Annotated in this window: 55 protein-coding genes and 1 riboswitch (1 of these 56 running past the window's edge); of the genes, 39 read left to right on the forward strand and 16 right to left on the reverse strand. The window is 35.6% G+C overall.

The genetic code is table 11. From position 1 onward, the window contains the following. Window positions 1–403: amino acid permease (locus BAQ44_RS17520; RefSeq protein WP_116758379.1), on the reverse strand; the 403-nt coding region annotated here is incomplete at its 3' end. 117 nt (window positions 404–520) lie between these two features. Here BAQ44_RS17520 and BAQ44_RS17525 point away from each other — a divergent pair. The 9 genes from BAQ44_RS17525 to BAQ44_RS17565 all read left to right on the forward strand — a co-directional run bounded on the left by BAQ44_RS17525 (window position 521) and on the right by BAQ44_RS17565 (window position 8,299). Beyond that, on the forward strand, window positions 521–1,732 hold the full coding sequence (locus BAQ44_RS17525) for a cation:proton antiporter (protein WP_071722616.1): 1,212 nt from the start codon (window positions 521–523) through the stop codon (window positions 1,730–1,732). Between the two features lie 126 nt (window positions 1,733–1,858). Next, window positions 1,859–2,188 carry a hypothetical protein gene (locus BAQ44_RS17530; RefSeq protein ID WP_061677852.1) on the forward strand — a complete coding sequence of 110 codons (330 nt, stop codon included), beginning with the start codon at window positions 1,859–1,861 and terminating at the stop codon, window positions 2,186–2,188. Window positions 2,189–2,205: 17 nt separating this feature from the next. Next, window positions 2,206–3,069, forward strand: coding sequence for a MurR/RpiR family transcriptional regulator (locus BAQ44_RS17535; RefSeq protein ID WP_061677853.1), 864 nt, complete (start codon window positions 2,206–2,208; stop codon window positions 3,067–3,069). Window positions 3,070–3,219: 150 nt separating this feature from the next. Next, a complete protein-coding gene (gene murQ, locus BAQ44_RS17540) occupies window positions 3,220–4,104 on the forward strand; it encodes an N-acetylmuramic acid 6-phosphate etherase (protein ID WP_071722619.1) in 885 nt (294 codons plus the stop codon). 24 nt (window positions 4,105–4,128) lie between these two features. Beyond that, window positions 4,129–5,493: a PTS transporter subunit EIIC gene (locus BAQ44_RS17545; protein ID WP_071722621.1), complete on the forward strand. Its 1,365-nt coding sequence runs from the start codon at window positions 4,129–4,131 to the stop codon at window positions 5,491–5,493. A gap of 48 nt (window positions 5,494–5,541) precedes the next feature. Further along, on the forward strand, window positions 5,542–6,615 hold the full coding sequence (locus BAQ44_RS17550; RefSeq protein WP_071722624.1) for a DUF871 domain-containing protein: 1,074 nt from the start codon (window positions 5,542–5,544) through the stop codon (window positions 6,613–6,615). A gap of 152 nt (window positions 6,616–6,767) precedes the next feature. Then, entirely contained in the window at window positions 6,768–7,172 is a 405-nt protein-coding gene (locus tag BAQ44_RS17555; protein WP_071722626.1) for a DoxX family protein, read from the forward strand. A 155-nt stretch (window positions 7,173–7,327) separates the two neighbouring features. After that, window positions 7,328–7,729 (forward strand): nuclear transport factor 2 family protein, encoded by a 402-nt coding sequence (locus BAQ44_RS17560; protein ID WP_071722628.1) that lies wholly within the window; start codon window positions 7,328–7,330, stop codon window positions 7,727–7,729. Window positions 7,730–7,816: 87 nt separating this feature from the next. Further along, entirely contained in the window at window positions 7,817–8,299 is a 483-nt protein-coding gene (locus BAQ44_RS17565) for a PRK06770 family protein (protein WP_063263502.1), read from the forward strand. Between the two features lie 33 nt (window positions 8,300–8,332). Here the strand turns inward: BAQ44_RS17565 and BAQ44_RS17570 are convergent, their stop codons facing one another. Further along, entirely contained in the window at window positions 8,333–9,244 is a 912-nt protein-coding gene (locus BAQ44_RS17570; RefSeq protein WP_071722630.1) for a DMT family transporter, read from the reverse strand. Window positions 9,245–9,448: 204 nt separating this feature from the next. On the opposite strand from BAQ44_RS17570, the gene BAQ44_RS17575 reads away from it, so the two are divergent. The 6 genes from BAQ44_RS17575 (at window position 9,449) to BAQ44_RS17600 (ending at window position 13,669) form a co-directional block, all read left to right on the forward strand. Beyond that, the gene (locus tag BAQ44_RS17575; RefSeq protein WP_061677859.1) at window positions 9,449–9,943 is read left to right on the forward strand and encodes an Lrp/AsnC family transcriptional regulator; all 495 of its coding nucleotides are present in this window, start codon (window positions 9,449–9,451) and stop codon (window positions 9,941–9,943) included. Window positions 9,944–10,071: 128 nt separating this feature from the next. Continuing rightward, on the forward strand, window positions 10,072–10,527 hold the full coding sequence (locus tag BAQ44_RS17580; RefSeq protein WP_063263505.1) for an N-acetyltransferase: 456 nt from the start codon (window positions 10,072–10,074) through the stop codon (window positions 10,525–10,527). A gap of 358 nt (window positions 10,528–10,885) precedes the next feature. After that, window positions 10,886–11,230: a DMT family transporter gene (locus BAQ44_RS17585; protein ID WP_071722632.1), complete on the forward strand. Its 345-nt coding sequence runs from the start codon at window positions 10,886–10,888 to the stop codon at window positions 11,228–11,230. 2 nt (window positions 11,231–11,232) lie between these two features. Beyond that, window positions 11,233–11,547 carry a DMT family transporter gene (locus BAQ44_RS17590; RefSeq protein ID WP_000539674.1) on the forward strand — a complete coding sequence of 105 codons (315 nt, stop codon included), beginning with the start codon at window positions 11,233–11,235 and terminating at the stop codon, window positions 11,545–11,547. Between the two features lie 129 nt (window positions 11,548–11,676). Beyond that, entirely contained in the window at window positions 11,677–12,255 is a 579-nt protein-coding gene (locus BAQ44_RS17595) for a TetR/AcrR family transcriptional regulator (RefSeq protein WP_063263507.1), read from the forward strand. Window positions 12,256–12,466: 211 nt separating this feature from the next. Then, a complete protein-coding gene (locus tag BAQ44_RS17600) occupies window positions 12,467–13,669 on the forward strand; it encodes an MFS transporter (RefSeq protein WP_061677864.1) in 1,203 nt (400 codons plus the stop codon). A 153-nt stretch (window positions 13,670–13,822) separates the two neighbouring features. Here the strand turns inward: BAQ44_RS17600 and BAQ44_RS17605 are convergent, their stop codons facing one another. Beyond that, window positions 13,823–14,161 carry a winged helix-turn-helix transcriptional regulator gene (locus BAQ44_RS17605; RefSeq protein ID WP_001059468.1) on the reverse strand — a complete coding sequence of 113 codons (339 nt, stop codon included), beginning with the start codon at window positions 14,159–14,161 and terminating at the stop codon, window positions 13,823–13,825. Between the two features lie 168 nt (window positions 14,162–14,329). On the opposite strand from BAQ44_RS17605, the gene BAQ44_RS17610 reads away from it, so the two are divergent. Both BAQ44_RS17610 and BAQ44_RS17615 read left to right on the forward strand, forming a co-directional pair. Next, entirely contained in the window at window positions 14,330–14,869 is a 540-nt protein-coding gene (locus BAQ44_RS17610) for an ester cyclase (RefSeq protein WP_071722634.1), read from the forward strand. 23 nt (window positions 14,870–14,892) lie between these two features. Further along, window positions 14,893–15,441, forward strand: coding sequence for an NAD(P)H-dependent oxidoreductase (locus tag BAQ44_RS17615; RefSeq protein ID WP_071722637.1), 549 nt, complete (start codon window positions 14,893–14,895; stop codon window positions 15,439–15,441). An 18-nt stretch (window positions 15,442–15,459) separates the two neighbouring features. On the opposite strand, the gene BAQ44_RS17620 is transcribed toward BAQ44_RS17615, so the two are convergent. Beyond that, window positions 15,460–17,199 carry an SgrR family transcriptional regulator gene (locus tag BAQ44_RS17620; RefSeq protein WP_071722640.1) on the reverse strand — a complete coding sequence of 580 codons (1,740 nt, stop codon included), beginning with the start codon at window positions 17,197–17,199 and terminating at the stop codon, window positions 15,460–15,462. 105 nt (window positions 17,200–17,304) lie between these two features. On the opposite strand from BAQ44_RS17620, the gene BAQ44_RS17625 reads away from it, so the two are divergent. Continuing rightward, the gene (locus tag BAQ44_RS17625; protein ID WP_071722642.1) at window positions 17,305–18,567 is read left to right on the forward strand and encodes an MDR family MFS transporter; all 1,263 of its coding nucleotides are present in this window, start codon (window positions 17,305–17,307) and stop codon (window positions 18,565–18,567) included. A gap of 52 nt (window positions 18,568–18,619) precedes the next feature. On the opposite strand, the gene BAQ44_RS17630 is transcribed toward BAQ44_RS17625, so the two are convergent. From BAQ44_RS17630 to BAQ44_RS17645, 4 genes are all read right to left on the reverse strand, one after another. Continuing rightward, a complete protein-coding gene (locus tag BAQ44_RS17630) occupies window positions 18,620–18,823 on the reverse strand; it encodes a hypothetical protein (protein WP_071722644.1) in 204 nt (67 codons plus the stop codon). A 240-nt stretch (window positions 18,824–19,063) separates the two neighbouring features. Continuing rightward, the gene (locus tag BAQ44_RS17635; RefSeq protein ID WP_071722646.1) at window positions 19,064–19,579 is read right to left on the reverse strand and encodes a type 1 glutamine amidotransferase domain-containing protein; all 516 of its coding nucleotides are present in this window, start codon (window positions 19,577–19,579) and stop codon (window positions 19,064–19,066) included. A 281-nt stretch (window positions 19,580–19,860) separates the two neighbouring features. Beyond that, the gene (locus BAQ44_RS17640; protein ID WP_071722648.1) at window positions 19,861–21,060 is read right to left on the reverse strand and encodes an ABC transporter permease; all 1,200 of its coding nucleotides are present in this window, start codon (window positions 21,058–21,060) and stop codon (window positions 19,861–19,863) included. Window positions 21,061–21,120: 60 nt separating this feature from the next. After that, window positions 21,121–22,545, reverse strand: coding sequence for an amino acid permease (locus tag BAQ44_RS17645; RefSeq protein WP_016089172.1), 1,425 nt, complete (start codon window positions 22,543–22,545; stop codon window positions 21,121–21,123). 146 nt (window positions 22,546–22,691) lie between these two features. Further along, window positions 22,692–22,878, reverse strand: a riboswitch (Lysine riboswitch). A gap of 201 nt (window positions 22,879–23,079) precedes the next feature. Here BAQ44_RS17645 and racE point away from each other — a divergent pair. Then, window positions 23,080–23,907, forward strand: a complete 828-nt coding sequence (gene racE, locus BAQ44_RS17650; RefSeq protein ID WP_071722650.1) for a glutamate racemase — start codon at window positions 23,080–23,082, stop codon at window positions 23,905–23,907. 51 nt (window positions 23,908–23,958) lie between these two features. Here racE and gapN read toward each other — a convergent pair whose 3' ends face one another. Further along, entirely contained in the window at window positions 23,959–25,398 is a 1,440-nt protein-coding gene (gene gapN / locus BAQ44_RS17655) for an NADP-dependent glyceraldehyde-3-phosphate dehydrogenase (RefSeq protein WP_071722652.1), read from the reverse strand. Between the two features lie 586 nt (window positions 25,399–25,984). Here gapN and BAQ44_RS17665 point away from each other — a divergent pair. The 5 genes from BAQ44_RS17665 to BAQ44_RS17690 all read left to right on the forward strand — a co-directional run bounded on the left by BAQ44_RS17665 (window position 25,985) and on the right by BAQ44_RS17690 (window position 32,260). Beyond that, window positions 25,985–27,745 carry an ABC transporter ATP-binding protein gene (locus BAQ44_RS17665; RefSeq protein WP_071722654.1) on the forward strand — a complete coding sequence of 587 codons (1,761 nt, stop codon included), beginning with the start codon at window positions 25,985–25,987 and terminating at the stop codon, window positions 27,743–27,745. Then, window positions 27,742–29,742, forward strand: a complete 2,001-nt coding sequence (locus BAQ44_RS17670) for an ABC transporter ATP-binding protein (RefSeq protein WP_071722659.1) — start codon at window positions 27,742–27,744, stop codon at window positions 29,740–29,742. Before BAQ44_RS17665 ends, BAQ44_RS17670 begins: the two co-directional genes overlap by 4 nt. 272 nt (window positions 29,743–30,014) lie before the next feature. Continuing rightward, window positions 30,015–30,812: an amino acid ABC transporter substrate-binding protein gene (locus tag BAQ44_RS17680; RefSeq protein ID WP_071722661.1), complete on the forward strand. Its 798-nt coding sequence runs from the start codon at window positions 30,015–30,017 to the stop codon at window positions 30,810–30,812. Beyond that, window positions 30,799–31,497, forward strand: coding sequence for an amino acid ABC transporter permease (locus BAQ44_RS17685; RefSeq protein ID WP_033655982.1), 699 nt, complete (start codon window positions 30,799–30,801; stop codon window positions 31,495–31,497). Before BAQ44_RS17680 ends, BAQ44_RS17685 begins: the two co-directional genes overlap by 14 nt. A gap of 28 nt (window positions 31,498–31,525) precedes the next feature. Next, window positions 31,526–32,260, forward strand: coding sequence for an amino acid ABC transporter ATP-binding protein (locus tag BAQ44_RS17690; protein WP_061677875.1), 735 nt, complete (start codon window positions 31,526–31,528; stop codon window positions 32,258–32,260). Between the two features lie 51 nt (window positions 32,261–32,311). On the opposite strand, the gene sasP is transcribed toward BAQ44_RS17690, so the two are convergent. Beyond that, the gene (gene sasP, locus BAQ44_RS17695) at window positions 32,312–32,515 is read right to left on the reverse strand and encodes a small acid-soluble spore protein, SasP family (RefSeq protein WP_000013339.1); all 204 of its coding nucleotides are present in this window, start codon (window positions 32,513–32,515) and stop codon (window positions 32,312–32,314) included. A 401-nt stretch (window positions 32,516–32,916) separates the two neighbouring features. Between sasP and BAQ44_RS17700 the strand changes: the two genes are divergently transcribed. Beyond that, window positions 32,917–33,162 carry a hypothetical protein gene (locus BAQ44_RS17700; protein WP_061677876.1) on the forward strand — a complete coding sequence of 82 codons (246 nt, stop codon included), beginning with the start codon at window positions 32,917–32,919 and terminating at the stop codon, window positions 33,160–33,162. A 16-nt stretch (window positions 33,163–33,178) separates the two neighbouring features. Here the strand turns inward: BAQ44_RS17700 and BAQ44_RS17705 are convergent, their stop codons facing one another. Together BAQ44_RS17705 and BAQ44_RS17710 are read right to left on the reverse strand one after the other, a co-directional pair. Next, the gene (locus tag BAQ44_RS17705; RefSeq protein WP_071722663.1) at window positions 33,179–34,639 is read right to left on the reverse strand and encodes a YheC/YheD family endospore coat-associated protein; all 1,461 of its coding nucleotides are present in this window, start codon (window positions 34,637–34,639) and stop codon (window positions 33,179–33,181) included. A gap of 20 nt (window positions 34,640–34,659) precedes the next feature. Next, complete coding sequence (locus tag BAQ44_RS17710) at window positions 34,660–35,712, reverse strand: YheC/YheD family protein (RefSeq protein WP_071722665.1); 1,053 nt, start codon at window positions 35,710–35,712, stop codon at window positions 34,660–34,662. 134 nt (window positions 35,713–35,846) lie between these two features. Between BAQ44_RS17710 and BAQ44_RS17715 the strand changes: the two genes are divergently transcribed. The 10 genes from BAQ44_RS17715 (at window position 35,847) to BAQ44_RS17760 (ending at window position 47,484) form a co-directional block, all read left to right on the forward strand. Further along, the gene (locus BAQ44_RS17715; protein ID WP_063263542.1) at window positions 35,847–36,983 is read left to right on the forward strand and encodes a DUF445 domain-containing protein; all 1,137 of its coding nucleotides are present in this window, start codon (window positions 35,847–35,849) and stop codon (window positions 36,981–36,983) included. A 142-nt stretch (window positions 36,984–37,125) separates the two neighbouring features. Further along, complete coding sequence (locus BAQ44_RS17720; RefSeq protein ID WP_048525099.1) at window positions 37,126–37,482, forward strand: YlbF/YmcA family competence regulator; 357 nt, start codon at window positions 37,126–37,128, stop codon at window positions 37,480–37,482. A 384-nt stretch (window positions 37,483–37,866) separates the two neighbouring features. Further along, window positions 37,867–38,112, forward strand: a complete 246-nt coding sequence (locus BAQ44_RS17725) for a hypothetical protein (protein WP_071722667.1) — start codon at window positions 37,867–37,869, stop codon at window positions 38,110–38,112. A gap of 229 nt (window positions 38,113–38,341) precedes the next feature. Continuing rightward, window positions 38,342–40,633: a sensor histidine kinase gene (locus BAQ44_RS17730; RefSeq protein WP_071722669.1), complete on the forward strand. Its 2,292-nt coding sequence runs from the start codon at window positions 38,342–38,344 to the stop codon at window positions 40,631–40,633. A 69-nt stretch (window positions 40,634–40,702) separates the two neighbouring features. Continuing rightward, on the forward strand, window positions 40,703–41,362 hold the full coding sequence (locus BAQ44_RS17735) for a response regulator transcription factor (protein WP_071722671.1): 660 nt from the start codon (window positions 40,703–40,705) through the stop codon (window positions 41,360–41,362). Window positions 41,363–41,721: 359 nt separating this feature from the next. Beyond that, window positions 41,722–44,358, forward strand: coding sequence for an adhesive domain-containing protein (locus BAQ44_RS17740; protein WP_071722673.1), 2,637 nt, complete (start codon window positions 41,722–41,724; stop codon window positions 44,356–44,358). 53 nt (window positions 44,359–44,411) lie between these two features. Then, on the forward strand, window positions 44,412–44,798 hold the full coding sequence (locus BAQ44_RS17745) for a cell wall anchor protein (RefSeq protein ID WP_071722675.1): 387 nt from the start codon (window positions 44,412–44,414) through the stop codon (window positions 44,796–44,798). Continuing rightward, entirely contained in the window at window positions 44,795–45,577 is a 783-nt protein-coding gene (locus tag BAQ44_RS17750; protein ID WP_071722677.1) for a WxL domain-containing protein, read from the forward strand. The genes BAQ44_RS17745 and BAQ44_RS17750 overlap by 4 nt, the downstream gene beginning before the upstream one ends. 52 nt (window positions 45,578–45,629) lie before the next feature. Beyond that, window positions 45,630–46,367 (forward strand): WxL domain-containing protein, encoded by a 738-nt coding sequence (locus tag BAQ44_RS17755; protein ID WP_071722679.1) that lies wholly within the window; start codon window positions 45,630–45,632, stop codon window positions 46,365–46,367. 103 nt (window positions 46,368–46,470) lie between these two features. After that, a complete protein-coding gene (locus BAQ44_RS17760) occupies window positions 46,471–47,484 on the forward strand; it encodes a WxLIP family cell surface protein (protein WP_071722681.1) in 1,014 nt (337 codons plus the stop codon). A gap of 926 nt (window positions 47,485–48,410) precedes the next feature. Here BAQ44_RS17760 and BAQ44_RS17765 read toward each other — a convergent pair. Beyond that, window positions 48,411–49,007 (reverse strand): NDxxF motif lipoprotein, encoded by a 597-nt coding sequence (locus BAQ44_RS17765; RefSeq protein ID WP_071722684.1) that lies wholly within the window; start codon window positions 49,005–49,007, stop codon window positions 48,411–48,413. Window positions 49,008–49,024: 17 nt separating this feature from the next. Beyond that, a complete protein-coding gene (locus BAQ44_RS17770) occupies window positions 49,025–49,585 on the reverse strand; it encodes an HAAS signaling domain-containing protein (RefSeq protein WP_071722688.1) in 561 nt (186 codons plus the stop codon). A gap of 398 nt (window positions 49,586–49,983) precedes the next feature. On the opposite strand from BAQ44_RS17770, the gene alsS reads away from it, so the two are divergent. After that, window positions 49,984–51,672 (forward strand): acetolactate synthase AlsS, encoded by a 1,689-nt coding sequence (gene alsS / locus BAQ44_RS17775; RefSeq protein WP_071722690.1) that lies wholly within the window; start codon window positions 49,984–49,986, stop codon window positions 51,670–51,672. 16 nt (window positions 51,673–51,688) lie between these two features. Next, on the forward strand, window positions 51,689–52,447 hold the full coding sequence (gene alsD / locus BAQ44_RS17780) for an alpha-acetolactate decarboxylase (protein ID WP_071722692.1): 759 nt from the start codon (window positions 51,689–51,691) through the stop codon (window positions 52,445–52,447). A gap of 62 nt (window positions 52,448–52,509) precedes the next feature. Here alsD and BAQ44_RS17785 read toward each other — a convergent pair whose 3' ends face one another. Beyond that, window positions 52,510–53,127: a DNA-3-methyladenine glycosylase gene (locus BAQ44_RS17785; protein ID WP_071722694.1), complete on the reverse strand. Its 618-nt coding sequence runs from the start codon at window positions 53,125–53,127 to the stop codon at window positions 52,510–52,512. Between the two features lie 134 nt (window positions 53,128–53,261). Here BAQ44_RS17785 and BAQ44_RS17790 point away from each other — a divergent pair, with 134 nt between their 5' ends. Next, window positions 53,262–54,131, forward strand: coding sequence for a Cof-type HAD-IIB family hydrolase (locus tag BAQ44_RS17790; protein WP_071722696.1), 870 nt, complete (start codon window positions 53,262–53,264; stop codon window positions 54,129–54,131). 396 nt (window positions 54,132–54,527) lie between these two features. Then, window positions 54,528–57,035 carry a SpaA isopeptide-forming pilin-related protein gene (locus tag BAQ44_RS17795; RefSeq protein WP_071722698.1) on the forward strand — a complete coding sequence of 836 codons (2,508 nt, stop codon included), beginning with the start codon at window positions 54,528–54,530 and terminating at the stop codon, window positions 57,033–57,035. 57 nt (window positions 57,036–57,092) lie between these two features. Here the strand turns inward: BAQ44_RS17795 and BAQ44_RS30410 are convergent, their stop codons facing one another. Further along, on the reverse strand, window positions 57,093–57,671 hold the end of the coding sequence (locus BAQ44_RS30410; protein WP_071722700.1) for an N-acetylmuramoyl-L-alanine amidase. Its footprint extends 1,161 nt past the window's final position; only the last 579 of its 1,740 coding nucleotides appear in the window; its start codon lies beyond the right edge, outside the window; the stop codon is at window positions 57,093–57,095.

Genomic DNA, 57,671 nt, shown 5'->3' on the forward strand with positions numbered 1-57,671 from the left:
CGACTGCAAGTAAATATTCGAGCATTAAACACCAGCCAACGATAAAGGCGACGACTTCTCCGACTGTCATATATGCGTAAGTATACACACTTCCAGAGACAGGAATCGAAGAAGCAAATTCGGCATAACAAAAGGCTACACAAGCACAAGTAAATGCAGCAATAAGGAATGATAGCATAATACCAGGACCAGAATGTTTCGCTGCGACAATACCTGTTAATACAAAGATCCCTGTCCCAATTACGGCACCAATTCCTAAAAATGTTAAATCGAGTGCCGTTAATGTTCTATCTAGCTGCCGTGGTGATTCAGTACTAAGCGGTTTTTTTCGTAATAATGACTTCACTTTGGACTCTCCCCCCGTTTTTTCATTTCCATAACTGCGAATATAGTATGAGCCCACTAGAAAAGAGTATGTAGGTAAATGGAGGTACAGTTATGGTATGTAGTTTTTTTAAAATTCTGGATTAATTTTATTATAATTCAGAATATTTTGTCAAATTAAAATGTGACAAATAAAATGCGAATAAATAGGGGAAACTACTGGCAGGAATGGACGAGGGTTAATGACCCACTCATTAAAGTTAAAGTAGGAGCAGATGCTATGTTATTTTATTTTGAACTTGTTGTCATTTTACTTTGTACGAAATTAGCTGGCGATATTAGCGTAAGACTTGGCCAGCCTTCTGTACTTGGTAAATTACTTGTCGGTATTATTATCGGTCCAGCTGTACTTGGTATTATTAATAGTTCTGAATTGATCGATGAACTGAGTGAGATTGGTGTTTTACTACTCATGTTTATGGCAGGGCTTGAAACAGATTTAGAAGAGTTAAATCGGAATTTGAAATCATCATTTGCAGTAGCGGCTGGTGGAATTATTTTTCCTTTCATCGGTGGTTACGTAACAGGATTGTTGTTTGGATTAATACAATCTCATGCGATTTTCTTAGGATTATTACTTTGCGCAACGTCAGTTAGTATTACGGTGCAAACGCTAAGAGATTTAGGGAAAATGAATACGAGAGAAAGTACAACGATTTTAGGTGCTGCTGTATTTGATGATGTCATCGTCGTTATTTTATTAGCGTTCGTTATGAGTTTTTTAGGAACGCAAGATGTGAATATAACACTTGTTATCGTAAAGAAAATTATTTTCTTTGTCAGCATTGTTTTTATTGCCTGGAAAGTTGTGCCTTGGATTATGAAAATGCTCGTGCCACTTCGTGTAACTGAGGCATTAATTAGTGCAGCTCTTATTATTTGTTTCTCTTTTTCGTATTATAGTGAAATGATGGGGATTGCAGGTATTATCGGAGCATTTGCAGCCGGAATTGCCATTTCTCAAACAGAGTATAAGCACGAAGTAGAACATAAAATTGAACCGATTGCGTATGCGATATTTGTGCCAGTGTTCTTCGTAAGTATTGGAATGGAAATTACCTTTCAAGGAATTGGAAGTCAGCTTTGGTTCATTATCATCATGACGCTTATCGCGATTTTTACAAAGTTAATTGGATCAGGTTTAGGAGCAAGATTAACAGGATTCAACCTTCAATCTTCTATTAGTATCGGTGCGGGGATGGTATCACGTGGTGAAGTAGCGCTTATCATTGCAGCAAATGGACTTACAGCGAATTTATTGGCGAAAGAAAATTTCACAGCGATTGTTATTGTTGTTATATTAACAACGATTATTACACCACCGCTTTTGAAAAAATATTTTGTATAGAGAGGAAGAGCTTATCTCATGTAGGTAAGCTCTTTTTTTATTGGAAAAAAGCGATAGGCATATAGCGTGAATAGGTTGTAATTATGGTAAAATCTACGTATATGATAAGTCGAGGGGAGAAAATGTGTGAAGATTACGAAGGGAAAGGTTATCGGTGTAATCACACTTATTGCACTATGTATACCGTTTACTGCATGGAAAGAGTCAAAAGTGAAAGATTTTCCAGTTTCTATTTTTTCTTCCTACGTAGAAGACGAAAATCCGAAAGACTATAAGTACACTGCTTTTGTACCTGACTTTGCAATTTGGATACGTGGATGGGAAAAACAGCAATCTGAAGGTGAAATAACTTCATATAAAAAAGGGGATCGAACTGTAATTGTTCACCATCCACCTGGTAATGATGGTTTTTATTTATATGATACAAATGAGATTAAAGAATATAAGCAACCGTAAGAAGTGGAGGTTAAATAGTGAAAGCTTCAACGTTACTATTTAAAATTGAAAGTAATATGGATCAATTTTCACCAGCTGAAAAGAAGGTTGCCATGTACATAATGGGGAATGCAGAAATTGTTCCGAATTTAACGACGAAAGAAGTGTCAACGAATGCAGGCGCAAGTGAGGCGAGTGTTGTTCGCTTTTGTAAATCGATTGGAATCGGAAGCTTTAAAGCATTTAAAATCGCGCTCGTTCGTGAATTAACGATTGCTGATTATAATATTAACGATTTTTCAGTGATGAATACGGAAGATGGACCGTACGATTTGTTTAATAAAGTTACATATGTGAATAAAGCTGCAATTGAGGCGAGCGTGACGGCTATAGATAAGAAGGAACTTGAGAAAGCAGCGGACCTTATTGTAAATGCGGATAAAATTATCTTTTACGGAGTAGGTGGATCAGCTACTCCGGCGATGGACGGGGCTTATAAATTTACAAGGCTCGGATTTACAGCGATGATGCTATCTGATTTTCATATGATGTTGCCGCTTGTGACGAATTTAAAAGAGGGCGATATATTTGTGGCGATTTCAACATCTGGTCGTACGAAAGATGTGCTTGAAATGGCGCAATATGCGAAGAGACAAGGTGCAACAGTTATTGCGATTACAAAGCTCGATCAATCATCACCGTTATATAAAGAGGCGGATATTCGTCTTTGTATGCCAGATGTAGAACAAGATCATCGTATTGCGAGTATTGCTTCGAGAATGACGCAACTGAATATGATTGATGCTTTATATGTCATTACGTTTAATCGTATCGGTAATAAAGTGTTGGATCAATTTATGGAGACAAGAGAAGAAGCTTTGCGCTTACGGAAGCTAAAATGAGAAGATGGGGAAACCCATCTTTTTTTTCGTACAGACATAAATTCGTCATGAAAAGAAATAAAATTTCATAAAATAATAAAGTGATATTGATTTTAAATTTCTTAAAGTTATAATAAAAGTATGAAATAAAATTTCAAAGCAGGTGATAATATGTTAGAAAATTTATCGACAGAACATCGGAATGAGAAGACGATGAATTTAGATGAGATGAGCATAAAAGAAGTGTTGCAAAGTATGAATGAAGAAGATCGAACTGTTGCATTAGCAGTTGAAAATGAAATAGAAGAAATTGAAAAGGTTGTAGGGGTTGTTATTCAATCTTTTGAAAAAGAAGGCCGACTAATTTACATTGGGGCTGGTACGAGTGGTCGTTTAGGTATTCTGGACGCAGTGGAATGTCCACCGACATTTGGCACAGATGATACAATGGTGCAAGGATTTATAGCAGGTGGATTGAAAGCGTTTACTAAAGCGGTGGAAGGTGCCGAAGACCGCGAAGAGTTAGCGGAAGAAGATTTAAAAAGTATTGGATTAAACGAGAAAGATACAGTGATTGGAATTGCGGCAAGTGGTCGCACGCCTTATGTAATTGGTGGTTTGAAGTACGCGGCTAGCGTGGGAGCAAGTACAGCAAGTGTCTCTTGTAATAAAAATGCTGAAATAAGTAAATATGCAAAACTAAATGTGGAAGTAGAAACAAGCGCAGAAATTTTAACAGGCTCAACGCGTTTGAAGGCTGGTACAGCGCAAAAATTAGTGCTGAATATGATTTCAACAGCTTCTATGATTGGTGTTGGGAAAGTATATAAAAATTTAATGGTAGATGTTCAATCCACAAATGAAAAATTAGTAGAAAGATCAAAACGAATTATTGTGGAAGCAACAGGGATTAGTTATGAAGTAGCAGCGGAGTATTATGAAAAAGCAGAACGTAATGTGAAAGCTGCGATTGTTATGGTGTTATTGCAGTGTGAGTATGGGGAAGCACTGGGAAAATTAAAAGAAGCGAAAGGGTTTGTGAAGAAGGCATTATAAAATAATAGGGAGGGGGATTCTATTATGAAGAAAGAAGAGAGAATGGCCAGAGAAATTTCAGAGCAACTTGGGGGAGTAAAGAATATTCGTGGCATTGCTCATTGTATGACGAGACTGCGATTAACGCTTCATGATGAAAGTAAAGTGAATATGGAACTTTTGAAAAAGGTTGAAGGGGTTATGGGTGTTATTGAAGATGAGACGCTTCAAGTTGTTGTTGGGCCAGGGACAGTAAATAAAGTAGCAGCTGAAATGGAAGGTTTAACGGGACTGCGAATTGGTGAGGTGGCAGATCATCACCTTGAAGATCTTGGGCAAGAGATGAAGTCAGAGAGGAAGAAGAAAAATAATACGCCAGTGAAAAACTTTTTACGAAAAATAGGAAGTATTTTCATTCCGTTAATTCCAGGTCTTGTTGCGTCAGGAATTATAAACGGGGTTGCTAACTTTGCGAAAAACGCAGGTGCTGATCCGAATGCAACGTGGCTACAAATGCTACTACTCATTGGTGGCGGTATCTTTACATTCTTAGGAATTTTAGTCGGCTGGAATACAGCGAAAGAATTTGGCGGGACACCCGTTCTTGGGGCAATTGCTGGTATTTTAATTTTTAACCCAGCGATGGCGAATGTAAAGTTATTCGGTGAAGCGCTCGTACCCGGACGGGGCGGATTGTTTGCAGTTATTTTTGCAGCATGGCTTATGGTTGTAGTGGAAAGACAAGTTCGAAAAGCAGTGCCAAATGCAGTTGATATTATCGTGACACCACTCATTACTGTATTAGTCGTAAGTATCGTAACGATGTTAGCGATTCAGCCGGTAGCAGGTTTCTTATCTGAAGGAATTACAAGCGGGATTAACGGTATTTTAAGTATTGGCGGAGCGTTTGCAGGAGCAGTGCTTGCTGGAACATTTTTACCGCTCGTTATGGTCGGATTACATCACGGTTTAACACCAATTCATATGGAGTTTATTAATCAAACGCACGTAACGCCTTTATTACCAGTACTAGCAATGGCTGGAGCTGGGCAAGTAGGAGCAGCGATTGCGATTTTTGTAAAAACAAAAAACAAACGACTTCGTAACGTAATTAAAGGTGCATTACCAGTTGGGTTTTTAGGAATCGGCGAACCGTTATTATACGGGGTTACATTACCACTTGGGAAACCGTTTCTTACAGCTTGTTTAGGAGCGGCAGTTGGCGGTGCATTCCAAGCAGTTATGAAAACAGCCGCACTCGGAATTGGCGTATCAGGATTATCATTAATTCCGTTAATTGCTGATAATAAATATTTATTATATTTCCTTGGATTAGTAGTGGCATATACGTTCGGATTTATCTTTACGTACTTCTTCGGATTTAAGGAAGAAATGGCAGAAAACATATAGAGAAAGGGATTCCTTTCTCTTTTTCTATTCATAGAAAGGGAGATTCATATGATAGGAGTTTCAATTTATCTTGCAAAAGAACGAGTAAAGAAACAAGAAGAGTGGCTAAAAGTAGCGAAGGAAAACGGGTTTTCATCTATTTTTACATCATTGCACATTCCAGAAGATGATCCAAATACGTATAAAGAGTTAATTCAAATACTCGGGAAGCAAGCTCTCGAAAATGAAATGGAATTAATGGTCGATGTTTCTCCAAAGTCGTTACACCATTTAGGGATGACGTACGAAAATGTCGAAGAGTTAGTAAACTGGGGCATTACTGGTTTACGAATGGACTATGGCATTGCGCCGAAAGAAATCGCACGCGTATCCCATAAAATGAAAGTAGCTTTAAATGCGAGTACGATTACGGATTCATTTTGGGAAGAGTTAATCATAGAAAATATAAAGGTAGAGAATGTAGAAGCGTGGCATAATTTTTATCCACGTCCAGAAACAGGGCTAGCAAAATCATTTTTACAAAAACAAAACGAATACTTACATGAGTGCGGCATAAAAACGATGGCATTTATTCCGGGAGATGGGGAAAAACGTGGTCCGCTATATGAAGGCTTACCAACGTTAGAAAAGCACCGCAATATGCGCCCGCTTGAAGCGTACTTAGAACTTGTACAAGATTGTGGTGTCGATAAGGTGTTAATCGGGGATATAAGCGGAAGTGTAGAAAGTGTACAAGAGATAGCAAGTGCGAGCAGAGGAATTATTCCGCTGCGGTATGAGCCATTGATAGAGAAAAATGAAGTATTAAAAATGGTAGAACAAGTGCATACAAATAGACTAGATCCAGCTCGTGATGTCATTCGCTCTGTAGAATCACGAGAAGAAAACAAGGTGATTGTACAGCCGATGCATACCATTGTAAGAAAGAAAGGCAGCATTACAATTGATAATGAATTGTATGGTAGATATGCTGGGGAGATGCAAGTTGTTGTACATGATTTGTCTAAGGATGAGAAAGTGAATGTTGTTGGAATGGTTGTAGAAGAGGACTTGTCTTTGTTGCCGTATGTTGGTGCTGGAAAAATGTTTCAACTTTTTTTGTGCGATAGAGTAAAAGCTTGAATTAGCGCTATTTTGTAAGAAAACATTATCCGTAAATGGGATAATGTTTTTTGTTTTCTTTAAAAAAGTATTTGACGAATGAAATGAAATACCGTATTGTTTTGACTTGTAAATAAAAGTTCACCATAACAAAACAAAAAGGAGAGTTCAAAATGAACCAATATATTGGGAATTTAATTATTCGCATCGTGTTAGGAGTGACATTCTTTGCGCACGGTTTAGCGAAGTTTCAATCAGGTATCGATAACGTAGCAGGATGGTTTACAAGTATCGGCTTACCGGGTGTTCTTGCGTATGGCGTGGCAACTGTGGAATTAGTTGGTGGCATCTTATTAATTATCGGTTTAGGCGTAAAATATGTAGGATTGTTATTTGCACTTATTTTAGCTGGAGCTATCGTAAAGGTAAATGGAGCAGCAGGTTTATTAGGAGATGGAAAGAATCCAGGATATGAATTAGATCTTGCATTACTAGCAATGGGTGCGTATTTATTCGTTGTAAAAGCAGAAGGATATGTAGATCGTTTCTTAAAAGAGAAAGTAATGAAAACGAAGTAAACTTATTTATAAATTGTTGACTTGAATCACCATTGTAACTATAATGATTACAACTCGTGGATTAAGAATAAAACAATTTAAATATTTTTTCGCACAAGGTGTAACTATATAGGTTACATCTTGTGCGAAAAATAAATAGAATGGGAGGAAGTAACATGCCTAAATCAAATTTAGAAATTATTCGAAGTACATATGAAGGATCGGCTCCTTCGAATGCAAAACATTTAGCAGAAGCCCTCTCTGAAAAAGTAGAATGGACAGAGGCAGAAGGATTCCCGTATGGGGGAACTTATATAGGTTTGGAAGCAATAATGGAAAATGTATTTAGCCGATTAGGATCAGAATGGGATGATTATAAAGCGAGAGTAAATATGTACCATGAAGTAAACGCAAAAGATGTAATTATTGCGGAAGGTGTTTATTCAGGAATTTATAAAGAAACGGGAAAATCATTTGAAGCAGATTTTGTTCACGTATGGCAGATGGAAAACGGAAAAATCATAAAATTCAAGCAATATGTGGATAGTTATATTGTGCAAGAAGCGATGAAGGTTTAAAATGAAATAAGGAAACAAATGGAATCGGCTGTGCGCAGGCGATTCCATTTGTTTATGTGATTATTAGGGGAATGGGGAGTACATAATATGAAAAAATGGATAATAGGGGCAATTACAATGATTGTAATTGCGATAGGAGCTGTATTCGGTGTTACTAAACTGCTTAATTATATAGAGGAAGAGGAGAAGAGTCTTAAAACACAAAAAGTGATGAGCCAACAGGACAAGAAAGTTGCGGAAGAGAAACCACAGTTTAGTGAGGATGAAATTATTTCTACCATGCATAGGATGGTACATCAAAAAGTGAAATCCTCTGAAAAATGGGGGTTTATTGAAATGACAAATAAGGAAATTGTTAGTGCCAAGAAGGCGGTAGAAAGTAGTACAAATTTTAAATATAAATCAAAGCTACTTGCTACTTTAGAGCGCTGGGAGAAAGGTGATTTTTCACAAACGGTCGAGGAGCATAACTTTTTGTGGGAAATTCAAGGTGGTGATACTGGAAAGGCAACAGAACGTTTATCGCCAGAAGAAGAAAAGCAGTATGTGAAAGAAATGAAAGGTAAATAAAAATATCGCCACTTTGGTGGCGACATTTTTTTGTTAAGAATGTTTCCGCATTAAAGCTCTAGTTGGCTGAACAGCAACCGTTTTGAAATGGGAAAATAAATAACATCCCGTTACAACGATCATTGTCCCTACAATTTGTATCCACGTTAGTTCTTCACCGAGGAAAAGGAATGCTAAAATAGCTGTGAAAATCGGATTGAAATTTAGAAAAATACCGGATGTCGTAGCTCCTAATTTTTGTACGCCAATATTCCAAAACACCATACAAAGAACCGTTGAAATAAGCCCTGTATATAAAAGGGATGTGATGAAGGAAGTATTTATATTTGTAACAGTGAAGCTCCCAATGTTAAATGGCAGTAATAAAATAACACCGAAAATACCAGAGTATAATGTTGCCATGAGCGGTGTAGTTGTTTTTGTTGCCCATTTACTGCAAACAGAATACATGCCCCAAATACAAACAGCCGCAAGCATCCATAAATCGCCACTATTAAAATGTAGTGAAAATAAAAGTGCAAAGTTACCTTTTAATAGGACAAGAATAACCCCAAAGAATGAAAGAATCATGGATAGAATTTGAAGTGTATTTACTTTTTCTTTTAGAAATAATACTGAAAATAGTGCAATGGAAATCGCATTTAATGTAGAAATAAGCCCTACATTCGTTGCAGATGTTTTTTCTAGTGCTAGAAATTGAAAGATGTTAAAAAGGGCGACCCCTGAAATCCCCATTAGTATTAACGGAAGTATTGCAGCACGAGGTGGAATGATTTTCTTTTCTTTAAACCAAACCATCGGTAATAAACAAACAATCGCAATCATCCATCTTAAACTTGTAAGTGTCATCGGAGACGCGTGATCAACGAGCGATTTTCCAACGACGAAATTTCCTCCCCATAATAAGCTCGTTAGTAATAGTAAAAAGACATAAAAATAAGGCATACTAAAATCCCCTTTGTTGTAATCAATGTGAATTATAAATAATTTTAGCATTTTTCTTTATTATGCAATATATTATTTTGTATAATGGAAAAAAGTCGATAAAATATTTTGTTTTGAATGCTATTTATGGAAAGATATTCAGTTTTATATAGATTGTAAGGTGTTTTTTCGAATAATCATCGGTAATAAAAAGGGGGAATTTTGATGGAGTCGTCTGTTATTAAAGTGTTAGATGATTTAGATGTACAAATTTTAGATATATTGCAGAAGGAGTCACAAGTAAGTAATGCAGAGCTTGCGCGACGCGTTAATTTATCACCAGCTGCGATGCATGCGAGAATAAAAAGATTAGATGGAGAAGGGTTCATTGATAAGCAAGTAGCCATTTTAAATCAAGAAAAGCTTGGTTTTGATTTGTTATGCTTCATTTTTATGAGTACAAATATTCATAAATCAGATAAACTTGACGTGTTGGAAAAAGAATTAGAATCGATGCCGGAAGTGTTAGAATGTCACTGCTTAACAGGAGAGTATGATTATTTATTAAAGGTTGCAAATCGTGATCGTAAAGAACTAGAGCAGTTTATTAGAAAGCTGAATAAGCTTGGTATTACAAGGATACAGACGAGTTTAGCACTTCGTGAAATTAAATATTCGACCGTATTACCGATACGAAATGAAGAACCGAGCATCGATTAGATTGCTCGGTTTTTTGTTTGTATAAAGTGATTGACGGGGAGAAAGGAGAGATGTATTATTATATAAAATTATGTATTAAAATTCAATTATGCTTATAAATATTAATATCGGTGGCAAGGGGATAGAATATGAAAATCTTTAATGCAGTTACGAGTGATGTGAAAGAAATTTATAGTCTCATTGAAGCTTATGCAAAAGAGGGAGTGGTTTTACCGCGTTCGCTTTTGTCTCTCTATCAATATTTGCAATGTTTATATGTTATGAAAGAAGGGGAAGAAATTGTTGGAGTTGCTGGTTTACATGTGTTAGGGGAGGACCTTGCAGAAGTTCGGTCATTAGTCGTTTCACATACATATGCAGGAAAAGGAATCGGGCGTATGTTAGTGAACCATGTAATCAATGAGGCAGCGAAAATAAAAGTGAGTAGAGTTATTTCTTTAACATATGAAACGGAATTTTTTCAAAAGTGCGGTTTTGATTTTGTGAATAGAGAGGCGTTACCAGAGAAAGTATGGATTGATTGTAGACATTGTCCAAAGGTTGATTATTGTGATGAGGTGGCGATGATTCGGTATGTTGGGTGAAACAAAAGTAAAAAAGAGCAGCTAGCACAAGCTAACTGCTCTATTAAAGGGATCTCTCCAAGGGGGAGTGGAGAAAATATTATGTTACTAGCAGTATTAACAGATTATTAGGAAATATACAAATCGGATGAAATAAATTTTAAATAAACTTTCGGCATTGACAGCTTTTAAAATATTCATGTACAATATTCATGAATGACATTCAGTCATTTTTTCGGTGAGTGGATACAATTAGCTTGGAAATGGAACAAATATAATGGTAAATGAGGATGATAGTTGTTTTATATATAGTAGTGTTGAAAGAGCATATTTTTTTAAAACAAAAATGACTGATAGTCAGTCATAAGAGGTGAGAGGTATGAAAAATAGAGCTTGGTTATATGTCATATTAACGTGTATCTTTGAAATTTTTTGGGTATTTGGTTTTAATACGGCCGATACTTGGTGGCATTGGATTATTATTTTAGGAGTTATTGCTGTTGATTTTCACTTCCTTTCTAAAGCGTGTGAACATCTTGCGACAGGAACTGTATATGCCATTTTTGCCGGAGCTGGTACGGTAGGTACTTTCTTAATGGATGTATTCCTTTTCGGAGGAAGTTTCAGTATAGGAAAGTTATTCTTCATCGTGATGGTTGTAGCTGGCGTTATCGGTTTAAAGCTAGCTGATAATAAAGAAGAAACTATGGAAGGAGCTGCTTAAAGATGGGTTGGTTTTTCGTATTTTGTGCTGCAATTAGTGAAATAGTCGGTGTGATCGGTCTAAAAATGTATAGTAAAGATAAAACATTAGCAAATGGTGCGCTTTATATAGGCGGGTTTGCTACATCCTTCGCATTCTTGTATACATCTTTCTTATTTTTACAAGTAAGTGTCGCGTATGCGGTTTGGATTGGTATTGGAACAGCAGGTGCCGTTTTATTAAACATGTTTCTGTTCGGTGAGTCGAAAAGTAAAGCACGTATCATTAGTGTGGCTCTTATTGTATGCGGAGTGACAGGATTAAAGGCTCTGTCGTAAAAATATATTGTATCTCCTAACAAGTCGTTAGGAGATTTTTGTTATAAAAAGTACACGATAATTGACAGTACAGCTAGTTATTTTATAAAATGAGTGACAGTCATTCAATACGCGTTTGAAAGGGTTTAGATGATGAATAAAAAAGAGAAAATTGTCTATGCAGCTATTGAAGTGTTTCAGGAAAAGGGCGTTGAAAAAACGAAGATTTCTGATATCGTGAAATTAGCTGGCATTGCACAAGGAACTTTCTATTTATATTTTCCTTCTAAGTTATCTGTTATGCCTGCAATAGCAGAAGTGATGGTTGAAAAGATGATACTTGCAGTGAAAGAAAAAGTGCAAAACGATGCGCCTTTCTCAAATAAAGTGACGCAAGTAATAGATGCGGTGTTTCACTTTATAGCGGAATATCGTGAAATACAGGCTTTAATGTATGCGGGTCTTGCATCTACAGAACATATAAAAGAATGGGAAGCTGTGTATGAGCCTCTTTATATGTGGCTAAGCGAGTTTTTAAATGAGGCGAAAGAAGCTGGTGAAATTCGTGATTCGGTTCATGCGGAGCGAACAGCGAAGTTATTTATTGCTCTTGTTGAGTCAGCAGCGGAACAAGTTTATTTATATGATCATAAAGATGATGAGCAAGTCGAGCTACAAAAGGCAGAAGTACTAGATTTTTTAACACATGCACTACATATAAAGAAATAGTGAGATGAACCTGTCTGAAAAGGTAGGTTCATTTTTGAGGAAAACTGAATGATAGTCATTCACCTAATGCTTATGTATGTGTGGAAGGATAGTGTGAAATTCTAATGAGTAGAGGCATCTCTACTCATGATTAGCCCACAAATAGCAGGATAAAGAAAAAGCTTCTTGGGCATTATTTTTTTGAGGAACTAACGGGAAGAGGTGTTAAAAAGTGAAGAAACCGATAAAAGAACAAAAGATGGTATTGGTCATTCTTTTGAGTAATATATTTATCGCTTTTTTAGGGATTGGATTAATCATTCCGGTTATGCCGTCCTTTATGAATGACATGAGTTTAACAGGGAAGACGATGGGATATCTCGTTGCAGTGTTTGCAATGGCTCAGCTTATTACGTCACCTATTACAGGCCGGTGGGTTGACCTTTACGGCAGGAAGAAAATGATCATCATTGGGTTATTTATTTTTGGTGTTTCAGAACTTCTTTTTGGATTAGGAAAAGATGTGTGGATGCTTTATGTAGCACGAGTGTTAGGCGGAATTAGTGCTGCGTTTATTATGCCTGGTGTTACGGCATATGTTGCGGATATTACCTCTATGCAAGAACGTCCAAAGGCGATGGGATATTTATCTGCAGCAATCAGTACTGGATTTATTATAGGGCCTGGAATTGGCGGATTTATTGCAGAATACGGTATACGTGTGCCATTCTTCGTTGCAGCAGCAATTGCTTTTATAGCATGTGTAATTTCGATCTTTATTTTGAAAGAACCGTTAACGAAAGAAGAGCTTGCAGAGATTTCTGCTAACACGAAAGAATCAAGTTTTATTGGTGATTTAAAGAAATCATTACATCCAATGTATGCAATTGCATTTATTATCGTATTTGTACTCGCATTCGGATTATCGGCGTATGAAACTGTGTTTAGTCTGTTTTCTGATCATAAGTTTGGATTTACACCGAAAGATATTGCAGCAATTATTACGATTAGCTCCATCTTTGGGGTAGTTGTGCAAGTATTTATGTTTGGCAAATTGGTCGACATGTTCGGTGAAAAAGTGTTAATTCAAATATGTTTAATTGTAGGTGCAGTATTAGCATTCGTCTCAACTGTAGTCTTTAATTATTGGATTGTACTTCTCGTTACTTGCTTCATTTTCTTAGCATTTGATTTACTTCGTCCAGCTTTAACGACGTTTTTATCAAAAGCAGCCGGAAAAGAGCAAGGATTCGTTGCTGGTATGAACTCGACTTATACGAGTTTAGGAAATATCGCAGGACCAGCGATGGGCGGAATATTATTTGATATGAATATTCATTATCCATATGCATTTTCAGGAGTTGTTTTAATAGTTGGTCTCGGCATTACATTTATGTGGAGAGAGAAACAGCTAGCTGAAAGTTTTGCGAAGTAATTAAACCCCTTACGACGGTAAGGGGTTTTTGTTTTATCCCGCTTTAATGGGCAGTAAGACCCCCACCTAAAAATTCACTGAAAGCAAAGAATTTAGGTGGGGGTCGGGCTGCCCATAAAAGTCCGATTGGTGAGGGCTGATTAAAGTTTCACTCTATAAGCTTAATCCAAATCGTTTTAATTCAATGAAAATCCCCTCTAATTGCTTTCCTTTATCCGTTAATGTGTACTCTACACGAGGCGGAACTTCTGGATATACTTTTCTCGTTATGATGCCTTGAGATTCTAATTCTTTTAGTCGAAGCGATAATGTTTTCGGACTAATCCCGTCCATTGATTTTTGTAAATCACTAAAGCGCAATGTTCCTTCGATAAGAAGGTCACGAATGATTAAAAACGTCCATTTTGTACGAATTACATCAAGCGTTTTAGCGATAGGACAAGGTATGCCAGGTAAACCTTTCGTTAATTCAACTGGATCTATATTGTTCATGGAACTAGCCTCCATAAAATTTTTTGAATGAATTTGCTTTATAGTATCACAAAACTATACTTTTGGTAACTATATGAAAAAAATATCACTACTTCCATAAAGGAAGTTAGTACATATACAATAGCAATACGAAATACAAAGGGGTTAGATGAGGAGGAGGTGATTTTCATGGGGATAAAAAAGTTGGTTGGATTCCTTAGTTTGTTTGTTGTTTGTATTGTACTTGTAGCATGCGGCGTGGAAGAAAAGACGGAAGTCCAGTTATTAAAAGAAATGCCAAAGCCAAAAGCAATGACAATTGATCCCTCACTAAGTAAAAAAGAAGCGACAGAGATGGTTCATGCAGCACAGCGTTTTTATGCATTTTGGGATACAGGTAAAGAGGAACTTATTCCGCAGACTGTTACTGAAAAATTTTTTGATAATACATTGCCGAAAGGGCGACCACAAGGCAAGGAAGGATTAAAGTTTGCGGCACAAAATTTTCATAAAGTCGTTCCTAATATACATTGCGAGATTGAAGATTTATTAGTCGCCGGGGATAAAGTAACAGCTCGTCTTTCTTTTACAGGAACGCACAATGATAAGAAAATCAATTTTTTTGCTATTGATATTTTACATGTGAAAGACGGAAAGATAACGGAAGACTGGCATTTAGAAGATAATCTTACGCTGAAACAGCAACTTGGGTTAATAGCTGAAGAGTAAATGATATAGGGGAGAGAAAAGCGATGAAAAATATATTCATTATAAATGGACATGAAAAATACGGCACAAAGGAAGGCAGATTAAATAAAACGTTAGTTGATTATATGATAACAATATTAAGCGAGAATCATCATGTGAAAGTAACAACGATTCAAGATGGCTATAGTATTAAAGAAGAACAGGAGAAGTTTTTATGGGCTGATGTTGTCATTTATCAAACGCCGATTTACTGGTTTAGTGTACCAGGGTTATGTAAAACGTATATGGATGAAGTATATGAATACGGTTTGTTCTTTAAAGGTGCTGATGAATATGGAACAGGTGGTTTATTAAAAGAGAAAGAGTATATGTTTTCTACAACTTGGAATGCACCTGAGAAAGCATTTGGGGATAAGACGAAGTTCTTTGAAGGGGAAAGTTTAGAATCAGCACTTAGCCACTTACATCGTGTACAGAAGTTTCTTGGCATGAGTCCGTTAAAGAGCTTTGCTTGTTATGATGTGGTGAAGAATCCTACGATTGATACGTATTTAGAGAACTTGAAGAATCATTTAGAAGAAGTCATTCAATAATTAAAGCCATCCCCGTATTTAATGCGGGGATGGCTGTATCCATAACTTCGCAAAATTTGCCCAGCCGAATGAATCAATTGTTACGTTCTTTAAAGAAGAAGGATATGTTTTTCTTTTTAAAACGTGATAGTTAAATAAAATGATGTTTTCTGCTTGTAAAAATTCTTCGATTTCATACATGAGCTCATAGCGCTTCTCTTTATTTTCTTCTAATAAAAAGGTATCAAGTAAACAGTTAATTTGGTTTTCATAGTGCGGGTCCATGAAACGATTTACGAAGCAACTTTTATTTTTAAACACATTTAAGAAGGCGAGTTCATGATCGGCAGCAAATACTTCTCCCATGAAAATAATATCGGCGTGCTTATCGATAGAATGATCCATATAATCTGAAACGAGAAATGGATGAAGCTCTACGTGTATTCCTAATTGTTCACAACGTTCCTTTAAGAAATATGCATCATTTGCACTATCTTTAAATGCAAAGAAATAAATATGTATCGTTTCTCTATTATAGGTGCTCTTTATTAAATACTCTTTCGCTTTTTCTAAAGAGTAGGACCTTTTAGTAGCTTGGCGACTTCTTTCAGGGAAAAAGCTTGATGCGGCAATTGTTCGTCGGCCATCTATGCTATGAAGTATCCTTTCAACGTCATATAGTTCTCTCCAAGCTTTTCGAAAATACATGTCGTGATGAGGACCAGGTTTTGTAAAATTGAAGCTAGCATAAATACAACCTATTTCTTCTATTTGTATATCATGCCTTTCATTTTCCGCTTCATTTGGTAGTTCATAATCAGCATCGATTTGTACATGATCAGGAATACCCCAAAATTCAATACGGTCTAATAACGCGCGCTCTTTAAAATAATGGGTGAACGCTTCGAGTACGATATTGTCTTCCGAGTAATGAGCAAGTTTGAAAGGTCCAGTACCTATATAATGATGATTTTGAATACTAGCATCACGCGGCAAAATTGCTAGTTGCATGGAACTTACATAGTGTAAGAAAAATAAGTTGGGTTTTGCTAAATGGAATCGAATTTGCAGTGGTGATGGTGTTTCAATTTGAACAATTTCTTCTGTTAACCATTCGAAAGGAGAGTGAACTTGCTTTAATCGTTCAAATGAAAATTGTACATCTTTAGAAGTTAAAATTGTTTGGTTATGAAAATATATATCCTTTCGTAAATAAAAGGTCCACGTAAGTCCGTCTTCACTTAATTCCCAAGTATGCGCGATGTGTGGTTCCATTTTTTCAGTAACATCGTTATAAACGACTAACGTATCAAAAATTTGACTCGTAAGATGGCTCTCTGTAGTTACAGCCACAAAGGCTGGATCTAATGGGAATATCTTTCTTGATATAGGAATCTTTAATATGTCGTACATATCATTTGAAGGTTCGTATCCAAAATGATGATGTAGTTTATTTTCTATCTTTTTTTGAAGTGCAAGAGGTAGCGGTTCTTTTAAAAGAAGAAAGATATCCTTTAATTTTTCTTGCGCTAACAGTTCATCTGTGTAGGATTCAATCGCTTCTACGAGACTATGTATAAATAGAATTTCCGTTTTATTCCCGCGGCCTCTCCCTGGAGTCCAGTGAATGAATTGCTCCTCACTCATTTTCTTTAATAAAATTTTTACGTTTTTCGTACTGCAATATAAAATATCCGCTAATTCTTGTAAGCTATTTCGGATATGCTGTTGATCTTGTGCATGTAGTCTTAACCGAATGTAATAGTCCATGATTTTCATATATACACTTCCTTCTATTATAAAAGGGGAAACTCTTTAGAATATTCTAACCTTTTTCTTCCTCTTTTTCAAAGTAAAATAAGTAAGCATAAGGAGGGGAAAACAATGGGGTTTTGGAGTATGCATCGAAATATAAAAATTAGAATTATAACTTCGTTTTTAACACGTACTGTGTCCACGATGATTTTTCCATTTATGGCGATTTATTTTTCAATAAAATTAGGTAGTGCGATTGCTGGTGCGTTACTACTCATTAATGTCATAGCTTCATTAGTAATTGGTTTATACGGTGGATATGTGGGGGATCGGCTCGGGCGTAAAAAGGTGATGATTATCGGTCAAAGTATACAAGTCATTTCCATTGCTTGTATGGGGGTTGCGAATTCGGATTATGTAGACTCACCGTGGCTAACATTTATATTTATGTTAGTGAATAGTTTAGGATCTGGACTTATGAATCCTGCGACAGAGGCGATGTTAATTGATGTGAGTACACCGGAAAATCGAAAAGTGATGTACAGCATTAACTACTGGGCGATTAATTTATCCATTGCGATTGGAGCGATATTTGGCGGATTACTATTTGAGAACTATAGATTGCAATTGTTCATCGGATTAACAGTTATTGCAGTTATTACTTTATATGTGATGGCTGTATATATGGAAGAAGTGTATGTAGCACGAAAAACGGTGGAGAAGAAAAATGTATTAAAAGATATGGCAGATAGTTATAAAGTTGTGATGAAAGATAGAGCGTTTTTAATTTTTTGTGCAGCAAGTATATGCACATTATCTTTAGAGTTTCAGGTTAATAACTATTTAGGAGTACGTTTGCAGCAGGAATTTGAAACGGTGAACTTTTTATTCGGGAATGGTTTTACATTTGATTTAACAGGTATTCGAATGATGAGCTGGATTTCAGCAGAGAATACAATTTTAGTTGTGTTATGTTCGGCGCTTCTTATTAAAATGCTGAAACGCTTCAATGATTTGAAAATCTTATATGTAGGTTTATTCATTTATACGATTGGCTTTACAGTACTCGGAACGAGCAATAGTTTATGGATCTTATTAATCGCAGGGCTTTTCCAAACAGTAGGAGAGATGATGTATGTGCCAGTACGTCAATCTATTATGGCAGATATGGTGCCAAATGAGGCAAGAGGTTCATACATGGCGATTAACGGAATGGTCTTTCAAGTGGCAAAAATGAACGGGGCATTAGGTGTTATGATAGGTTCATTTCTTGCATCTTGGGGCATGAGTGCTCTGTACTTTATCGTTGGTATGAGCAGTATTTTATTATTTATGAAGGCGATAGGGAAAGAGAAGTATGAGGATGAGAGAGAGGTTTCTCAGATTGGGTAAAACTATATAAAAAGCGAACCAGTTATACTGGGACTCGCTTTTTATATGATTTTTAGAACGGATCAACTTCAGCTAAGTCTGGAGTGGTGCTAGGCTGTAGCAAAAGATTTTTTAACGTTCCTACTTCAGAAAGAGCTACTAATATGTAGCCACTAATTAGTACAATAAGCCCAATGACGCGTAACGTTTGTAAACTCACTTCATTATTATTCGTTTCCGGTGGATTTGGGGGCGTTGAAGGCGGATTGTTATTCATAAATAAGGCTCCCATCTTTTGTATTTATATATTTGTAAAATCATTATTTAACTTATGGATAGGAATCGTATAGTCATTTTCACTATATGAGAACTGCTTATGAAAAGTGATTAGAAGTTCTGGGGAGAGAAAAGAGGGTGTATGAAAAGATCATTAAAAATAAGGTTCTTTTTTGTTTTTCATACAAATAAAAAGATTAATCAAAGTAGCTAAATAGCTACTTTGATTAATCTTTAATAACTATCCCAATATACGCAATGATTCTTCAATAAACGCTGGGATATCCTCCGGTTGTCTACTTGTTACTAGCTGATTTTGGCATACGACAACCTCTTTGTCATGAAAATTTCCACCGGCATTTTTCAAATCGACCGCAATGGATTTATATCCAGTCACATCGCGTCCTTCAAGTGTTTGTGCAGTAATGAGTAATTGGGGTCCGTGACAAATAGCGAAAACAGGTTTTTTCGTATCCATAAATGCTTTACTAAAGCGAACAAAACGTTCATCTGCACGAAGTATATCTGGGGAAAATCCGCCTGGTATGAAGAGGGCATCAAAGTTCTCTGGAGAAACATCATCAATATTTTTATCAATTACGACTTCGCTTTTTCCTTGCTTACCGTGTACTGTTTTACCTTTTTCCATTTCAATAGTTGTTAATTCATATCCCTTTTGTTTAAATGCTTCTGCTGGCTCTGTGTATTCTGTGTCCTCGAAATAATCCGTTATTAAAATAGCAATTTTTTTACTCATCCTAATCCGCTCCTTACATTATATTATCGGTTTCAGAATCATCCTTGAGCAATGTCTTGTATAAAGTGAAACTTTAATTCATATTTTTTCATTCCCTCCAGTTTCTTTGCCCTGTTACTTTAATACATACCCTTTTTATTAGGACGTAAACATGTATTATCGTTTTTGTGTGTAAAATCATAAAATATCGGTTGTGCCGGTAATTCTTGTTTGAGGAAGAAAAATAAAAAAGCCAAGGAGATAATTTGTTTTCCCCTTGGCTTTTAAGATGATTTTTTTCGTTAAAATGCGGAAATTCGTTGCTTTGTTTTTGGTACAATAATAAATTTGATCCAGAGTAACCCGACAATCATAATGATAAGGCTATGCAAAAGTTGACCTGTAGCAAGGAGTATAACAATTGAAAATACAATGAGTTGCATGCTTAGTAATATAAAGATTAAGCGAAGAAATTGATTCATTCGTTTTTCAGTATTAATTGGATATAATGCTACGATAATATTTCCCGAAAAATATTTCCACAGGGAACGGAGCTGCATAGAAATCATATATAGGACGATATATGCGATAGCGCCTTTTACGTATATGTTTGGTATAAAATATAAGGCGAAGGCACCGATTAATCCTAAGCGAATATATATACCGAAATAATCATTCCCGCGTAAAAATGCGAGTGTATGTAAATAGAAGAAAGTTGCTCGCTTTTTATGTAATAAAGGTTCAATCCAATTTGTAAGCCATTTTCTTTTATTTACTTGCTTATTTAGTTGCGGAACATCGGTGAAAATGCTAGCAAATTGATAAAAACGAACGTTCATTTTTTCTTCTTGTTCGATTATGTAATCCCACGGTATTCGTTTTGTAGGCTGTTTTTTCGTATATAGAAGTAGGAAAGCAAGTAATAAGAGCAATCCGCCTAATATGAGAACATGTGCTGAGTAAAACAGCATGTAAATGATTAGGGCGTTACAAGCAATACGAATAATGAACCATATGTTTTTTTCATGGCTATCACGCCACATCCAATGTATGTACATATTCCAAGCTTTCGTAATCATTAAAACGATAAAGATTGTACATAAGAAAGGTACCGTTACTTGTAATGATTGCATTGCAAGTGGAACGAGAATCAGGAACGTAAACAATAATGGGAAAAGCTGAATGATGTAATTGTATAGAAGAGATTTTTTAAAATAAGATGTTAGTTTCTCTTCTAATGCAAGCAAGTAGACAGCATCAGGTTTTTGAATAAATGTACGAATCGGGCATCTCGTTATAATGAATGTAAGTACTATCGTGATGAGTAGTAAAGCTATTTCTTTAGAAGGAGATGATTTTAGAAACTGAGCATAGTAGTATGCTCCAACGCATGAAATAAAGATAAAGCTATATAGTAAACCGTTAATCATACGTGCAAAGTATGTAATGATATTTTGCATATGTTGTTGGAAGCGACTGCTCCATAGTGATTCGATTGACATGTTTTTCACCTCTTTGTTCTATTATATATGTTTTATAAAAGAAAAAACGAGCAAATTGCGTTATGCAACTTGCTCGTTTTTCTTTTCGTTATTTTTTTTCTGATCACGATTCATTAATGGATAGAAGGCAAAGCCGATTACGAATAAACCAATTCCGAGAAGGAACGTTTTTATATCGGATGCACCGGTTTTAATAACCCATAGTGCGTAGCAAAGTGCGATCACTGCGACTATACCATCTGTAATTCTTGCCCGCATTTCATTTTTATATGTTTCACCAGTTGCGACTAGTTTTAACTGGAAGATTGGTGAAACGAGATATGGAATGAGGTAGGCCAGGGTTGATACGGTAATAACGAATGTATAAGCTTCCGCAATAGTTCCTGATAATGTTGAGAATAAGAACACTTGCGACATAATGTTTGTTAATCGTAATGAGTAAATTGGACTTCCTTTTTTATTTGTTTTCGTGAAGAAGGAAGGGAAGAAACCTTCTTTTGCTGCTTGATATGGTACTTCTGAGCTTAATAAAATCCAGCCTAAGATAGAACCGAATAGGGAAGTAAGAGCAAGTAATGCCATCAGTTTCCCGCCGCCATGACCCATTGCAGCATTTAATGCATCTGCTAATGGACGTTCAGAAGCTTGTAATTTATCAACGTGAAGTACCCCCATTGTTAAAATGGTAATTCCTAAGTAAATCGCAACTGTAATAAGTAATCCTGCAACTGTTGCGCGTTTTACTGTTTTAGGAGAGGTAGCACGGTTTGATAAAAGTACTGCCGATTCAATTCCGATAAATGCCCAAAGCGTTGTAAGAGCAGCTAAGTTTACTTGTGAAAGTAGGCCGTGTGATACACCTGATTTATCGATCATCGGTGTGTACCATTGTCCAAACTTAGAAGCTTCGAATGCAAATAACGTAACGACGATGAATAAAAGGAATCCAGTTACTTTCGTTGTCGTTGCTAAGAAGTTTAGCTTTCCAGCTCCGCTTACACCGTTTGTTAATATAATATGAGTTCCCCAAAGTAAGATGGAACAAATCGTAAATGTAATTAGTTTTCCGACTTCTATGTTAAAAGAACCGATTGAAAATAGTAGTCGTGTATCTTTCATAATTGGGAAGAAGAGTGATAAATATCCCGCGAAAGATGTAATGATGGCAACGTTACTTGCCCAGTTTGCAACCCAATATCCCCATACCATACTGAAACCAGCCATTTTTTTCTTTTTTGGTGATGAGAATAAAGCATATGCATGACTTTGTGGTCCTGTCGTTAAATCAGGACGACGAATTGCTAAATTACCGAAAACAAGAGCTAGCATTAAAACACCAAACCCTGTTGTTAACCAAGCTAAAGTGACACCGAGAGGGCTTGCTGTTTGTGCCAACGTACTTGGCACCATGAAAATACCAGCGCCAACCATATTACCGACAACGAAAGCTGTTAGTACCCAAAAGCCCCATTTTTTTTGTTGCATAGAAAATACCTCCAAAGTTAGTATAACCAAGTCAAGCGAGGAGATATGTATGTCTTCTTAGTAGAGAAGAGAAGTCCCAAACAAAACAAAAAAAGCACGTAATTTGCCGCTACATGCTTTCTATCTTATAAGAAACCCACGACATACCTCTCGATAGCTCTCCACAAACGAAACATTTCGTTTGTGACAGTTCTGCACTTATTAAATGCAGACCCAGCAAGTGTGCATGGTGGACACAACTTACTTCGGCAATCATTCCTTTCTCATTCCTTCATCAATGCCACTACATCTCCTGAAACGATACTCTTAATGATTGCAACCTCTACCTCACCGAGATACGAATGAGGATTTAAATATTAAATTAACGTCTTTAAGAGTAACAAATGAATTTTTATACGTCAATGGATATAGTAATAATCAGATTATAGAGAAGAGTATGTGATTAAAAGCGAGAGGGATTGTTATGTAATATTCGAATTTTCGTAATATAATAAATGTTATTAGGGCTAGAAGATTGAGAAGGGGATGAAGTATATGCCTGCATGTAATAAAAATTCCGTAATAGGTGTACTAGATTCAGGGGTTGGGGGATTAACAGTTGCGAGTGAGATTATGCGTCAATTGCCTAAAGAGAGCATTTACTATATTGGTGATAATGATCGTTGTCCGTATGGGCCAAGAAGTGTAGAGGAGGTACAATCTTTCATATTTGAAATGGTTGAGTTCCTTAAAAAGTTTCCATTAAAAGCCCTAGTTGTAGCATGTAATACTGGTGCAGCTGCTGTATTGACTGATTTGCAAGAAGCACTTCCCATTCCGGTTATTGGCGTTATACATCCGGGAGCAAGGGCTGCAATTAAAGTGACAAAGAAAGGAAAAATCGGGGTAATTGGAACTGTAGGTACGATACAATCTAATATGTACGAAAAAGCATTACACGAGCTTGATACATATTTGGAAGTGCATAGTCATGCGTGTCCGACTTTAGCTACAGTTGTAGAAAATCAATTAGAAGATACAGCATATGTAACGCAGCAAGTGAAACAAGCTTTACTGCCATTAACGAAAGAAGATATAGATACGCTAATTCTTGGGTGTACGCATTATCCACTTTTAGAGTCCTATATAAAAAAGGAATTAGGAGAAGATGTAACGATTATTAGTTCGGCAGAAGAAACAGCGATAGAGTTAAGCACAATTTTACAACACAAAGGAATTTTGTCTGACAATCTGAATCCGAAGCATCGAGTTTTTACAACAGGTTCTGTTTCATCATTTGAACATATTGCTGAGCGATGGCTAGGGTATCAAATTGCTGTAGAATGTGTGAATTTAACTATGGAAAAACAACTCGTGAACTAAACTGTATAAAAAGAAGCTGATCCAAAACTAGATCAGCTTCTACATATAAGATTAAACTAAGTTTAATACAGTTACTTTTTCACGTGTCATAGACTCAAGGCTCTTGCGAATACCTTGTGCGCCCATACCTGAACCTTTTACACCGATGAATGGGAAGTGGTCAGGGCCGCGCTCTGTGCGTCCGTTAATTTGAACAGAACCAGTTTCGATTTTGTTAGCAATTGCAAATGCTTTGTTAATGTCTTTTGTGAAGACACTTGCTTGCAAGCCGAACTCTGATTTGTTAGCAATTTCAATTGCTTGCTCATCTGAAGAAACACGGATGATTGGAAGGATTGGGCCAAATGGCTCTTCCCAAGCAACTTTCATTTCTTCTGTTACGTGGTCGATTAATGTTGGGTAAATTAAGTTACGCTCACGTTTGTTACCGATAACGATTGTTGCACCTTTTTCAACAGCGTCATCAACTAAACCTTGAACGAAGTCAGCAGATTTATCGTCGATTAATGGAACGATTGTGCTGTCTTGTTCTGGAGATCCAACTGATAGCTCAGCTACTTGCGCTTTTAATAAGCTAACAAGCTCGTCCGCTACGTTTTCGTGTACAAGTACACGTTTAATAGCTGTACAACGTTGACCAGAGTAAGAGAATGCACCGCTTACGATATGGTTTGCAGCATCTTGTAAGTCAGCATCTTCACGAACGATACCAGGGTCTTTACCACCAAGTTCTAATACAAGTGGAATCATTGCAGCTTTTTTCGCTAAATGTTTACCTGTGTTTGTACCGCCTGTGAACGATACCATATTGATGCCTTCGTGTTCTACTAAGTAGTCACCAATTACAGAACCGCGTCCTGTCGCTACGTTTACAAGACCTTTTGGAAGGCCAGCTTTATGAAGTGCTTCCACCATTTTAATACCACTAATTGCACCTTGAGTTGCTGGTTTGAAAATAACAGCGTTACCCATAATTAATGCTGGTGCAAGTTTTGCAGCAGATAAGTTTACTGGGTAGTTAAATGGTGCGATTGCTAATACAACACCAAGTGGTGCGCGTTGGATGATTGCAAGTTTAGATTTCGTTCCGCTAGGGAAGCTATCGCCCATCATGCTTTCTCCGTGCATATGTAGAGCTTCTTCAATTGTGTAACGAATGAAATCAGCTGTACGAACAACTTCTTTCTTCGCATCTTTATAGCCTTTACCGACTTCTTTCATAATGATATCGGCAATTTCATCTTGCATATTTACGAGCTCATCAGCCCATTTATATAAATATTTTGCGCGATCTTGTAGAGAAGCTTCTGCCCATGATTTTTGAGCTTCTTTTGCAGATGCAATTGCTTCATCTACTTCTCCGCGAGTAATTGCTTGTACTTGTCCAATTACTTCGTGTAAGTATGGAGATGGAATTTCGATTGTTTCTCCTGAAGAGCTTTCTCTCCATTCTCCGTTTAAATAAAATTTGTACGTATTGCTAGTTGTCATGATTAGTCCTCCTAAAATAGCAACTTGTAAGAGTGAGTATAAGGTGATTGTAGGGTGTTTGATAACATTTTTCAAATGAAATGTTTGTGAAAACGATTTCTTATTCTTTTTTTATTTTGTATGCCCTTTCTTACAGAACATTCCCTTATTTCAAAATGATGTAGCGTATATTTTTATTCGTTGTGCAAAAAAACAATTGACAGAATACTCAATAAAGTTGTAAGATTATAAATGGAAAATAAATGAAGGGGGTGTGCGTAATGATTGTAATCGTAAATGTAATGGGCTTAGCTCTGTTAAATGGCAGAAAACATTCATATCATTACGCAACCCGTACGGATATATAGGGCATCTTTGTCTTATAAAAAGCGTACGTTGCGTATATCGTAACGTACGCTTTTTATGCATTTCTGTGCATATCGTCAAGCGGCGGTATGCTTTTTTTTGTTTTCCACGTTACTATATAAAACTTTGGAAGGTGGAAAAATGTGATGAGATTGTATGGATTACGAAATGTAAATGTGATGGGTCTGGATAGTGGATAAAGAAATGAGAGGGAAACGAGTACGAGAAGGGAGAGGTTACATTGTTATCAGTATTACTAAAGTTAAAATGGTTTTTTAAAGAGCATTGGAAGAGATATAGTATCGCCATTGGAGCTCTTTTAATTGTAAATATAGTTGAAGTTATTCCCCCGAAAGTGTTAGGGGTTACGATTGATAACATAAAAACAGGAACGTTATCGAACGAAGCAATTATGCAATCAATTCTTATTTTAATAGGGGTTACGATCGTTGGATACGGTCTTACTTTCGTTTGGCAACATCAGTTGTTTGGGGGAGCATTCGTACTGGAGAAGACGATGCGCTCTAAATTTATGGGGCATTTACTTAAAATGACACCGACGTTTTATCAAAAGAATCGTACTGGTGATTTAATGGCGAGAGCGACAAATGATTTAAAAGCAATCGCTATGACAGCCGGTTTCGGTATATTAACGCTCGTAGATTCGAGTTTATATATGCTTACGATTGTCTTTATGATGGGGTTTACAATTAGTTGGGAGCTTACACTTGCGGCACTTATACCGCTTCCGATTATGGCGTATGCGATGAATATATATGGAAAGAAATTGCATGAAAGATTTACAGTTGCGCAAGATGCGTTCGGTGATATGAACGATAAAGTATTAGAATCAATTGCTGGCGTGCGCGTTATTCGTGCATACGTACAAGAGAATGCAGATCAGGAAAGATTTCATCATTTAGGAGATGACGTCTACGAAAAAAATATGAAGGTAGCTAGAATCGATGCATTATTCCAGCCAACTGTAAAAATGCTTGTTGGTCTTAGTTATTTAATTGGTTTAGTGTATGGCGCGTATCTTGTATTTCAATCAAAGGTAACACTTGGTGAACTCGTTTCATTTAACGTGTATTTAGGGATGATGATTTGGCCGATGTTTGCAATTGGCGAATTAATTAATGTTATGCAACGAGGAAATGCTTCATTAGACCGTGTGAATGAAACGTTAGCGTATGAACCGGATGTAAAGGATCCGAAAAATCCAAAGCTTGTACAAGAGCCGGATTATATTCAGTTTGATGATGTTACCTTTTCGTATCCTTCATCAACTGAAACAAATTTAAAGAAGGTTTCATTTACATTAAAACAAGGGGAAACGCTTGGGGTTGTTGGAAAAACAGGAAGTGGAAAAACAACGCTCGTACGTCAGCTTCTTCGTCAATATCCGCTTGGAGATGGGGATATTGCAGTCTCTGATGTGACGTTAAATAACATAACGAATGAAAATGTACTCGGCTGGATTGGGTATGTACCTCAGGAACATATTTTGTTCTCAAAAACAGCGAGGGAAAATATTTTATTCGGAAACAGAGAAGCGACGGAAGAAGAACTCGATAAAGCGATTGAAATTGCGGCGTTTACAAAGGATTTAGAGTTTTTACCAGAAGGGTTAGAAACGCTCGTTGGAGAGAAGGGTGTTTCTTTATCAGGAGGGCAAAAACAAAGGATTTCAATTGCGCGAGCTGTGATTCAAAATCCAGAAATTTTAATTTTGGACGATTCTTTATCAGCTGTTGATGCCCGTACGGAAGCAGCGATTATTGAAAATATAAGAACAGAAAGAAGCGGGAAAACGACAATTATTACGACGCACCGTTTATCAGCTGTACAACATGCGGATTGGATTCTCGTTATGGATGAGGGCGAAGTAATGGAAGAAGGTACGCATGATCAGCTTATTAAAAGCGGAGGCTGGTATGCTGAGCAGTTCGAAAGACAACAAGGGGAAAGTGAAAGTGCGGATAGTGGGGTGAAAATATGAGCGTTTCAAAACGATTGTTTCAATACGCGATGAAAGTGAAAGGGACGATATTTGCAGCGATGCTAATGTTATTTATTTTCGTTATCGCAGAGCTTGCTGGTCCTTTCGTCGCAAAAACGATGATTGACGATCATATCGTTGGAATAGAGAAACCTTGGTATGAAACAGAAAAGAGTGAAGAGGCTGTTCCGTATAACGGTACCTTTTATAAGCGAAGTGATCGCTTTGAACAAGGTGAGAAAAAAGGAAAAGAAGTACGTGTGATGCAAGTCGGTTTTCAATATTATTTTGTGCCGAATAAAGTGAATACGGAAGGATCACGTACTGTAAAAGGTGATATGATTACCGTTCAAAATGGTAAGGCGGTGCAAGTGTATAAAGCGAAAGCATTAACGAAAGAAGAAGTGTTTGCGTTTTATAAACCAGAAATAAACCGTCTACTTCTACTTGGTGGTGGCTATTTCGCTTTATTAGTAGTCGTTTCATTATTTGCATACGGAAAGCAATTTTTCTTACAGAAGGCAGCGAACAAAATTATTCAAATTATGAGGGAAGATGTCTTTTCTCATATTCAAACGTTGCCGATTCGGTATTTCGATCATTTACCAGCAGGGAAAATTGTATCGCGTGTCACGAATGATACGGAAGCCATTCGGGATTTATACGTAACGGTGCTTGCGACATTCGTTTCTAGTATCATTTATATTATCGGGATATTTGCTGCGCTATTTTTACTCGACGTAAAATTGGCGACGTTATGTTTACTTATCATCCCGATTTTAATCGTTTGGGCAATTCTTTATAGAAAGTATGCGTCTGTATACAATCATAAAATGCGTTCACGTTTATCTGATATTAACGGAACAGTGAATGAATCCATTCAAGGAATGCCAATTATTCAAGCGTTCCGTCAAGAACGTGAAACGAAAAAAGAGTTTGAAGAATTAAATGGCGATTATTTTAAGTATCAAAATAAAATTTTAAATTTAAATGCAGCAACTTCGCATAACTTAGTGTCTGTATTAAGAAATATCGCTTTCACAGGTGTGATTTGGTATTTCGGTGGTGCTTCATTAAGTGCTTCAGGTGTCATTTCTTTAGGGATACTGTATGCGTTCGTTGATTATTTAACACGATTGTTCTCTCCGATTACAAATATGGTAAATCAGCTTGCTAACTTAGAACAATCGCGCGTTGCATCAGAACGTGTTTTTGAATTGTTAGAGGAAAAAGGAGAAGCGGTAGAAGAGGAACGTATGCCTCGCTTACAAGGAAATGTGAAGTTTGATAATGTGTCGTTTTCTTATAATGGAAAAGATGAAGTGTTAAAAAATATTTCTTTTGAAGCGAAACAAGGCGAGACAGTAGCGCTTGTCGGTCATACGGGATCAGGAAAAAGTTCCATTATGAATGTACTTTTCCAGTTTTATGAGTTTGAAAAAGGAAAGCTTACGATTGACGGTCACGATGTAAAAGAGATGCCGAAACAAGCAACTCGTGAACATATGGGAATCGTACTACAAGATCCGTTTTTATTTAGCGGAACAGTGGCATCTAATGTTAGCTTAGAGAATGAAAACATTTCAAAAGATCGCATCGTAAAAGCATTGCGAGATGTTGGTGCTGAAAGATTTGCGAACAATATAAATGAAGAAATTACGGAGAAAGGAAGTACACTTTCAACCGGAGAACGTCAGCTTATATCGTTTGCTAGGGCACTTGCTTTTGATCCGGCCATTTTAATTTTAGATGAAGCGACATCTAGTATTGATACGGAGACAGAAGCGATGATTCAACAAGCGTTAGAAGTTGTGAAAAAAGGGAGAACGACATTTATTATTGCTCACCGTCTTTCAACAATTAAAAGCGCAGATCAAATTATTGTGCTTGATAGAGGAACGATTTTAGAAAAAGGCTCTCATGATGAGCTAATGAAAAAGCGTGGGCGTTATTACGATATGTACAAAACGCAAATGGAAGGTAATCAGAGCGCTTAATAGGTATGGAGGAGAACTTGTGATTTTCACAAGTTCTTTTTTTAGTGAATCAGGGCAGTTAAATAAGAAGTATTGTTTTACCTTTTTCTTTATAAATGCTATATTAAAAAATGTTACTTATTTTTTGTATGTAGCGTTATTTTCCCCTTTTGTTTGATTATGAAGAAAAAGGATAAACTAAATAAGAACATTTTCATTGAAAAATTGTTCAAGATTGCATACAATCAATATAGTTTTTAAATTCCTATCAGAATACTTGGAGGATTACCATCATGAAAAAATTATTTTCAGTACTTGCAGTAACTACATTAGCGATCGGGATTGTAGCGGGCTGCGGTAAAGAAGAGAAAAAAGATACAGCTAGTCAAGACGCGTTACAAAAGATAAAACAAAGCGGTGAACTTATAATTGGAACAGAAGGTACATACGCACCGTTCACATTCCATGATTCAAGCAATAAATTAACTGGATTTGACGTTGAACTATCAGAAGAAGTTGCAAAACGTTTAGGTGTAAAACCTGTATTTAAAGAAACACAATGGGATAGCTTACTTGCTGGTTTAGATGCGAAGCGTTTCGACATGGTTGCGAATGAAGTTGGTATTCGTGAAGACCGTCAAAAGAAATATGATTTCTCTAGCCCATACGTTTCATCTTCAGCGGCATTAGTTATTGCGAAGGATAAAGATAAGCCTGCTACATTTGCTGATGTAAAAGGATTAAAAGGAGCACAATCTTTAACAAGTAACTATGCAGATATCGCTAAGAAAAATGGTGCGGAAATTATTGGTGTAGAAGGGTTTAGCCAAGCAGCAGAATTATTAAGTTCTGGCCGCGCTGATTTCACAATCAATGATAAATTATCAGTATTAAACTATTTAGAAACGAAAAAAGATGCAAAAATTAAAATTGTAGATACAGAAAAAGAAGCTTCACAAAGTGGGTTCCTATTCCGTAAAGGTAGCGATAAGCTAGTACAAGAAGTAGATAAAGCGTTAGAAGATATGAAAAAAGACGGTACGTATGACAAAATAGCGAAAAAATGGTTCGGCGAAAATGTATCTAAGTAGTGCGTTGGTTTCAGATCGATTGTCTACTTGGATAGATATTATGCAGTCTTCCTTCATGCCTATGCTGAAGGAAGCTGTGTTTACGACAATTCCATTAACGCTTATTACATTTATTATCGGGATTATACTTGCGACGTTAACGGCGCTTGCACGTATTTCAGGTAGTCGTATTTTACAATGGATTGCTCGTATCTATGTATCTATCATTCGCGGAACGCCACTTCTTGTACAATTATTTATTATTTTCTATGGTCTTCCAACTCTTAATATTGAAGTTGAGCCATATACAGCAGCAGTTATTGGATTTTCATTAAATGTCGGTGCATATGCATCTGAAATTATTCGTGCTTCTATCCTTTCCATTCCGAAAGGGCAGTGGGAAGCAGCTTACACAATTGGAATGACATATCCGCAAGCGCTAAAACGTGTTATTTTACCGCAGGCGACGCGCGTATCTATCCCGCCGCTTTCGAATACATTTATTAGTTTAGTGAAGGATACTTCATTAGCATCGTTAATTTTAGTAACAGAAATGTTCCGAAAAGCGCAGGAAATTGCGGCAATGAACTACGAGTTTTTAATTGTTTATTTCGAAGCAGGTCTTATTTATTGGGTAATTTGCTTCTTATTATCTATCGTGCAACAAATATTAGAAAAACGTTCAGAACGTTACACTCTAAAATAACCCTTTCATAAAAGGAGTTTTTGTTTTTATGATTTCAATTCAACATTTACAAAAAAGTTTCGGAGATAATACCGTACTAAAGCATATAGATTTATCAGTTGAGAAGGGGGAAGTTGTTGTTATTATCGGACCATCTGGATCTGGTAAAACGACATTCCTGCGTTGTCTCAATGTGTTAGAAACACCGAACGCTGGTAATATTCGTATCGGTAATAAAGAGCTCGATTTCTCTCAAAAAGTATCGAAGAAAGATATTGTTAACCTTCGTACGCAAACAGGTATGGTCTTCCAGCACCATAACTTATTTCCACATTTAACAGCACTTCAAAATGTCATGGAAGGGCTCGTTACAGTGAAAAAGATGGGGAAAGAAGATGCGAAGAAGAAAGCAAACTATTTCCTTGAAAAAGTTGGTCTTGCGGATAAAGTAGACTTATATCCGTTCCAATTATCAGGCGGACAACAACAGCGCGTTGGAATTGCTCGCGCGCTTGCGATGGAGCCGGAAGTGTTACTATTTGATGAGCCAACGTCAGCGCTTGATCCTGAACTCGTTCAAGAAGTTCTGAAAGTAATGAAAGAACTTGCGAAAGAGGGCATGACGATGGTGATTGTAACGCACGAAATGCGCTTTGCACATCAAATTGCGAACCGTGTTATTTTCATGGATGGCGGTGTCGTTGTCGAACAAGGCACACCAGAAGATGTATTTACAAATCCAAAAGAAGAACGCACGAAGAAGTTTTTACAAATGTTGCAATAAATGAAGGAAGGTCTCAAGGCATATGCCTTGAGACCTTTTTGCCATATATATTTATTTTTGGAATCCGCCAAGGCTTTGCTCAGCCATTGCAACTAGACGTTTTGTAATTTCTCCACCAACTGAACCGTTAGCACGAGCCGTAGAATCTGCTCCTAATTGTACACCAAATTCTTGAGCGATTTCGTACTTCATTTGGTCGATTGCTGCTGTTGCTCCTGGTACTACTAATTGATTTGAAGAATTTTGGTTTGCCATAGGAATATATCCTCCTTAGAGTTATAAAAATTTTTTTTGGTTGGATTAGCTGGATTTGAACCAGATTATCGCCCCGTTTGGCGCTAATCCATCGGTAATTAAGTTTGTACTCATAGTATGGATGTTACCTAGAAAGATATACGAAATAATAATTTGTAAATTTTGTAAAAAAATATTAGTGATTTCGTAAAGTATGAAATAAGAGTAATCGTTGTATTTTTTAGAAAGAAGGCTAAACTAAGAGCGATTTGAAATATGTTTTTTGTTTGTATCCCGCTATTGTGGGGCAAATCATTAACTTTATAGTTCTATTTTGAATAGGAGTGGAACAAAATGCTCCTATGCACGGCTAGATGTTCTCTTCAATTAACTTGTAAATGATAACGTATGGAGGAATCGTGATGGGAATTTGCCCGCTTTGCAACGCATTAGAATCACAAACATATTCTTGTCAAAATTGCGAAGGTATACTCCAAGATTATGGGAAAACTGTAGATTACATAGACGATTATAGTGCGTATATGGATCAAGAATTATTAAGTGCAGTAGATGGTTTAACGCATAGTAATTCACAAGAGTATTGCAATCATGTTTTTTATTGCGGGATATGTAATGTGGAAACAGAAGTTGTAGTAAAACTTGTGTAAATAGAAAACTTCCACCTTATGAATGAGGTGGAAGTTTTTGTTTTCGTATTTGTGAGTGAATCATAGGGGAAGGGATATGTTCGGTGTTTGAGGGAGCCTCTGATTTTATTTGAGACATTTTTTCTTTTGCATCGCGCAAAGAATGTTCAGTTAAGTAGATGGCATATTCGTAAAATAATTGGCGCGTCAGTTCACTTTGTTCTTTTAACTTTTCATCTTGGAATACAGTTCGCCCGGGTTTAGAGTTTGCTTCAAAGAGCCACGGGTTTTCCTGCGTGTCTAAACCGATATCAAAACCAATTTCTCCAATATTTCCGATTACTTGTTCATCAAGCGCGTAACTGATTTGTAAGGCAGTTTGTTTTAATTTATTTTCAATTTGAACTTGTTTCGTTGAATCAGGAAAAAGTTCTTGTAGTAATTTTGTATCGCCACCGCTATTTACATGTGTTGTTAAGCTACCTTTGCCAGCAATTTTTGCAACGATTGCACTGACAATCCATTGACCGAAATGATTTTTATTTGTATGAATGCGGAAATCAACCGGTTGCCCATCGAAGCGAAGTAAGGAAATACCTTGTTGTACGATAAACTTTTTTAAATCATGTCCTTTTAATACATGGTTCAGAAGCGTTTCTAATGATTGATACTTTCTGAGTTTGTTTTCTTCATTTTCGCGATAACGACAGTAGTAGCAATTCTCTGCTTGAGAATAAAATAGTTGGTGAATATTTCTCCCGAAGCTGCCGTGAATTGGTTTCATGTAAATCGATTTATACGTACCGAGAAACCGCTCTACTTGTTCGAAGTGTTGAAATGTTTCTGTGTTCGGTAAGAATGGCATAATGGACTCATCTTTCATAAGAAGTTGATGCACTTCCCATTTATTAAAAAATCCTGGATTAAACCATGGAATCGCATAGTCATGCTCTAATTTTCTTTTTGCTCTTACAATTGGTTTATAATTTTCGGCTTTCCGATTTGGTAAGCGGTCATAAATGACATTCGGGAAAGGTACTTTTTTCTTGATCCATTGTTCCTCTTGAAAAAAATAGCCTTCAATTGTTTCATCTTCCCAGTCTATATGTTGCACACCAAAAACGAATACAAATGGTCGCAAGGTGAATGGCGGCGTTAGTAACTCGCCAAGAGAAGTTGAACGGTTTCCTAAAGGGTTAGAAGAGTCATCGTTAAAACCAGTTGTGAAAATCCCGATTAATGGTCCGAAAATAATTGTTTCATTTTGCGTGAATGCATGGATAGTAGTGGAATGAGGAAGCAAAAGTTTCTCTGCAATTTGTTGTCCGATAATGATTTCACGAGTAAAGGAATAATGAATTTTTACCTCTTCACTTGCAACATGGCGTACGCCGAAGGAAAGAGATGTAATGGGTGGTGTAATGGAAAAAATATAAGGTAAAGTAATGCTATTTGGATGCTCATCTGAAATATTTAACGTATATATGTGCTCTTTCAAAATGGGTTTACCCCCTTTCATTATGGTGTGAAGCGACTAAACTTTAATGGTCCGTGATATATTTTTTCGGCTAATGAATCACTATGACGAATGTAATGTTCATACGGGGGAATCGTGTTGACATACATAAGCCAAATTGCCCCTTTTTGATCCATAATGGTGGAAAGCTCTAGCTCGAATAACGAAGAATAAGATTGATCTAATGTTTGAAACACTTCATTTATAATGTCTTGTAAAGCGTCTTGTAATAGTTGAACACCGGTACTAGATAGTACGTATTTAATTTTTGAAAATGAATGCAGTGAGGAATCATCCGTTGCCGAAAGTAAAAGTTGATTCGGAAATGAGCTTTTTTGTATAAATTGGCCGATAGCATTCCACTTCTGTTCTTTATTTTTTTGCAAAATGGTCCGAATATGGAGTGGGTATGTTAATTGATTTGGTGGCTGCAGCATAGTGTGGGTGATGTAACGTGCTGATCGTATATTAGATTTGTACCAAGATATAAATTCATCTGTCCGCTTGATTGGAGTAGAAGTATGATAGTCATCATTTATCGTATCGATATGAAATGTTTTATTTTTGTAAGCAATCCGGTACAGACTTTCATTGGAATGTGTATGAGTAGGACGTATAATAATATCTTTTGTTTTTAATAACAGTTTGAAAATGTTTTGGATTGTTGCTATTTCAAATTTTGGTATATAAGGAGATAATTTTTTATTGGTGAGAAATACATCATGTAGTTCGCTTAAGTCAATAAGTGTGTTATTTAAAAAGGTAGTGGTAGGACGATTGTGTAATGAGTGAATAATTGACTTGGCTTTTTCGAAGTCTGTTTCCTCGTTAAAAGAAGAACGATCGTATATATAAGAAGGAATAGGGAATGTTTGCTCTTTCCATTTTCCTGTATCAGTATCATAAATCAGACCAGAAATAAGATCTGTTTTAGGATCAATACCAAATGGCGTAAACTGGGCAACGACATTATGATAAAGCCGAGCGCGTTTAGCGATTTCGGTGTAATACGTTTGCTCATAATGAGGGTGAGAAGTTAAAATACCGAGAACCAACGAAATCACTCCTTTACTAACAAAATGTTGGCACAATAGCCGAAGCTATATATTGCAAATACGTTTTTATACCATTATACTTTTGTCCGTATGATGATATGCTATAGTTTTGGAGAAGCGAAAGGTTGATTGTAATGAATATATGGTTAAGTATGTTAACGACGACAGGGCTCGGAGCAATTATTGGGGGATTCACAAATCATTTAGCGATAAAAATGTTATTTCGTCCGCATCGCCCTATTTATATTGGGAAGTTTCAAGTTCCATTTACACCAGGATTAATTCCGAAGCGCCGCGATGAGCTTGCTGTTCAATTAGGAAAAATGGTTGTCGAGCATTTGTTAACGCCAGAAGGAATCGGAAAGAAGCTAACAAATGAAGAGTTTCAAAAAGGTTTAATTCATTGGACGCAAGTAGAAGTGGATAAAGTAATGACGAATGAACAATCACTGCGACAAATGTTAGAAAAATGGAACGTAGCGCATGTAGAAAAAGAAGCAACTGAGAAAATCGAGCATGTGATTACAGAAAAGATTCAGGCATTTTTAGAAGAGTACTATACATATACATGGGAACAAGCTTTACCTCATTCTGTTCATGAAAAAATTGAGAATGCGATCCCAAATGTCTCGGCTTTTATTTTAGGTCGAGCAACTCAATTTTTTGAAAGCGAAGAAGGAAAAGCTCGTCTTTCAAAAATGATTGATGATTTCTTTGCTTCTAGGGGAACGCTGCTTAACTTAGTCGGAATGTTTTTAGGGAATGTAAGTGTAGTGGATCGTGTGCAGCCAGAAGTTATTAAGTTTTTAGGGCAAGATGGCACAAAACAGCTTTTAACTGATGTACTGCAAAAAGAGTGGGAGAAGTTAAAAGGAAGAGATGTAAAAGAAGTAGAAACGTTTGTAGAAAAAGAAATGATTGTAAGCTCCATATTGTCAGCAGTTAAAGTGGAGGAAACAGTGAGTAAGTTTTTAAACCAATCTGTGCAGCAAGTATGTGAGCCAGTTCGAGAAACAATCAAGGAAAAGGTAGTCCCGAGCGCAGTAACGAAAGGCTTGAAGTGGGGAACAAAAAACGTAGCGAGTATATTAAAAAATCTCCATCTTGCGGAAATTGTGCAGCAAGAAGTATCCACATTTTCAACAGAGAGACTAGAAGATTTAGTTCTATCCATTACAAAAAATGAACTGAAAATGATTACGTATTTAGGTGCCTTATTAGGCGGGATGATCGGACTCGTGCAAGGACTGTTACTGTTGTTTCTTAAATAATAAGAAGAGTACATAGAAATAAAAGTGAAATTTCTTCACATCTCTTGCATAGTTTGATATGGTAAGAAGAGGTGCGTATGTAAACGCACTTAAAAGGCAGTGCGAGCGAAAAGCGCTAGCCTTCTAAAGGAGGAAAAATAAAATGACAAAAAACATTCATGATGTTGCATATGAATTACAAAAAGCAATCGCTGAAAACGAAGATTTCCAAACATTAAAAGCAAGCTACGCAGCAGTACAAGGTGACGCAGCTTCAAAGAACTTATTCGATGAGTTCCGTACAATGCAACTTGGCCTACAACAAAAAATGATGCAAGGTCAAGAAATCACTGAAGAAGATAACCAAAAAGCACAAGAAGTTGTAGCTCGCATTCAACAAGATGCTAAAATCACAAAGTTAATGGAAACTGAGCAACGCCTAAACATCGTTATCACTGACGTTAACAAAATTATCATGAAGCCACTTGAAGATTTATATAACGCGCAACAACAAGCGTAATAGTGGAAGACGCCCCTTGATAGGGGCGTCTTTTTTATGCGTATAAAATTGAAATGAAACTTTCTGTTTTCGGTTACACGAATTTGTATTGCGGTGAAGCGTCTTTTATTTTCGCTACTATTTAATGAAGAAAATTATAATTTTTAAAATGGTAAGGGAATTCATATGAAAATAATTAAAATGTAATTTTGAAAATGAAACATAACAGTAAAAAATAAGGAATTACATTTATATATAATTATTAATTGATATACTTTCTTACGATGAATATTCATCTATTTCGTGAGAGCGCATTAGTTCTTCGGTGAAATAATTGCTAATCTTACATATAATTTATTTACTAATGACAAAATGAATAAATGTAAATGAAAGAGGTTAGAATAAATGAATATTCTTATAGATTTAAATAGTTTTAGAACGGAAATATTAGCGAAACATGCACTTCATATGATGATAGAAACTGACTTTTTTTATCAAGGAGCGCAATTGGTTGACAATGTTTGGGTAAATGATTCTGCTATTTATATAAATAATGTAAAGATACTTACAAAAGGTATTGAGATTTATAAGAAGAATAATGAGTATTATTTAATGCACCAATCGAATGATAATAGAGTGATATTATATTAATTTAATATATAGAATATAATAGTTTTTTACGATTTTTTCTTACTTTATGTTATAATCTTCTTCCTAATCTAATGAAATTGAATATTTATTTTTATAGAGCTCTACTTCTTATTAGAAGTGGAGCTTATCTGTTTATTTTTTATATTGCAAGATGCGTATTTCCATCCATATTGCAGAATGGAAAATATACATAGATGAAATGGCTGTATTTAGAAAAAGGGGGTATGTAATGATAATAAAAATGTGGAAATCCAAGTTACAGTTTTTAATTCTATTGCTTTCACTTCTAGTTAGTGGTTATTTCGCTTATTTAATAAAAGAATATCCTGAAACAGGAATATCTGTAAAGTATACCTCTAACCAATATATTATATGTAATCTGTCAAAATATAGTTGGGCAGGGAAAAGAGATTTCCAAATAGGAGATATCATAATGGAGATTAATGGTGAACCACCATCTAAACATTTTACAGTTTCAGCGTATCATTCAATTGAACAGGTAAAAAAAATAACTTTGGATAGGAATGGAGAAATAAAAGAGTACGAGATAGATTATTCGCCTTATAGTAAGCAAGTATTTTATCACCTTATCATTCCTATTGGATTTTATCTTGTATGTTTTCTGATGGCATTATATCTTTTAATGTTTGTTCCTGTAATGAATCGTAGTACAAATGATCTAGTATATTTTTTAATTTCACTTGGTATTAGTTTTATTAGTATTATAGCTGTTCAAAGAAAAGATACTTTATCTTTCGTTATGGTTTCCATTGCACTAGTGTGCTCATTTACTTTCTTTATTCGATTTATGAAATTATATTTTTCAAATAATCAAATCAAATTTTTACAATCTAAGCAATTACAGACTTTAAATGTAATGTCAGTATTTCTTATTTTGTTAAGTATTTTTGTGTATATAAAATATAATGAATGGTCTAATTTGTTTACAATTACTTTGAGCACTATACTATTTGGGTTTACAGTGTACCTATTAGTGCAGTTTTATTTTAGAAGTGGAAATAGTAGCTATTTTAAATATTTAAAAATGATTATTATTAGTTTTGTAGTTTCGGCACTCCCATTTGTTTGTTTATATTTTATTCCAAATTTATTTTATGGAGAAGAGTTTATAAGCAGTGAAACAACAGGAATATTTTTCTTGTTTGTTCCGGTTTGTATTTTCTACTCGGTAATTGCAGGGAAATTGTTTAATTTTAAATTTATTATTCAGCGACTACCGTATTATATTGTTTTAGCTGTAGGTGTTAATATATTCTGTGCAGTATTAGGTATGGTTATTTTTGAAGACGGTAAAGGGCATTTATTAAAGTGGGTAAAATTTAGAATTATTTCTATTATAGTTTGTATTTGTTTTTTATACATTAAAGATTATATAGATTTTAAGCTAAGAAAAAGTTTATATCATTATCAAAAAAATTATCAATTTAGTTTACACCGTTTTTTACACCAAGCGAAGAATGAATACAAATTGTCTAACCTTATTTATAGTCTAAGAAGAGAAATGTCTGATATGTTAAAAATTGAAGAGACATGCTGTGTAGAAATAAATAAGCGAGAACATTCTATTCGTGTTTTAGAGAGTGAATATGTTCCGCAAAGGACACTAGAGACCTTATTTAATCATCAATTGGACACATATAAGGTCGGCTCTATTATACAATTAAATAAACATTTTGGTTTTGTTCTTTCTATTTCGGGAGAAAAAATGATTATTTTAGTATGCAATCATAACGGAAAAGATAACTTAAATGTAGATGACATGGTTTGGATTGAAACGTTATGTAATTATACAGATTTACTATTAGAATGTTCTAATCAAATTGAGGATTTACTAAAACAATTACAAGAAGTAAATGATTTTGAGAAACCACCAATGTGGTTGGCAAGACTTATGTTCAAACTATCTGAAAAAGAGAGAACGAATCTTGCGAGTGACATACATGATGGGGTGTTACAGGATCAAATACGTTTGTCTAGAAAATTTGAGGGTTATAATGCTTGTGTTCAAGATGAAGAAATGAAAAAAATACTGGATGAAATTCAAGATGAACTATTGGATCATATATATACAATTCGGGAAACATGTAATAATTTGAGACCACCATTCTTATATGAGCTAGGTTTAAAACAAGCGTTACTTAATTTATTTAAGCAGATTAATTTAAAAGCGACATTTTTCTTTTATTATGATATTCCTGAAAGAATTGTTGCACCTAGTGTTGAGCATGAGCAAGCAATTTATCGAATTATACAAGAGCTATTAAATAACGCGATGAAACACTCGAAAGCATCAAACGTAACAATAAGATTATTTCAAAAAGGTGAGCACCTTTATTTAACTTATGTAGACAATGGAATTGGGGTCGAATGTAATAAAGTAAACCAAACGTACAACACACTAGGTTTATCAGGAGTTATAACTAGAATTCAAAGTCTAAATGGAGAAATTTCGGTTGAATCCCAATCTAATCAGGGATTACAAATAGTCATTAAATTTTAAGTATGTGCTACGTATAGTCATCAGATGTTATGATAACTATACATACGATGAGATTGAAAGGATGATAATATGATTTCAGTACTTGTAGTAGATGATCATGTCGCAGTAGGATTAGGGACGAAGGCATTAATTGAAAAATATGACGATATGAATGTAGATGTAGTACATGATGGTACAGAAGTGGAACAATTACTTAAGGATGAAAAATATGATGTGTACTTAATTGATTTACAAATGCCTAATATTAACGGTTTAGATTTATCTAAGAAAATTTTAAATTTACATCCAGAGGCATCAATTCTTATCTTTACGGGATTTGATATATTTTCACATTATAATTTACTTATAGAAAATGGTGTTTTAGGGGTATTAAGTAAAACATCATCTGAAGAACAAGTAATTAATTCGATCCGTCATGCAGTTAAAAAAGAAGTGGTTTTATCTCATCAACTTGTTCAGCAGTTAAGAATAAAGGACATGATTTCGAATATAACGAACAAAGATGGGGAAATTACGAATCAAATTTCATTAAACGAGGATGAAAAGCAAATTTTAATAGAAGTGAGTAAAGGGAAGACAAATAAAGAACTTGCTGAAATTTTGAATTTAAGTCAGCGTTCTGTTGAGTATAAACTAACGGATATATTCCATAAATTAAAAGTTTCTTCTCGAATGGAAGCTGTTCAAAAAGCGAAGGAATTATGGTTGATTCCGTCGCTTGATTTGTAATTTATTAAAGTAATAATGATAAAAATAGGTTTCTCTCCACAAAAAATGGAGAGAAACCTATTTTTTATGGAGAGAAATATCAAAGTTGCGTTGTAGCGCAACTTGTTTTGCGGAAACGCACGTTAGTTTTTCGTTTCGGTATTTGGAAATAATGGTTAATCTAGGTATAGGATCGATGTGATAAGAGATTAAAAAAGTTATATTGATTCTTTAAAAAGAGATATCTAAAAAATATGAAAAATAAGAAATGTTAAGTGTTTAATAGGAATATGTATGGAGAATTTAATTAAGGAATTGTATAACAGGCGAATACTGGAATTTAGGTATCTCTTTAAAACAATAAAGAGAGGAGGAAGATTTTGAAAAATAAGATCGTAAAAATTGGGAAATTTTATTTGGTTACCGGACTTGTTTTTACTCAATTTAGTAATCTCGATGTTTTTTCAAGCACTGCATATGCAATTGTCGATAAAAATATACCAGCGTTTACAATGAGTATTGATAAGGATACGAAAAAGGTGAATGAAGAAGTCATTGTCACTATTGAAAGTTTAAATAGTGAGGAGAGAATAATTGAATTTTTGTTACCAGATGGTGCTGATTTCAGTGAAGAAGTTACAAAGAAACTGAACATGGAAAATGTAATGATCGATGCCATCAATGTAGTAGGGAATTCAAGGATTCGAATTGAAAAAAAGGAATCAAACAATGCTTTAGGAAAAGTTTTTATAGCAGCTAAAATGACTAAATCTGGGGATTTTGAGTTTGGAGCAAAGAGTCAAAATGGAAATACTGAGATGAAAAGAAATAAAATCGGTATTAGTGTTTTAAATGATGTTAAAGAAACTAGTGATAAGAAGCATATAGAACAAGCGGAAAACTCATTAGTAGAGCAGACTGAGGCTATTAATGAGAATCCAATTGTGATTAAGGAGTCAGAAGATATTTCAATCACTCAAAAAGGCCTTAGTGAATCTGAAGATATTGCGAATAACGAAGTAAAAACAAAAGAGGATACAAATGAAAAATCACCATACATAATGGATGAAAATATTTATGATGAAAAAACAAATAAATCTATTGAAGATGGAAATGTGCATCAAGTGGAACTAGATCGGAAAAATATAGAGAATCCAGTGGTGGCAGATAAAAAAGAGGAAAGGGATATTCCTTTGACAGAGTATGCTGCTGGCTCTTATCAAAGTATTTTAAAATACCCGAATGTAAAAGTAATCAATGAGAGAACGGGTGAGGGACCTACTATTTCAGGGAAATATGCATTTCAATTAAGGTGGAGTCCAGACGTAAGTTATGAAGTATCAGGGGAAGATCGTACGTATAGTACATATTATAGATTCACTAGTGGCAATGCTAATAAAAAATCTTACGTATTGATAAAAAATGTAGGATTTTATAATGGTTCATGGATGGATTTACGTATTAATGTTCTAGATATCAGTAGTGGTTATATTAAGATATATAAGCCTACGACTAGAAGGGATGCAGATGACTTTTTAAGGGTGAATTATAACGGTTCTAAAGGCTCTGTGGCAAAACTTTCTTACGAATTTATCAATCATAAAACCGGGGATAAAACACGGGTATCATCAATGTGGAATTTTAAAAGATTAAATAGTTATAAGTCGATAGATTTACGGACAGATGGAAGCTATTTATCTAATTTATATACGTATGATACAACTGCTATCGCGTATAAAGATAATGGTAATAGCACAAGTAATTTTGTTGGTACTGTCGGTGGAGAAAAATTAAATACGAATATGTCGATTACATTTGATGAGATTGATGAGTTACCAGTTCGCTTAAATTTAGAAAAAACAGTAGGGTATTTGAAGTATGATCGTGATGCGATTTCTAAAGTTGAGTTGCCGGCACCAGATGTTGAGGGTAACACGACAGAAGATGATTCGCGGGAGATGACTTATTATATTTACCAGAATGTACCTTCTCAATCATCAACATCTTATTATGCAAAATCGTTATCTATTGAAAGTGAAGTAGATAAAAGTTTTAAGCTTAAAAATGTAGAGATAACGGATGAAGAACATAATGATGTTAGTAAATTTTTTGATGTAACAATAAAAAATAATAAAATTATTGCTACAGCAAAAGCGAATGTAATTGGGACAAGTCAATTCAATGATAAATTTTACAGAATTAAAGTGACGGGTTCAATTGTAGAAAATACTGACTTCATGAAGTATTACAAAAATGGATATCTCGAAATTCCAGTTGTAGCTAAAAACTATGTAGATGGTGACAAAAAAGGACAAACGAGTAATCAAGATATCACAAAAATAAAGTATAAAGGTATTCCTACAGGAGAAGCAGTTCCTCAAACTGTTAAAGTTGGTACTGATATATCTAAAATGGATATTTCAAAATTTGTGACAAATTTATCTGTAGACACGAATGCGAAGATAGATAAACCGATATCTGTAGTACGATTAGAGGATATACCAAAAACGGATACTCCGGGTAATTATACTGTTACAGCGATAATCAAAACGAAGCAGGGAGTAGAGGCAAAAGTTAAAGTGCCTATAAAAATTGTAGAAGGAACTTTGAAGCTAGTAGATGTCCCGAAAGTAATTTCTTTTCATAACTTAGTTATGCCATCTAAACCAACGATATATGCTCCTTCTCTCATTGATGGAAAAGTAACAGTAGTAGATGCGAGGGCAAAAAAACAAAAATGGCGTTTAGGTGTAAAAGAAATAAAACCACTTACATCTAGTTATGGTGATCAGCTAATTGGTGCGATGGTTTATACAGATAAAAAAGGTATCAACCATACGTTAAGTATGGAAAATACTGAAGTATTATCACACACTTTAAAAGACGATAATGATTATGATGTTTCTTGGAACCAAAATCAAGGGATTCGATTGCAAGTGGCTCCGGGGCCAAACGTAAAAGCTAAAACTAAGTATAAAGGTAAGTTACAGTGGACGTTAACAGATGCTCCTATTTAAAAAGGCTATATCTAAGATAAATTAGGTATAAAACTTAAAAAGGAGAGAATGTAATGAGAAATAAAGGCTTATTTTTGATATATGTTACATTTACTTGTTTAACAACGTTTTTATATTGCGAAACTGTTTTGGCAGGTGGCATGAATTCAAAAGCAGGAATATCATTTTCAAATAGTTATATACCGAATATAGATCCTGAATCAATCATACCAGATGGGTCTATATTAATAGATAATACATCTGATGACCATATGAACAAAAAAGAGTTACCGAGAACAGGATCTTATTCAATTTTTGGGATTCAATGCAAAGGATTCGTAAGCATACTAATAGGTTTAGCTATTCTAGTAACATTAGGTAGAAATAATAATAGGGAAGATAGAAATCAAAAGTTTCTATTAAATAAACAAATTAACTTAAAAAGTGGAGGTAAGTTATGAAACTAACAAAATTAGCATTAGCAGGTGCAGTGTCACTATCAACTTTAGCAGGGGGAACTTCAGCATTCGCAGAAGAAGCTGGGAAAATGAATTCTTTAACAGATGTTACATTCACAGAGAATAGTGATGTTACGAACCCAATTAACCCAATTGACCCAGAAGAAGAAGTAACAACGATAGGGAATCCAGATGATCCAAAAGATCCAAAGGATCCTAAAAATCCAGATGACCCAGAAAATCCAGAGGATAATAATCATGAAATTGGAACACAAGGTCCATTAAGTATTGATTATGTATCGAATTTCCATTTTGGTAAACACAATATTTCTGGTAGTGATCAAGTGTACTTTGCAAAATTAGACACAGTAAAAGGTAAAGATGGAAATAAAGAAGTACCAAACTTTGTACAAGTAACAGATAACCGTGGTACGAATAAAGGATGGAAACTAACAGTAAAACAAAATGGTCAATTTAAAGCTGCAGAGACTGAATTAACTGGTGCAGAATTAAAGTTAAGTAATCCGTTTGTAAATTCTGCAGCAGATAAAAAATTCGCTCCAGCGGCAACAGAAGTAACATTAAATCCAGATGGTTCTACACAAGAAGTAACAACTGCAGAAGCAGGTAAAGGTATGGGAACATGGACGACAGCTTACGGTAAAGACAATGTTGAAGGAACAAAGAGTGTTAGTTTATCTGTACCAGGTACAACTGCGAAAGTAAAAGATACAAAGTATAAAACATCATTAACATGGACTTTAGAGGATACACCGCAATAAGTTTTTTGTTTTGAAAATTGAAAATATAGAAAGTAGAAAAGGAGAAAGAATCATGAAATTAACAAAATTAGCGTTAGCGGGTGCGGTATCATTAACAGCATTAGCGGGAGGAACATCAGCATTTGCAGCAGAACAAGATGGTGGAACATTAAATTCGAAAGCATTTATCAAATTTGAAAAAAATACAGAAACTGTAGATCCAACTGATCCAATTAATCCTGGTGAACCAGTAGAACCAGTAGTAGATCCGGGAAATCCAGATGATACACATGAAAAAGGAACGGATGGCCCATTAAGTATTGACTATGTATCAAATCTTAATTTTGAAACACAAAAAGCTTCTGGTAATAATGAAATTTATTTTGCAAAATTAGATGAAGTGAAAGCTCAAGATGGAAATAAAGAAGTACCAAACTTTGTACAAGTAACAGATAACCGTGGTACAAATGCAGGATGGAAACTATCAGTAACACAAAATGATCAATTTAAAACAGCTGATAATAAAGAATTAACAGGAGCTGCATTGACATTGAAAAATGGAACGCCAAATTCAGCTTCAGGTAGTGATGCCCCAACAGCTGCACAAGATATTGCATTAGTTCCAGGACAAGCATCTGATGTTTTGATAGCTCAAGAAGAGCAAGGTATGGGAACATGGACAAATGCTTTCGGTAAATCAGTAGAAGAAGGCAAAAAGAGCGTAGAGTTAAGTGTACCAGGTAAAACGAAAAAAGAACAAGCACAGTACACAACGTCTCTAACTTGGGAATTAAAAGACGCTCCAATGTAATATTGTTTTACTTGGAACGTTTTAAGAAGGAGATAAAGATAGATTTACTATCTTTATCTCTTTCGTTTGTCTATTAAAACTATGGATAGGAAAGGAATTTAGTATGAAAAAAATATTAAGTAGTTTACTAGTTATTGTTTTTCTTTTTAACATATATAGCCTTCAGATAAATGCAGCAGAAATGAAATTCGCTGTAAATGCAGTAATACCTGAGAATCAAGTGGATAAGAATCAGACGTATTTTGATTTAAAGATGGAGCCAGGACAAAAACAAACGCTTCAAGTACAAATGAAAAATGATACAGATAAAGAGGTAATTGTAGAAACTCATACGAATACAGCTATTACAAATAGTAATGGAATAACTGATTACAGTGTGATTGCCCCTCAACTTGATTCTACTCTTAAAATCCCATTTTCAAAAATTGCTAAAGTGCAAAAAGAAACGAAAATACCTGCAAAAAGTACAGTTACATTAGATGTAAACATTGAAATGCCAAGTGAAGTATTTGATGGAGTTATTTTAGGTGGGCTTTATTTTAAAGAGAAAGAAAATGATAAAGAAAAGAAAAGTGCAAAAGAAGTACAAATTGAAAACAAATATGCATATGCCATTGGTGTTGTCCTAAGAGAAACGGATGCTGAAGTAAAGCCTGATATGAAATTAAATGAAGTAAAACCAGGGCAAGTGAATGCACGTAATGTTGTAACAGCAAATTTACAAAATATAAAACCAGCAATGTTAAAGGATTTAAGCGTAGATGCAAAAGTGTATACAGAAAAAGGTAAAGATGTACTACATGAAACGAAAAAAGAGAATTTGCGCATGGCACCGAACTCTAACTTTGATTATGCAATTAGCTGGGATAATAAAGCTTTAGAGCCAGGAACATACCGTCTAGAAATGAAAGCAACTGATGGGGATCAGAAGTGGGAGTGGACGAAGAAATTTACGATTGAAGGAAAAGAAGCAAAGAAGTTAAACGATACAGCGGTAGAAGCTAAAAAAGATTATACTCTGTACTATATAATAGGAGGGGTTTTACTACTGATTGTATTATTAGCTGTAGTATTTTGGTTGGGAAGACGAACAAAGAAAAAAGAGGATGAGAAGTAATAAATTTGAGAGGGTACATAAAAACACTGTTACTTAAAAACAGTGTTTTTTATTTTCTGTTTCATATTTTACGAAGAACAATTGCGTTTGAACGATAAGGTTTTTCGGTGGAAAAAGGACAATTGCTATTTATACTATACGTACAGGGAAATGAATAATTTAATTTTTGTTTGTAGTTAAGTATTTATTTAGTATGCTTTACGCTATCCATTGTATTAATTCTCAGTTATTATTTTTCAGCACATAGTTGTTAGTTATCTGTTTTCTTTATACCCATTTCATAAGTGTTAAATAGCGTAAAGAGTACCCTGGTTTATGTAATGTTAATTGTTGAAAGCCATCTTACGTGTAAGGTGGCTTTTATGTATTTTAGTTACATCTATTGTTGTGAGATACCGAAAGAAAAATTGCGTTCGTACGTGGGAATCGTTCGGTGAAATAAATTGGAACATGTATTATAGTTTAATTAAAGGCAAACCAAAACTCGCGAGGACTAACAACTTAATATATTGCCTTGTATTAGGGTGTGTAGTCGTATTCAAGTATATACTAATTAGTAATAAACAATATAAAAAATGTTTGAAAGACAGTCAATTATTTTAAGACACGGTAAAAAAATTGCTGTATTAAGTTGTTGTTATTTCAACTTATCGTTGTTAAAAGAGAGTAGTAAAAGAGTAACTTAGGGTTGAGTTACTCCAATTGATAAAAATCCTATACTTTGTCAATATAGTGATTTTATCATCTACTATTTGTTGTTATTTGGAGTTTGTTGTTTGTTTTTTGTTTGTTTTGTTAGGGCCTCCTTTAAGGGGGCCTTTTTTCTATGGAAAACGGATGAAGTGCATCCCTATACATAAAAAAATCCTCTTTAAAATAGCCGTATGTTAATGACTATTTTAAAGAGGAATGCATGATATATATTATCACTTGCTGAAATACTCCGTCTCAATATTCTTTTCCTTCAAAAACGTTTCAATCTCTTTTTGCTTCCTACCATTCACTTGCTCAAAGCGTTTTGTAAAAGAAAAATCAGTTTTGAATAAGTTACCATCTTGAGCGAGTTTGTCTAATTCTTGCTCTAGTTCTACTGAAAGTGTTGTAGATGCTGAAATGAATTCGTACATTTCTTTCGAAGGTTTTTTGTAATCATCAGGGATCGTATTGTTACTAATAAAATCATGGAAGTTCGCATCATTTTGTTTTGCTAAATCTACTAGTTGTTGTAGTTTCTCCCGGTCGGATTCCGTGATTTCCTCGTCAGACATGGCTGACGAAAGTGGAACGATGTTTTCGTCCAACTCTCCGCTATAATCTAAATACGTTTTTATATTTTGTTTCATTTCATCTTCATTAATCGTTTCATTCTTTTTTGAGGAAGTGAATATAGTTTCTGGAATTTTTATCGTAACATCTTTAATAGATTGTACATCGTTTTCTTCCTTAGGTTGTGCACTGTTTGAACAAGCTGATAGAAATAAAATTGTAAGTAACGTGAGTGGGTATAAAATATACTTTTTCATCTTAATCTCCTTTTGCATTAGTGTCTTTGTAAAATAGCTATATTCCATTTCAAGTACTTAACTAAAGTTGCGTATAGATGTTTTATCATTTGATAACATATGACAGATATGAGTAAACCGCTGCAAAAAGCGATGAACACATTATAAACATCGGAATAGCTAATTTGATGAAACCCTTTAAAGAATCCTAACCCTATTAATAAAATAGGTGAGATGATTAATAATGGAGTGGCAATGATAAGTGCTAGAAGAATCGGTAATAAAAAGAGTAGTACGAAAAAGGCGATAATGATAAAGGCAAAGTTTAAAACACTTAAGCTCATAACAGAAAATAGTGCGGTTATCATATTTTTAAAGCTTCGTTTATTATCAGCATTGCTTACTGCATAGGAAACAGTAAGTTCTTTCGCGATCGTTTTAGGGTTTCCTAGTTTTCTAGAAATTTCTTCTTCGCATTTTCCATCTTGTTTACCACTGATAAAATGAGTTTCATACTCCGAAATAATATCTTTCTTTTCTACATTAGGCATATTCCGTAGGGAAGAATGAAGTTGTTCCAAAAATTCATTTTTGTTCATAACAATCACTTCCTTTATAAAATGATGAATGAAAGCTGAGAATCCTATTTTTGAAAGGGAGGATACGAAATACAAAGCGTGTTCCAATTAATGGGTATTCCAATATTTACAAATATATCATTTACTAGTGTTCTTTGCAAGGTACTGTGAAGTTTTTAATACTGTGATGAGATAAAAGTTTTCCGTATATTTTTAGAGGAGATATAAAAATATTATTTTAGGATAAGCAAAGGTTGTAAGCGTATTCTCTAATGGTTGTCAAAAAACTGTCAAATTCATATTGTTGGAAAAATAATGCATTTGTACTATAATAATAAACAATACTTCACCACATTAATTAACTAGGTGAAATTAAAAAATCTTTATTACACACATTATGAAATAAAGGAATGATTAGTTTGAGTACAGGTGTAAAAGCAAACGACGTGAAGACAAAAACAAAAGGAGCAGATCTTGTTGTTGATTGTTTAATTAAACAAGGTGTTACACATGTTTTCGGTATTCCAGGAGCGAAAATTGACTCTGTATTTGATGTACTGCAAGAAAGAGGACCAGAGTTAATTGTTTGTCGTCATGAACAAAACGCAGCATTTATGGCAGCTGCTATTGGTAGATTAACAGGGAAACCGGGCGTATGTCTTGTAACTTCAGGACCAGGGACATCAAATTTAGCGACAGGTCTTGTTACTGCGAATGCGGAGAGTGATCCCGTTGTTGCTTTAGCTGGTGCAGTTCCGCGTACAGATCGATTAAAACGTACGCATCAATCTATGGATAATGCTGCACTATTCGAACCAATCACAAAATATAGCGTAGAAGTAGAGCATCCTGATAATGTGCCAGAAGCATTAAGTAATGCATTCCGAAGTGCGACTTCCACAAATCCAGGAGCTACTTTAGTAAGTCTTCCGCAAGACGTTATGACTGCGGAAACGACTGTAGAGTCTATCGGTGCGCTTTCTAAGCCACAGCTTGGAATCGCTCCCACACATGAAATTACATATGTAGTAGAAAAAATAAAGTCAGCGAAATTACCGGTTATTTTACTCGGTATGAGAGCGAGCACAAATGAAGTGACGAAAGCTGTTCGTGAATTAATTGCAGATACAGAACTTCCTGTCGTTGAAACATATCAAGCAGCTGGTGCAATTTCGCGTGAGTTAGAAGATCATTTCTTCGGTCGCGTTGGATTATTCCGTAACCAACCAGGTGATATTTTATTAGAAGAAGCAGACCTCGTTATTTCGATCGGTTATGACCCAATTGAGTATGATCCGAAATTCTGGAATAAGCTTGGGGACAGAACGATTATTCATCTTGATGACCATCAAGCAGATATCGACCATGATTACCAACCAGAACGCGAATTAATTGGTGATATTGCCTTAACAGTAAATAGAATCGCAGAAAAATTACCGAAACTTGTGTTAAGTACGAAATCAGAAGCAGTGTTAGAACGATTACGCGCGAAATTATCAGAACAAGCAGAAGTTCCAAATCGTGCTTCAGAAGGTGTTACGCATCCACTTCAAGTCATTCGTACACTTCGTTCTTTAATTAGTGACGATACAACTGTTACATGTGACATCGGTTCCCATTCTATTTGGATGGCGAGATGTTTCCGTTCTTATGAACCACGTAGATTATTATTTAGTAACGGTATGCAAACGTTAGGTGTTGCACTTCCTTGGGCAATCGCCGCTACTTTAGTAGAACCAGGTAAAAAAGTAGTTTCCGTATCAGGTGATGGTGGTTTCTTATTCTCAGCAATGGAGTTAGAAACGGCGGTACGTTTAAATTCTCCAATCGTCCATCTTGTTTGGAGAGACGGCACATATGATATGGTTGCATTCCAACAAATGATGAAATATGGCAGAACATCAGCTACAGAGTTTGGCGATGTTGATCTTGTGAAATATGCGGAAAGTTTCGGGGCGTTAGGTCTTCGTGTTAACAAGCCTGATGAATTAGAAGGTGTATTAAAAGAAGCACTAGCAGCAGACGGCCCTGTCATCATTGATATTCCAATCGATTACCGTGATAACATTAAATTAAGCGAAAAATTATTACCAAACCAATTAAACTAATGGAGGCAGATTTGAGATGACTGTTGCGCAATTAATCGATATTGATGCAAAAAGAACGAAAACGAGTAATGAAGTATATCAAACATCTACAATGCTTGCGCTATTAGATGGTATATATGATGGTGTGATTAGCTTTGAGGAATTGAAAGAACGTGGTGATTTCGGCATCGGCACATTTGATCAATTAGATGGTGAAATGATTGCATTTGATAACGAATTTTATCATTTACGTTCAGATGGTTCAGCAGAAAAAGTAGAACCAGAAGAAACAACACCGTTTGCGACGGTAACGTTTTTTGAAAAAGAAATGAGTTATACAGTAGAGCACCCGATGAATCGTGAAGAAGTGGAAGCTTTATTACATGAATTAATGCCAAGTAAAAACTTATTTTACGCTATTCGAATGGATGGTACGTTCCGTGAAGTAAGAACGAGAACTGTTCCAAGACAAGAAAAACCGTATACACCACTTGTTGAAGTGACGAAATCTCAGCCGATTTTTTCATTTAAACATACAGAAGGTACGCTTGCTGGATTTTGGACACCAGATTATGCGCAAGGTATTGGTGTAGCTGGTTTCCACTTACATTACATTGACGATGCAAGAAGCGGAGGCGGACATGTTTTCGATTATGTTGTTGAAAACTGTACGATCCAAATTTGCCAAAAAGCTCATATGCATTTAGCGCTTCCAGAAACAGCTGACTTTATGACGGCTGAATTATCAAGAGAAAACTTAGAGGATAATATTGCGACTGCGGAAGGTGCGGAGTAAAAAGGGAGAGACTGTTCCATTGTGGAACAGTCTTCTTTTATTTGCTGTGTCGTTAGTATTGTTTATTTCTTTGAAACAAACGGATGCCCCTCATAATAAAAACGCCACGGATAATGTACAGCTTCTTCTGCATAGTCGATGTTAATACGAGGTCCTGCTGTTATTTTATACTGTGATGATATGTGTTCTTCTTCTGGAACGAGTTCAATATGTAGTGTGTCGCTTTGTAAGGATACACCTCGTTCTTCTAAAGTAATTCCGAGCGCACGGCATAGTTTGCCAGGGCCGTTCGTTAAATTTTTATATTGTGCCTTCGTAACGTCTGTTTTGTTGTAGCGCGCTAATTTTATTTCTTCTATTCCGTCTACTGGTTCAAGGGCTCGAATGAGAACGCCTTGCGGGGTGCCAACTGGTGCTGTAATGACGTTAAAACAATGATACATACCGTAAATTAAATATACGTAAGCATGTCCAGGTGCGCCAAACATGACTTCTGTGCGATCCGTTCGTCGCCCGCCGTAACTATGTGCGGCCTTATCATCGGGACCTTTATATGCTTCTACTTCTACAATGATTCCGCTTCGCTTTATTCCGTCTACAATATGTACAAGTTTTTGTCCGAGTAATTTCTTTGCGACTTCTAACGTATCGCCTTCATAAAAGGAAGGAGGTGCTTGCATTGTACTATCTCCTTTACTGAGTGTATATGTATATAGTAAACCAAATTTTCAGTAGTAATTCTAACTCGTTCTATTTACTACATTTATTTCATAAATTATGGATAGAGTACAACAGCGAAGAGGGGGAGTGCGACATGATTTATCGCTTACTAGCTCTTAATATAGATGGGACACTACTATACAACAACGGAAAAATTGCAAAAGGATTACGAGAAACGATTGAATTTGTGAAAAGAAAAGATGTATACGTTACATTATTTACGAGCCGTAATTTTCAATCCGCTTATAAGGTAGCAAAGGCGTTAAAATTAGATTCTATATTAGTAACACATGGCGGTGCTTTCGTTTCAGCGACGTTAGATAAGCCGTATGTTCAAAGAAGATTATCGGAAGAGAAGACGTTTAACATTGTGCAAGTGTTAGAGCACTTCGATTGTAACGTCCGCATTTCTCATGAACGGTTTTCAATCGGAAATCGTGAGAGAAATACACCAAACTTAATTGCTCGTACTGTATTATCAAGCGCAGATCCGTTATTTTATCCGGTTCAGTTTGTAGACTCGTTAGGTGATGCGCTTCGTGATCATCCAGTAGCGGCACCAAAAATTGATGTTATTTTCCAAAGTAAAGGTGAAAAAGAACGAGGGCTAAATACATTACGAAAAGCATTCCAAGATGTAGAGTATGTAGAGTGTGATTCAAAACGAATAGAAATTTTGCCGCAAAATGTATCAAAATTACGTGGATTACAATTGCTTGGAGAGCATTTAAATATTTCGCTAAATGAAATGGTTGCGATTGGAGATAGTTTAGAAGATCTAGAAGTAATTGAAAATGTAGGGCTCGGTGTAGCGATGGGGAACTCGCCTGTAGAATTAAAGCAAGCAGCTGACTGGATTACACGTTCAAATAGTGAGAACGGTGTAGAGTACATGATTAAAGAGCATTTCCGTAAGCAATTCCCGCTTCCGTTTTTGAAGAATCATAAAAATACACCGAAATGATGAAAGAAAAACGTAGCTTTTTGGCTACGTTTTTTATTCGTTTTATTTTAGGAATGAAAGCGTTTCACGAAAACGAATTGTGTCTGAAATCTATACAATTTACTTGAATCCTTTAGAAAACTGTTGTAAAGTGGATGATGTTGCCAAAATAGTTACACCACATGAAATATTCTTCAGGTTAATTTTATTGAGCTCCTATACGTAAAAATATTTCCGCATGATAGTTTCGTTCACGTAGTATTTCAAAAATGAATTGTAGTAATCTTATTAATTAGTTGTAGAGTGTCTTTGTTTTATTTAAATGGATTATTTTAAGTTAATGTGAGTAAGGCTTGGTACATATGAAATGTACTTCTTTTTGTAGTTTTAGGAAATTTAAAAGGGGGAATGAATTTTTTGAAGAAATCATTTAATCAAAAAATAAAAAAATTAAGTAGTAGTTTTATAGTCGTGTTACTAGTATGTATGAATTTTCTAATCCATTTACCAAATAAAGCAGAGGCAGCTACACCAGAATTAAAAGGTTTAGGTGATGTATCTTATTACAATGCAATCATTTTTGGAGATCATAGTGCAACGAGTGCGGATATTGAGGGTGCGATGGCTGTTCAAAAAAATATGAATGCATCGAGTTATACAGTTTTAGCAGCTGCATTTGGAGAATGGAACATAGCTGGAGCGCCATGGGTAGATGAAGGATATCCGTCATTATTATTAGGTGGTCAATTTACGAAAGCGGGAACAGGACAAGTAATTATCCAAGATGGAACAGTGGCGATGACAAAAGATGGTGACCCAGAAGGTGCAATGAAGTCATCATATGACCGTATTTCTTATAAAGAGCAAGCGGAGATTAATGCTAAATTTAAAGAGTTTAGAAAAGACGTTGATAGTGTAATTGAGGATGCGGGCCAATTACATACTGATAAACCAAAACTTAATATGAGTTTTGGGATTGGTGAAGATGTAAAAAAACCTAATATTTATGTCTCTTCAGGCCAAACCGGAAAGAAAACATTTGATGTAAAAGACGTTTTTCTTCCGAATGTAGACAATAAAGATTTTATTGTTATTTATTCAGATGCAGAAGAAGTAATTTTTGGTAGCGGTGCAATTTTGTATGATACAAAAAACACTGGTATGGCAACAGACCTAATTGATACATCGCATCAATATGTTCCTGATTCACCTTTTACGGAATTAGCTAGTAAAGTCATTTGGGTGTTTCCGAATGCTACCAAAATATCAACAAAGGGATATGGTGTAATAGGAAGTGTATTTGCTCCAAATGCAGTTGTAGATACAAAGGGTGGTTCAATTAACGGACAAGTCTTTCTTGGTGGATTACACCAAAGAGATGGCTTTGAGGTTCATAACTTTAAATTTAATTGGCCGAAATGGAATAAGCCATCAGGTGAAAAAGTAACAGGTCAATTTGAAATTGTAAAAGTAGACGCAAGTGATGAAACAAAATTATTACCAGATGCAGAATTTGAAGTGTATAAAGATGGTAAACAGATAGATACATTACGAACAGATAAAACAGGTAAAGTAATCTCTAAGAAATTAGAATCAGGTAAATATACAGTAAAAGAAACGAAAGCACCAAAGGGATATAAATTACTAAAAGAAGAAATTGAAGTTACTGTGGAAGAGAACAAAGTAGTACCGATAATAGTTAAAAATGTGAAAGAGTTAGGAAGCTTACAGGTAGTCAAAAAGGATGCTGAGAGCAGAAATGTGCTAGAAGGCGCAGAATTTAGACTAAAAAACGAAAATGGTCAAATAGTTAGGGAGGCGAAAACAACAAATAAAGATGGTGTTGTTACATTCGAAAACTTAGTGCCAGGTAAGTATACATTAGAAGAAACGAAAGCGCCAGAAGGCTACAAAGCGATAGAAGTTACAGTAGAAGTAAACGTTGTAGCAAATAAAGTAGCGAAACGAGAAGTATTGAATGAAAAAGAACCAAGTAAAGGTCCAGAAAATCCAGGCGGAGAAATAGAAAAGCCAGGTGAAGAGACAGAAAAGCCAGGTGAAGAGACAGAAAAACCAGGCGAAGAGACAGAAAAACCAGGTGAAGAAACAGAAAAACCAGGTGAAGAGACAGAAAAACCAGGCGAAGAGACAGAGAAGCCAGGTGAAGAAACAGAGAAACCGGGCGGAGAGACAGAAAAGCCAGGCGAGGAAACAGAAAAGCCAGGTGAAGAAACAGAGAAACCAGGTGAAGAAACAGAAAAGCCAGGTGAAGAAACAGAAAAGCCAGGTGAAGAAACAGAAAAACCAGGTGAAGAAACAGAAAAACCAGGCGAAGAAACAGAAAAGCCAGGTGAAGAGACAGAAAAACCAGGCGAAGAGACAGAGAAGCCAGGTGAAGAAACAGAGAAACCGGGCGGAGAGACAGAGAAACCAGGCGAAGAGACAGAGAAGCCAGGTGAAGGAACAGAGAAACCAGACGAAGAAACAGAGAAGCCGGGTGAAGAAACAGAAAAACCAGGTGAAGAAACAGAAAAGCCAGGTGAAGAAACAGAGAAACCAGGTGAAGAGACAGAGAAGCCAGGTGAAGAAACAGAAAAGCCAGGTGAAGAAACAGAGAAACCAGGTGAAGAGACAGAAAAACCAGGTGAAGAAACAGAGAAACCAGGTGAAGAGACAGAGAAGCCAGGTGAAGAAACAGAAAAACCGGGTGAAGAAACAGAGAAGCCAGGTGAAGAAACAGAAACACCAGGTGAAGGAATGGAAAACGTAGATAAAGGAAAACCTACCTTACCAGAAAAAGAACAAGGTGCGTCCCATGCGCAACGTCTTCCAGCCACAGGACATGATATGAATTATCTACCATTCATTGGTTTTGCTCTTGTTTTATTAGGAATACGTCTTAGATTTATGATTAAAAATAGTTAATAGTTTTATAAAAGGCATAAGAGAAATGTTATCTCTTATGCCTTTTAGTTTTGTTTTTTAAGCTTCAATAACCTTAAGCATTCGATTTAAAAATGCGGCTGATTCAGCACGTGTTGTTGTGCCTTTTGGTACGAATTCATTTCGTTCGTTCCCTTTTACGATTCCGTATGCATAAACATTTTGTAATGCCTTCTTATCGTATGCTAAATCTTGGTCAATGAATGGTAATTTCATTTCTTTTCTATAAATCGAGTTATATGCTAAAGCACGGTCAATCATAATAACAGCTTCGTCACGTGTGATTGTAGCGGTTGGATCAAATTTATTATTTCCACGGCCACTAATGATACCTGCGCTAGCAGCACGATTAATTCCATCTACTAAAGATGTATGTGCTTCGTTTAAGTCTGTAAATTTAGCGTTTCCAGCTGGTAATTTTAAAGCTCTCGACATTAAATTTGCAAACTCAGCTCGTGTTACAAGGCGGTTTGGCCAGTAAGAACCATTTCCATCACCGAACATGATTTTTCTAGCTGCTAACTGACGAATATCTTGTTCATACCATCCACCTGTAATATCGTCTTTTTCATGAGGGACTTCTGGCGGCGGAATAACATCTTTACGATTTTCATTATA

It is taken from the genome of Bacillus mobilis, from assembly GCF_001884045.1.
In the GTDB taxonomy this organism is placed as follows: domain Bacteria; phylum Bacillota; class Bacilli; order Bacillales; family Bacillaceae_G; genus Bacillus_A; species Bacillus_A mobilis.

What these genes read in the sequence shown, in the direction of transcription:
- BAQ44_RS17525 (WP_071722616.1), top strand. Translation starts at nt 521, where the DNA reads ATGCGAATAAATAGGGGAAACTACTGGCAGGAATGGACGAGGGTTAAT.
- murQ (WP_071722619.1), top strand. Translation starts at nt 3,220, where the DNA reads ATGTTAGAAAATTTATCGACAGAACATCGGAATGAGAAGACGATGAAT.
- BAQ44_RS17545 (WP_071722621.1), top strand. Translation starts at nt 4,129, where the DNA reads ATGAAGAAAGAAGAGAGAATGGCCAGAGAAATTTCAGAGCAACTTGGG.
- BAQ44_RS17550 (WP_071722624.1), top strand. Translation starts at nt 5,542, where the DNA reads ATGATAGGAGTTTCAATTTATCTTGCAAAAGAACGAGTAAAGAAACAA.
- BAQ44_RS17555 (WP_071722626.1), top strand. Translation starts at nt 6,768, where the DNA reads ATGAACCAATATATTGGGAATTTAATTATTCGCATCGTGTTAGGAGTG.
- BAQ44_RS17560 (WP_071722628.1), top strand. Translation starts at nt 7,328, where the DNA reads ATGCCTAAATCAAATTTAGAAATTATTCGAAGTACATATGAAGGATCG.
- BAQ44_RS17565 (WP_063263502.1), top strand. Translation starts at nt 7,817, where the DNA reads ATGAAAAAATGGATAATAGGGGCAATTACAATGATTGTAATTGCGATA.
- BAQ44_RS17570 (WP_071722630.1), bottom strand. Translation starts at nt 9,244, where the DNA reads ATGCCTTATTTTTATGTCTTTTTACTATTACTAACGAGCTTATTATGG.
- BAQ44_RS17575 (WP_061677859.1), top strand. Translation starts at nt 9,449, where the DNA reads ATGGAGTCGTCTGTTATTAAAGTGTTAGATGATTTAGATGTACAAATT.
- BAQ44_RS17580 (WP_063263505.1), top strand. Translation starts at nt 10,072, where the DNA reads ATGAAAATCTTTAATGCAGTTACGAGTGATGTGAAAGAAATTTATAGT.
- BAQ44_RS17585 (WP_071722632.1), top strand. Translation starts at nt 10,886, where the DNA reads ATGAAAAATAGAGCTTGGTTATATGTCATATTAACGTGTATCTTTGAA.
- BAQ44_RS17590 (WP_000539674.1), top strand. Translation starts at nt 11,233, where the DNA reads ATGGGTTGGTTTTTCGTATTTTGTGCTGCAATTAGTGAAATAGTCGGT.
- BAQ44_RS17595 (WP_063263507.1), top strand. Translation starts at nt 11,677, where the DNA reads ATGATGAATAAAAAAGAGAAAATTGTCTATGCAGCTATTGAAGTGTTT.
- BAQ44_RS17605 (WP_001059468.1), bottom strand. Translation starts at nt 14,161, where the DNA reads ATGAACAATATAGATCCAGTTGAATTAACGAAAGGTTTACCTGGCATA.
- BAQ44_RS17610 (WP_071722634.1), top strand. Translation starts at nt 14,330, where the DNA reads ATGGGGATAAAAAAGTTGGTTGGATTCCTTAGTTTGTTTGTTGTTTGT.
- BAQ44_RS17615 (WP_071722637.1), top strand. Translation starts at nt 14,893, where the DNA reads ATGAAAAATATATTCATTATAAATGGACATGAAAAATACGGCACAAAG.
- BAQ44_RS17620 (WP_071722640.1), bottom strand. Translation starts at nt 17,199, where the DNA reads ATGAAAATCATGGACTATTACATTCGGTTAAGACTACATGCACAAGAT.
- BAQ44_RS17625 (WP_071722642.1), top strand. Translation starts at nt 17,305, where the DNA reads ATGGGGTTTTGGAGTATGCATCGAAATATAAAAATTAGAATTATAACT.
- BAQ44_RS17630 (WP_071722644.1), bottom strand. Translation starts at nt 18,823, where the DNA reads ATGAATAACAATCCGCCTTCAACGCCCCCAAATCCACCGGAAACGAAT.
- BAQ44_RS17635 (WP_071722646.1), bottom strand. Translation starts at nt 19,579, where the DNA reads ATGAGTAAAAAAATTGCTATTTTAATAACGGATTATTTCGAGGACACA.
- BAQ44_RS17640 (WP_071722648.1), bottom strand. Translation starts at nt 21,060, where the DNA reads ATGTCAATCGAATCACTATGGAGCAGTCGCTTCCAACAACATATGCAA.
- BAQ44_RS17645 (WP_016089172.1), bottom strand. Translation starts at nt 22,545, where the DNA reads ATGCAACAAAAAAAATGGGGCTTTTGGGTACTAACAGCTTTCGTTGTC.
- racE (WP_071722650.1), top strand. Translation starts at nt 23,080, where the DNA reads ATGCCTGCATGTAATAAAAATTCCGTAATAGGTGTACTAGATTCAGGG.
- gapN (WP_071722652.1), bottom strand. Translation starts at nt 25,398, where the DNA reads ATGACAACTAGCAATACGTACAAATTTTATTTAAACGGAGAATGGAGA.
- BAQ44_RS17670 (WP_071722659.1), top strand. Translation starts at nt 27,742, where the DNA reads ATGAGCGTTTCAAAACGATTGTTTCAATACGCGATGAAAGTGAAAGGG.
- BAQ44_RS17680 (WP_071722661.1), top strand. Translation starts at nt 30,015, where the DNA reads ATGAAAAAATTATTTTCAGTACTTGCAGTAACTACATTAGCGATCGGG.
- BAQ44_RS17685 (WP_033655982.1), top strand. Translation starts at nt 30,799, where the DNA reads ATGTATCTAAGTAGTGCGTTGGTTTCAGATCGATTGTCTACTTGGATA.
- BAQ44_RS17690 (WP_061677875.1), top strand. Translation starts at nt 31,526, where the DNA reads ATGATTTCAATTCAACATTTACAAAAAAGTTTCGGAGATAATACCGTA.
- sasP (WP_000013339.1), bottom strand. Translation starts at nt 32,515, where the DNA reads ATGGCAAACCAAAATTCTTCAAATCAATTAGTAGTACCAGGAGCAACA.
- BAQ44_RS17700 (WP_061677876.1), top strand. Translation starts at nt 32,917, where the DNA reads ATGGGAATTTGCCCGCTTTGCAACGCATTAGAATCACAAACATATTCT.
- BAQ44_RS17715 (WP_063263542.1), top strand. Translation starts at nt 35,847, where the DNA reads ATGAATATATGGTTAAGTATGTTAACGACGACAGGGCTCGGAGCAATT.
- BAQ44_RS17720 (WP_048525099.1), top strand. Translation starts at nt 37,126, where the DNA reads ATGACAAAAAACATTCATGATGTTGCATATGAATTACAAAAAGCAATC.
- BAQ44_RS17725 (WP_071722667.1), top strand. Translation starts at nt 37,867, where the DNA reads ATGAATATTCTTATAGATTTAAATAGTTTTAGAACGGAAATATTAGCG.
- BAQ44_RS17730 (WP_071722669.1), top strand. Translation starts at nt 38,342, where the DNA reads ATGATAATAAAAATGTGGAAATCCAAGTTACAGTTTTTAATTCTATTG.
- BAQ44_RS17735 (WP_071722671.1), top strand. Translation starts at nt 40,703, where the DNA reads ATGATTTCAGTACTTGTAGTAGATGATCATGTCGCAGTAGGATTAGGG.
- BAQ44_RS17745 (WP_071722675.1), top strand. Translation starts at nt 44,412, where the DNA reads ATGAGAAATAAAGGCTTATTTTTGATATATGTTACATTTACTTGTTTA.
- BAQ44_RS17750 (WP_071722677.1), top strand. Translation starts at nt 44,795, where the DNA reads ATGAAACTAACAAAATTAGCATTAGCAGGTGCAGTGTCACTATCAACT.
- BAQ44_RS17755 (WP_071722679.1), top strand. Translation starts at nt 45,630, where the DNA reads ATGAAATTAACAAAATTAGCGTTAGCGGGTGCGGTATCATTAACAGCA.
- BAQ44_RS17760 (WP_071722681.1), top strand. Translation starts at nt 46,471, where the DNA reads ATGAAAAAAATATTAAGTAGTTTACTAGTTATTGTTTTTCTTTTTAAC.
- BAQ44_RS17765 (WP_071722684.1), bottom strand. Translation starts at nt 49,007, where the DNA reads ATGAAAAAGTATATTTTATACCCACTCACGTTACTTACAATTTTATTT.
- BAQ44_RS17770 (WP_071722688.1), bottom strand. Translation starts at nt 49,585, where the DNA reads ATGAACAAAAATGAATTTTTGGAACAACTTCATTCTTCCCTACGGAAT.
- alsD (WP_071722692.1), top strand. Translation starts at nt 51,689, where the DNA reads ATGACTGTTGCGCAATTAATCGATATTGATGCAAAAAGAACGAAAACG.
- BAQ44_RS17785 (WP_071722694.1), bottom strand. Translation starts at nt 53,127, where the DNA reads ATGCAAGCACCTCCTTCCTTTTATGAAGGCGATACGTTAGAAGTCGCA.
- BAQ44_RS17790 (WP_071722696.1), top strand. Translation starts at nt 53,262, where the DNA reads ATGATTTATCGCTTACTAGCTCTTAATATAGATGGGACACTACTATAC.